A 57671-nucleotide genomic window follows, 5' to 3' on the forward strand; every position below is an offset into this window, starting at 1 on the left:
AGCGCGCCAGTACGGCCTGGACCGCAAACAGTTCAACCGTCCGCTGGCCCAGACCCAGCTGTTCCAGAAAAAGCTGGCCGATATGCAGACGGAGATCACCCTGGGTCTGCAGGCGTCTCTGCGGGTCGGCCGGATCATGGATGAAGGCAAGCACTTCGACCCGACCATGATCTCCCTGGTCAAACGCAATAACTGCGGCAAGTCTCTGGATATCGCCCGCGTCGCCCGCGACATGCACGGTGGCAACGGTATTGCCGATGAATTCCATGTGATTCGCCATATGATGAACCTGGAAGCGGTAAATACCTACGAAGGCACGCACGATGTGCACGCGCTGATTCTGGGCCGCGCCCAGACCGGCCTGCAGGCGTTCTTCTAAGGCACCCTTCGGTTCGCCGGCAAACCGGCCAGCGCCGATCAGCGCGCGGCCACGGTTGTCGGCGAACTGGCTTGCGGAAACTCCATTCATGGAACAGCTGCTCCACTGGTGCGACCTGATCGGCATCGTGATCTTCGCTTTCACCGGGGTACTCGCCGCGGGCCACAAGCAGATGGATCTGTTCGGCGCGGTCGTTCTCGCCTGTGTCACCGCAACCGGCGGCGGCACCACCCGGGACATAATCCTGAATATCCCGGTCTTCTGGCTTGAAGACAGCTACTACCTGTGGATCGCCGCGGCCACCGGCGTCATCAGCTTTTACGTTATCCGCTATCTGCAAGTGCCCATGCGTCTGCTGATGATCGCCGATGCGATGGGACTGGCTGTATTCGTCGTCATCGGTACACAGAAAGTACTGCAGCTCGGCCACTCCCCCGCCATTGCCATCGTCATGGGGGTGATGACCGGCACCTTCGGCGGCCTGATCCGAGATATTCTCGCCGGGGATATACCGCTGCTGCTGCGGCGCGAAATCTACGCGACCGCGGCACTGAGCGGAGCCGCCGTGCTGGTGCTCCTCGACGCAACGGGCAAACTGCCCGGTGAGGTGGTCGTGGCCACCGGCATACTGGTGACGCTGGCGATTCGCCTCGCCGCATTGCGCTGGAATCTTTCCGCACCCATCGCCCGCTTCGGCAATAATTAATGAGGCGGTATCACCGCCGGTTTTCAACAGGTAGCACAGCAGTGAGTGAACGCCGTTTGAACAAGGTAATGATTGTCTTTATCGCCATCATCGCGCTCAGCGCCTGCGACAGGCAGGGCCAGCAGGAGATGGTGGACAATCCCACGCACCTGATTCCGAAACCCTGCTGGTTTAATACCCCCGACGACTGGCCCACAACCCAGTGCTTCATGATGGAAGTGCCGGAAAACTACAGCAAGCCCGCCGGTCGCAAAATCCAGTTTCCGGTCGTTCGCTTCGTGGCCCGCAACCCGGATCCCGGCAAACGGCCACTACTGCACCTGGGCGCCGGCGGCCCCGGAGCCAGCCTCGGCCTGGAACCGGAAAACGCCACAGACTGGCTGTGGATCAACTATGCCCAAATGACCGTCGAAGACGGCCGCGACCTGATTGTCATGGACCCCCGCGGCACCGGGATGGCGCAACCGCGCCTGAACTGCACCGAGTTTATCGAAGATGCGGATACCGCCTACCAGCGCAACCTCACACCTGAAGAAGAGAATCGTGTATTCACCTACAGCATGGAGCGCTGTTACAACCGCCTGAGCAAAGTGGCGGATCTGGCGGAATACAACAGCGCCGTCATCGCCCACGACGTCGAGTCGCTGCGCGAGCTAATGGGTGTGGAAAAATTCAATCTCTACGGCGTATCTTACGCATCCCGCTACGCCCTGACCGTCGCCCGGGACTATCCAAATGCAGTGCGCAGCCTGGTACTCAACAGCACTGTATTCCCGAACATCAATTACACCCAGCACCTCGCCAAGGATTCAGTGGCTGCCTTCGTGCGCGGCTTCCAGTACTGCCTCGACGACAAGCTGTGCCACAGCCGCTATCCCGACCTGCAGCGGCGCCTGGAGCGGCTGATACCCTCCCTGGATGAAAACCCGCGCACGATACCCGTCACGCATCATTTTTCGGAGATGCCATATCCATTCGTGCTGACCGGCCAGCGGCTACTGCGGGTTTTGTTCCAGGCCCTGTATAACGAAAACTTCTACAGCGAACTCCCCGTGGTCATCCAGGCACTGGAAACCGACAGCCCTGAGCCGGCGGATCTCGAGCCGCTGCAGAATGCGGTCGCGAGCTTCATGGATCTCGTGCTGGACCCCTACTTCGGCGACGCCGCCAGTGTCAGCCATTTCTGTCACGAAGAAGCGCCGTTTGTCGACTTCCAGAAAGCCAAGGCCAGTGCATCCGACAGCGGCGTGCTCGCCGGCGCCGTGCGTTCCGATCTGGACATGATGCAGGTCCAGTGCCGTATCTGGGCCATTCCCGCAGCATCGATCGTGGAATCCCAGCCGGTTGAAACTTCGCTGCCAGTGCTGCTCCTCCACGGCGGACTGGATCCGATACTCGCCGCCAAGGACGCCGACAAGGCGCGGCGCAAACTGCCCAATCACCAGTGGCTGCTGTTCCCGCAGCTGGCCCATGACGTCATCTCCGCGAGCAATTGTGCAGAGGACGCCGCCGCGCGCTTTCTCGACGATCCCAAGGAATCCCAGCAGGACTCCGTGCGCGCGTGCAGACAACAGGAACTGGCACAGCGGCAGGAGCATGAGGACGGATCGCCGGCCGAGGAACAACCGGAAAAGTCCCCGCCGGCGCAGGCAGCGCCATCCGCAGGTCAGGTGCCGGAGCCCCAGGTCAGCCAGCAGAACTGAAGTGCACGCCGCCCACCGACTAAGGGCCGCCGATTGATCAGCCTGTGACCGGTTTTGGCCGCCGGGCGGAAATCGCGGCCGGCCACTGGACAAACTCGACACTTCGGCTTAATTTCAGCGTCATAACGACTATAAAAAATGACGAACTTATGAGCGAACAGGCAGTAATCGAAGTACGGCAGCTGGAAGAAATGTCGCCCGAGTCGAAGGTTGTCATTCTCGACTGTCGCTACAATCTGGCCGACCCGGATGCCGGTGCGAGAAGTTATGCGGAGGGCCATATTCCCGAAGCTCGCTACGCCAGCCTGCACCGGGATTTATCGGCCCCCTTACAGCGCTACGGCGGTCGCCACCCCCTGCCCGATCCACAGCAATTCCAGCAATTCGCCCGGGCGGCGGGTATCGATGCCGACACCCAGGTGATTGTCTACGATGACAACCGCTTCGCCTTCGCTGCACGGGCCTGGTGGCTCTTCCGCTATTTCGGCCACTGCAAAATTGCCGTGCTGAATGGGGGCTTTGGTGCCTGGCAACAAGCCGGCCTGCCGGTCGAAACCGGCGCGCCGCCGGCGCCGCCCCGCTCCGGCAATATCGTCTGTACGCCGCGCGAGGAAATGCTGGTGCGTTACGAGCAGATCCACCGCCAACTGGACAATCCGCCCTGGCAACTGGTCGACGCCCGCGATGCGGCTCGCTTCGCCGGTGTGGAGGAACCCATCGACCCTATCGCCGGACACATCCCGTCAGCCGTCAACAAGCCCTGGGCGGAAATCTCCCGGGAAGATGGCACCGTGAAAAGCCGGGACGAACTCATCGCCCACTGGGGGGACCTTCCCTCCGATGAATTGCTGTTGAATTACTGCGGTTCCGGCGTCACCGCCTGCGTCAATCTTTTTTCACTGCACCTGATCGGCCGCGACGATGCCCTGCTCTATCCAGGCAGCTGGAGCGACTGGTGTGCACATATCGTGTATCCGGAAACCGCCACGGGCTGACCAACAATTCCGTTGGCCAAAGGTTCAATCGGCGGAAACAGACTATCGAGCCGACGGACGTCCACCCGGGAAGGTTGGCCCCGCCTTTAAAGACGGGGCAACGCGCGCGTATCAGCGCAGCAGACAAGCGCCGGTTCCGGCCAGCCCGCAATAGCCATCAGGATTTTTCGCCAGGTATTGCTGGTGATCCTCTTCGGCATAATAGAAGTCCGGCGCCGGTGCAATCTCGGTCGTGATGGCCCCCAGCGCCTTGTCTGCCAGTGCCTGCTGGAATTGCGACTCGGTCTCCTGTGCGGCGCGCAGTTGCTCATCGCTATAGCAGTAGATGCAGGAGCGGTATTGCGTTCCCAGGTCATTGCCCTGGCGCATTCCCTGGGTCGGGTCGTGTTCCTCCCAGAAGCGGCGCAACAGCTCTTCGTAGGAAACTTTTTCCGGATCAAATACCACCAGCACCACTTCCGCATGGCCGGTACCGCCACTGCACACTTCGCGGTAATTCGGATTGGGCGTGCTGCCGCCAGCATAACCGACCGCCGTACTGTAGACACCGTCAATCTCCCAGAACAGGCGCTCCGCCCCCCAGAAACAGCCCATCCCGAAAACGGCCTTTTCCATACCCTCAGGAAAAGGTTCCACCATCGTGTGGCCGGAGACATAGTGTTTTCCGCTGATCGGCATGGCGCTATCGCGCCCGGGCAGCGCCTCTCCCGGCGCGGGAATCGTAAATTTGTCGTACTGCATACTACCTCTGTCCTGCAATCATCAGGCAACCTGTGGCTTTCATTGGCCGGGACACCTGCCATTCCCGGTAGGTGGCATCGAGCTTATCTTCTGCGCGAGCCGCCAGGCGGCGAAACGGCGAACGACCGGGATCTGCCAGCACCACCCGGCCCACTCCGGCCTGCATGGCGCGGCGGGTGAGATTGTACAACGGCTCTTCGAGCTTATCCCAGAAGCAGATATCCGTGCCGATCACCGCGTCGAAACCGGCCAGATCCTGCTTGCGGACTTTTTCGTAAAAGCAGCGCCAGGTCTTTACGGCCACTTCGTTCAGTTCAGCGTGATACTGCAGGAAGGGAAACACGCTCGGGTCCGCATCCAGCCCGGTCACTTTCGCATCAAAATGCTTTGCACAAAAAATTCCGCCCAAGCCCCAGCCGCAACCGAGATCCAGTACCCGGGCACCCTTCTTCAGCGGATTGCGTTGCAGGTAATCCATCATCAGGCAGGAGCTTTTCCAAAACTTGTTGCCATGCAGGCTGGGATCGCCCGCCTCGCGGCGCAGCTTGCGCATATCTGGATGCGCATTCTGGCGAACGGTCAAACCAAAGAGTCGGCGGCTATTGCTGGTAGCAGGCATATCGTTATATCCATCTCCTCTGATGCGCCCGCCCGGGCGCGCACATGCTCTTAACCACCCACAGTTTAACGCTTATTACCCAGGGCTTCAGCCGCCGATGTAAGCGACTACCTGTGCCCGCCCCCAAAAGAAGCGCCACGACAAAGCGGAGAATGCCAAATCGCTGCCGATCTTTTTGTCCATAGCGACCACTGCACGGTGTTGGACTACCTTCTAATGCGACTCCATTCGATTTCCGAATCGATCGATACCTCGAAATACAAGGAAGGTATGAAGATCCGCATGAGCAAGCTTCTGCGGCTTGCTGTAGCAGGAGCTGCTATCGCCGCCCCGCTCTACAGCCAGGCCCTGCCCGTTTACGAATCCAATCAAGTGGCACTTTATATCCAGGGTTATCTGGAGGTTAACCAGGTCAATATCGAGGGCGATACCGTAATGGCGGATGGCCCCTCGCGTCTTGGTTTCAACCTCGATGTACCCGCCTATTACGATTGGAATGTGGGTTTCAATGTGGAGTGGGGACTCCGCGCCGTATCGCCCAACCAGCAACTGGATATTTCCGGCGACCAGCAGGCCTCACCCGGCGAGCGGCAAGCCCCGCTCTACGTGAGACAGGGACATGTCTACGCGAAACACGCGCTATGGGGTGATTTTGCCGCGGGCAAACAGTGGGCGGTCTACTATGATGTCGCCGGCATCACCGACTGGTATAACGTCTCCGGCGGTCTGGCCAGCGGAGCCTATGCGCTCGGCGGCGACGGCGGCATAACCGGCACCGGCAGGGCGGATGCCGCTCTGACCTGGCGCAAAGACTGGGAGGCGCTCGGTGGCACATTCCAGGTCGGCCTGCAGCGCGCTGCTCATGTGGCGAACCTGAATATTGAAGTCGAAGGTGTCGCCGGAGACGACACGTTGCTGGTATGCCCACCGGGAGACTGCGAGTATGGCCTCGCCCGCGGCATCTCACTGACCTATAAAGCGAATCTTGGTGACGGCCTGTTTCTGGGCACCGCCTACCAGCGGACGAACCTGGATATCTCGACCGATGACGGCCTCGTGTACGATATTTCCGACCCCTTCGATCCCGTTCTGATTCAGGACGACTACGTAATCCGCGCCAGCAGCAACGACTTCGCCTTTATCGGCGGTATCGCTTACGGTAAAGGCGCCTTCCAAAAGGGTCTCTACGCAGCGTTCAACTGGCATCGCTCTCACAACAACGAGCTGGCCCCTCCCGGTTCCACCATGGGCGCCACCAACTTTTTCAATGCCATCGGCTCCGAGAGCTTCGTCAGCTATACCTGGGGAGCTCACAACTGCTACAGCGTTTACGGCGGCCACAACCTGCTGAAGTCCCACAACGACAAGATCTTTCATGAAGCGTTGATCACCGGCGACATGTATCGTCTGGCCAAATACTACCTGGGCTTCCAATATCTCTGGAACGAGCGAGTAAGGGTATATTTTGAAGGTGCCGCGGACGACAGTAATGAGGTTGCAGCCCAGGATAACGGCTTCGCAAGCGTCGGCATCAGAGTCGACATCTGATACGCTAGCGAGCTGACAGATAACAACAAGGAAACGCTGTGGCCCGCATTATCCTGCTGCTTGCGGTCGGCATTATCGCCTGGCTGGCATGGCAGAAATTCCAGTCCAGCAACGCCCGTGAAAAACGCAAACTGCTATTACAGTATCTGCTGATCGGTTTGGCACTGGTTGCGGTGCTGGCGGCAATGACCGGTCGCCTGCACTGGGTGGGAGCCGCGGTAGCTGTTCTGTTGCCCGTGCTGGGCAGGATACTGCAATGGCTCACCCGCCACCTGCCGTGGCTTGCCCCGCTGCTGGCGAAACACGCGCAGGCGCGACAGGAGCAGCGCTCGTCCACAACTGAAAACGGTCCACACCTGACCCGCGACGAAGCATGCAAAATCCTCGATGTCCCTGCCGATGCCAGCGATGAGGAAATCATTGCCGCCCATCGCAAACTGATCCAGCGCCTGCACCCCGATCGCGGCGGCAACGACTACCTGGCGTCGCGGATCAATGCGGCGAAAGAGCTATTGCTCAAGACGGGAAAATAAGTGGGATCAACAGTACAGCTATAGCGGCGCGCGGCACAGCAGATGGATGTAGCGCGCCAGTTGACGATAGGGATCCACTCGGGAATACGCCAACTCCTTGTCCACAATGGCGGCCGCCGGCAGTTTTTCGCGGATATGCGGCGTCATGAAATCGTGGAAACAGCGAATACCACTGTGAGCCACCACCTCAAGCCCCACCTGCGCCAGCCAGTCTTCCACCCACTCCAGCAACAGTGGATTCTGTGGCGTCAGGCTACCGGGATGACCACCCCAGTTTGAAGATTCGATATTGCGATCAAGCTGGCGGAAACTACCCCGCTGCAGAAGCCGATACTCCAGCGCGCGCCGGTTGTAGAAGGTCAGCGACAGATAGCCGCCGGGTTTCAGTAATTTTTGCAAACACTCGAGCGCCTGACGGGGCTCGGCCAGCCACTCCAGCACCGCGTGACAGAGCACCAGATCGGCATTGCAGAGTTCACGCTGGTCCGGCAACTCCTGCAGAGATTTGTGCACTAATGTCACGCGCCCTTCCAGTCCGCGCAGAGCGCACTGCGCCGCCGCCTGTTCGAGCATCTGCGCGGAGATATCCGCTAGATGGACCCTGTGACCCGCCCCGGCGAGATCCATTGCAAACTGTCCCTGTCCGCCACCGGCATCGACGATATGCAGTTCACCTTCCCGCTCCGCCAACACCGGGGCCATGTCACGGTTCAAGACGGCGAGGCGAATATCGCCCTTGAGGCCGCCATAGATACGATTGCGAAAGCGGTGCGCCAGATCGTCGAAATTGCGATCACTCATCGGCGGGCCCGGCTGTGTCTGCGGATTCGGCCCGGCGCCGGTTCTCCGCAATCTTGTCCCGCAGCGCCGTATCCAGGTCGATTCCGAGTACGTCGGCGAGCTTGACCAGGTACATCTGGATATCCGCGAGTTCCGACGCGACATCCGCCGCAGCGGAACCCGACATCATTTCTTCGATGCCGGCATCGTCACGCCACTGCATATGCCGGCACAGCTCCGCCACCTCCACCGAAAGCGCCATGGACAGGTTCTTCGGTGTGTGCAGCGGGGACCAGCCGCGCCGGCGGGCGATATCATCGAACGCATCCAGAATCGTGCGGGATTCCATCGGCTCAGCTCCGCGGATGGTGTAACGAGCGCCCTTCGGCGGCCAGGATCGACTGCAGCGTGCGCGAGCGGAACTCCCGCAGGAACAGCACCCAGACGACCATCAGGTAACCGCCGACAAAGACCAGCGGATGGATAAACCAGCCCATCACCGACATGGCGAAGTAATAGGAGCGCAGCCCGTAGTTGTAACTGTGGCCGGCCTGGTCGATCACTTTGGCGGTATTGATCGCGAAACGGCGGCGGTCCTCTTCAGACAGGTCATCGCTGTCCGGATGCGGCGCGGCACCGAGCAGCACATTGGCGAAAGAGTACTGGCGCAGCGACCAGGTGAAATTGAAGAACGCATAGATGAAGATCAGGATCAGCAACAGAATCTTGATCTCGAACTGTTCCACCGTCAGGGTATGGGCCAGTGGCAGCGTAGACAGCAATTCGATTGCAGCCTGGTTGGCGGTCAGTGCAGTCACCAGACCCGCCAGGATCAGGATACTGGTAGAGGCGAAAAAACCGATCACGCGCTCCAGGTTGCCGAGAATCGCCGCATCCGGCATGCGCATGTCCCGCTCCATCATGCGCAGCATCCACTCCACCCGGTACCACTGCAGCGAAGAGGACAGTGACCAGGTCACCTTCGCCTTGCGCCGCGCGAAGACCGTATACCCCGCCCAGGTAAAAAAGAAGCCAATTGCGCTGGCGATATCCATCCAGGTCAACATATCTCTCCATATTGCGGAATCCGCGAACGGCACCCGTCGCGCGGGCGGCCGTGCCGTCGATTCCTTGGTCTACATTTATTCTGCCAAAGCTGCGCGAAAGTGTTCTCGCTGCCGCCACCGGTGTCAACACTGTTTTTACGCCAAGCGCAGGCGGTAGAATAGCGCCCCGATCGCCGCGGCCGAGAGTACTGGACATCCACTCCGCCGGCCCCGGCCACGCACTCGAATAACCGATGGAGCTGTCTTTTGAGCAACGCACACCCCGCCTTTGAACTGGTCACCAGCGCAGAAATCGAATCCCTCGGCGTGCGCGTGGAGGAGTACCGGCACAAGAATACCGGTGCCCAGCACCTGCATATCGCCGCCGACAACCCGGAAAACGTGTTTCTGGTGGCCTTGAGGACAGTTCCGCAGGATTCCACCGGTGTCGCCCACATCCTCGAACACACCGCACTTTGTGGCAGCGACAAGTATCCGGTGCGCGACCCCTTCTTCATGATGATACGGCGTTCCCTGAACACCTTCATGAATGCCTTCACCAGTTCAGACTGGACGGCCTACCCGTTCGCCAGCCAGAACCGCAAGGACTTCAACAATCTCCTCGACGTCTACCTGGATGCGGTGTTCTTCGCGCGCCTGGATCCACTGGACTTCGCCCAGGAAGGACACAGGCTGGAATTCGCCGAAAGCGATAATCCGGACAGCGAACTGGTCTACAAGGGCGTCGTTTACAACGAAATGAAAGGGGCGATGAGCTCGGTGAGCTCCCAGTTGTGGCAAACCCTGAGCAAATACCTGTTCCCTACCACCACCTACCATCACAACTCGGGCGGTGAGCCGGCGGACATTCCAAAACTGACCTATGAGCAGCTGGTGGCATTCTACCGCTCCCACTATCACCCGAGTAACGCCATTTTCATGACATTTGGCGATATCGAGGCCGCCGAGCACCAGGCGGCGATCGAGGAAAAAGTACTGCACAAGTTCGAGCCACTGCACAAGAAGATTGCCGTGGGTCGCGAAGATCACTACCTGGCGCCGGTGTCCGTGGAAGAATTCTACCCCGTCAGCGGCGAAGAAGGTCTCGACGAAAAGACCCATATCGTGCTCGGCTGGCTGATGGGCGATGTCACCGATCTCGAAGAGGCACTCACCGCGCACCTGCTCGCCGGCGTCCTGCTCGACAACAGCGCCTCGCCGCTGATGAAGCTCCTCGAGACCACGGAGCTCGGCACCTCGCCCTCCCCCCTTGTCGGTCTCGACGATTCGCAGCGCGAACTGGTTTTCCTCTGCGGCATTGAGGGCAGCGAACGGGAGCGCGCCGATGAGTTTGAAAAGCAGGTACTGGCGGTGCTCGCGGATGTCGCGGAAAACGGCGTGCCCTACGAAGAGGTCGCCGCGGCATTGCACCAGCTAGAACTGCAGCAGCGCGAAATCGGCGGCGACGGTTTCCCCTACGGCCTGCAGCTGATACTGACCGCGCTGACCGGGGCCACCCACCGCGGTGATGCCATCGGCCTGCTCAATATCGATGCCACGCTGGAAAAACTGCGCGAGCAGATCAAGGATCCGCGCTTTATCGCCGACAAGGCGCGCCAGCTGTTGCTGGACAACCAGCACCGCGTGCGACTGGTGCTGTCCCCGGACGATAAACTGGCTGCACGCCGCGAAGCCGCGGAAAAAGCGCGCCTGGCCGAAATCAAATCCGAACTGGACGAGGGACAGAAACAACAGATCGTCCAGACCACGCACGCGCTACTCGAGCGCCAGCAGCGCGAGGACGACGAATCCATCCTGCCCAAGGTCGGTGTCGAAGATATCCCGCCGGAACTCCCCAAGGTCGAAGGGGAAAGCCTGCAACTGGGACAACAGAAGCTGTCACGCTATAGCGCCGGCACCAACGGCCTGGTCTATCAGCAGATGGTCTGCGCCCTGCCCGACTTTTCCGAAGAGGAAAAGCAGCTGCTGCCCTACTACTGCCAGGTACTCAGTGAAGTCGGCATCGGCGACAAGGACTACCTGCAGGTACAGCAGTGGCAGGCCAGCGTTGCCGGCGCCCTGCACGGATTCACCAGCAGCCGCACTGCGATCGACGACCTGCAGGTTTTGGATGGCCACTTCATCCTTTCCGGCAAGGCCCTCGCCGCCAACCAGGCGGCATTGACCGAGCTGATGCAGGCCACCGTTGAACAGGTGCGCTTCGATGAGCTGCCCCGCATCAAGGAACTGCTGCTGCAGACGCTGGCACGTCGCGAACAGGGAGTTGTCGGCAATGGCCACGCACTGGCAATGGCAGCGGCCAGCTCCGGATTCAACCGGGCCGCCTACGAGAGCCACGCGACCGGTGGCCTGCTGGGGCTGCGCCACCTCAAGGGCCTGGTGCGCAGTTTCGACGAGAACGGCGGGCTGGATAAATTCGCAGAAAAGCTGCAGGCCATTCACACCAGGATCGCCGGTGCCGAGCGCCAGTTCCTGCTGATTGGCGAAGAGGACAAGCTTCCGGAATACACCGGTGCCCTGGCACCGCTGGCCAGCGATGTCGTCGGTGGCTCAGCAGCGTCCACCGCGCCCTTTGAAGCCAGCGCCATACACGATCTGTGGATCGCCAACAGCCAGGTCAATTTCTGCGCAAAGGCCTATCCGACGGTGCCGATGAATCATCCGGATGCCGCGCCACTGTCCGTGCTCGGCGGCTACCTGCGCAACGGTTTCCTGCACCGCACCATCCGCGAACAGGGGGGCGCCTACGGCGGCGGCGCCAGCCACGACAGCAATATAGGCGTATTCCGCTTTTACTCCTATCGCGATCCGCGCATGGGTGAAACGCTGCAGGACTTCGATGCCTCTATCGACTGGCTGCACAGCGGCAAACACAAGGACGACCAGGTCGAAGAGGCCATCCTCGGTGTCGTCGGCGCACTGGACAAACCCGGCTCCCCCGCCGGCGAGGCCAAAAAGGCATTCCACTCGGACCTGTATGGCCGCACCCATGCCGTCCGCCAGGAGTTCCGCCGCCGGGTCACCGAGGTGCGCCTGGAGGATCTCAAACGAGTCGGTGCCACCTACCTGCAGCCCGATAGCGGCAGCACCGCCGTGGTGACCGGCAGCCAGGGCTGCGAAGCCGGACTGAAACTGGATCTGCACGAAGAAAAGCTGTAGATCAAATGCAATGCACTCTGCGCAGCCGGATTCTGGAGGGGCCAGCAGCCCATCCAGTTCCGGCTGTACTCGCTGTTTTCTGACGTTGAACCATGAGCAAACAAGACAACATCTACGCAAATCCACTCGGCGAAGTGGCCGGTTTCAAGTTCGACCAGTCTGTGGTCGAAGTCTTTCCGGACATGATCCAGCGTTCGGTGCCCGGTTACACCACCATCGTGGCAATGATCGGCACCCTGGCCGAGCGCTACGCCCAGGCGGGCAGCCGCTGCTACGATCTCGGCAGCTCCCTCTGCGCTGCCACACTTTCGATGCGGCATCGCATTCCCGCAGCGGACTGCGAGATCATAGCGGTAGACAACTCCCAGGCGATGGTCGAACGCGCCCGCACGGTACTGGCAGCTGACAGCGGACAGATTCCGGTGCAACTGGTCTGCGCCGACATCCAGAACGTTGCCATCGACAATGCCTCTGTTGTCGTGCTCAATTTCACCCTGCAATTTATTCCGGTGCAGGAGCGCAGGGAGATTCTGCAGAAAATCTGCGACGGCCTGCGCCCCGGTGGTGTGCTGATCCTGTCGGAAAAAGTCGCTTTCGCCGACGCCGCTCACCAGGAGTTGATGATCGATCTGCACCACTCGTTCAAGCGCGCCAACGGCTACAGCGAACTGGAAGTCGCGCAAAAACGCGCGGCCATTGAAAATGTCCTGATTCCGGAAACGCTGGACCAGCATCGCGAACGCCTGAAGGCGGTCGGCTTCAGCAGTGTGGATGTCTGGTTCCAGTGCTTCAATTTCGCATCGCTGATTGCCATCAAGGCATAGCCCGGAGCCGGAACGGTATTGCCCATGATCGACTACACCGAACTTTACGCCGGCCTGCAGCATATCCCCGCGCTGCGTCCGTGGCTGGCAGAGCTGCCCGCGCAGGTTGCCGAAGGTATCAGTCCGCACCGCTGGGGCGATCTTCCCGATTGGCGTGCGGCGCTCGAGGCCCTGCCCGACCTGCCGCCATCTCATGTGGAACTGGTCGACAGAGTGGCCGCAGGGACCGCCGGCGACGCGACACCGGATCAGCTGGCCGAACTGGAAAACCAGTTGCGGAAGTTGCACCCGTGGCGCAAAGGCCCGTGGGAACTCTTTGACTTGTTCATCGATACCGAATGGCGCTCGGACTGGAAGTGGGAACGCGTCCTGCCCCACCTTGAACCCCTGCACAACCGCCTGGTACTCGATGTCGGTTGCGGCAACGGCTACCACTGCTGGAGGCAGTTCGGTGCAGGCGCCAGGCGCGTGATCGGTATCGACCCCTCGGCAAAATTCGTCGCCCAGTTTTATGCCATGAAAAAGTATCTGGGCATGGACAAACCGGTGGATGTATTGCCGCTCGGCATCGAGGCGCTGCCGGCAAACCTGCAGGCGTTCGACACTACCTTTTCCATGGGTGTGCTCTACCACCGCCGCTCGCCGATGGATCACCTGCGCGAACTGCGCGAGACACTCCGCCCCGGCGGCCAGCTGATTCTGGAAACCCTCGTAATCGACGGCGACCTCGGGGATTGCCTGGTACCGGAAGGTCGCTACGCGAAGATGCGCAATGTCTGGTTCCTTCCCAGCTGTGCGACCCTGGAAAGCTGGCTGCGCAAATGCGGCTTTGTTGACCCGTGCACGGTAGATCTGGATATCACCGGGTTCGGCGAGCAGCGGCGCACCGACTGGATGCGTTTCGAGTCGCTGGCCGACTTTCTCGACCCCGAGTCACCGGATAAGACCGCTGAGGGTCACCCCGCGCCCAAGAGGGCCGTTCTGGTCGCGAAAGCACCGTAGCTTCTGTGCCTCCACGACAATACGCACGCAAAAATTCCACCAAACTGCAGGCTGGAAGAATTTTGTCGGGTTTGCGATCGAAATGGTTGATTGCTGCCGGCATATTGGCAAAGTCTGCCCCCAATTGGTGCAATCAAATTCGCCCGTAGCAGCCCCCGACATCCGCAACATGGCAATCATCGCCGCACGGAATGCGGGATGTCGCTCCTACAATAAAATCGGGTTCAGAGTGTTTCTATGAGCATTAGCGTATTCGAACTGTTTAAAGTCGGCGTCGGCCCATCCAGCTCACACACGGTGGGCCCGATGGTCGCTGCGCGGCAGTTTGTCCAGGACCTGGATGTCGCCGGACAATTGCGCGATACCAATCGTGTACAGGTCCACCTGTACGGTTCCCTTGCCCTCACCGGTATCGGTCACGGCACTGATATGGCCGCGCTGATGGGACTGCTCGGCGAGGCTCCGGATACCATTGACGTCGATACCATCGACGACAAAATGGCGACGATTGAGCAGGATGAAACCCTGTGTCTGTACGGCGATCACACCATCCGATTTGTACCCGGCCGCGACCTGGTTTTCCACAACGACGAGTTCCTGCCCCAACACGCCAATGGCATGACCTGCCAGGCCTATCAGGGCGACGAGCTTCTTTTCGAGCGCAGCTACTTCTCCATCGGCGGTGGTTTCGTACTATCCGAGGAGGAATTCTCCCAGAAAGAACAGATTGCCACGCTGCTGCCCTACGACTTCAGCTCCGCCGCGCAGCTGATGGATCTCTGCGAAAAGCACGGTTGGACTATCGCCGAACTGGCAATGACCAACGAAAAGGCTTTTCGCAGTGAAAGTGAAGTCAAGGATGCACTCTGGCACATCTGGGAAGTCATGGATGAGTCGATTCAACGCGGCTGCCACCAGCACGGAATTCTCCCCGGCGGGCTCAAGGTCCGCCGCCGCGCAGCGGAACTGTACCGCGAACTGAGCAAACAGTCCGATGAGGAGCGCCGCCAGGGACTCACCATCCTGGATTGGGTGAGCCTCTTCGCACTCGCGGTCAACGAGGAAAACGCCGCGCGTGGCCGTATTGTCACGGCACCGACCAATGGCGCCGCCGGCGTGATTCCCGCAGCCATCGCCTACTACGTACAGTTCGTGCACGATCCGGTCCAGCACGGTGACCTGAAAGACCAGGTAGTGAAATTCATGCTGACGGCCGGGGCCATTGGCATGCTGTTCAAGAAAAACGCCTCGATTTCCGCAGCGGAAGTCGGCTGTCAGGGGGAGATCGGCGTGGCCTGCTCCATGGCCTCGGCGGGACTCGCGGCGGTCCAGGGCGGCACCAACCAGCAGATCGAAAACGCCGCCGAAATCGGTATGGAACACAATCTCGGCCTGACCTGCGATCCCATCGGCGGACTGGTGCAGGTGCCGTGTATCGAACGCAACACCATGGGCGCGGTAAAAGCCATCAATGCGGCCCGCCTCGCACTGCGCGGCGACGGAGCGCACATTGTGCCGCTGGACAGCGTGATTGAAACCATGCGTCAGACCGGCATCGATATGCAGAGCAAGTACAAGGAAACGTCACAGGGCGGGCTGGCGGTTAACGCCGTCAACTGCTAAAGCCTTCTGAAGAGTAGCTTCGCCGACGGAACTGCGAGATGGCACCCGTCGGCGATCCCCCTCCTGCGCCGTCAGCCCGGCACGCCGTGCTTGGTATAGATATCGAAGCGACCCGACTTCCCTTCCAGTGTCAGCGAGGGTTTCCGTTCTCCCAGCAGCGGCGCAATTTTGGGTCGCTTGACCACCACACGGTAATAGCAAGCCGCGATTGCCGGCTCCAGTAACTCATCGGCATCGGTATCCCCGCCCACGATCCGGTGAAAGGCCACCATTTCTTTTTTTACTTTGGCGCTTTTGCCGCGCTCGGGAAACATCGGATCCAGATAGATCACTGGTATGGAATCGGGCTGTTGCCGCTCCAGCCAGGCGGCCGCGGACACATCGGATTCATCCAGGGACAGGCGAGCGGAAATTCCCGCAAGTTCGGGATCACTCTCGGCGGCTCGGCGCAGTCGCGCCAACCCGTCGCAGAGTAGCGCCCGCACCACAGGATTCCGCTCCAGCATCAACACATCACAGCCCAGTGACGCCAGCACGAAAGCATCCCGCCCGAGCCCGGCCGTTGCATCCACTACTCGCGGATAAAAGCCACTGCGCACACCGACCGCCTTGGCGATCTGCTGTCCCTTGCCGCCACCGTACTTGCGCCGGTGGGCGGCGGCGCCGGTGACAAAGTCCACGGCAACCGGTCCCGGCGCTCCCCGACCGGTCGCACATAGCTGCAGGCGTTCGCCCCGCTGCAACACGTAAGCGGGCGAATCGATTTGGTTGGGGGCAAGGTTACCGAGGAACGGCAGCTCTAGCTCGGCAGCCAGCGCCTGGGCCGAAGGAAGGTTGTGGTCGCCGTCCGCGACAACCGCCAGATCATTTTGCACAGCATTTCCGTCATATCCGTTTCAGGGCGGATGCTAACCTGCCTCGGCGAGCCAATCTAGCGCCCTGCCCCGATCCGCAACGGCAAAGGGGCGCACTTCCGCGCAGACGAAATGATCGACGAGTTGCGGCATAAAGGCCAACAGGGAATGATCGGAAACGATGGCGATCTTGTGGATATGGCGATGGTGATTGCGCACGAACTGGCAGTGTGTCACGAGGGCGGCAAAGCTCTCCCAGCCGGAAAAATCTACCGCGTCGATCAACAGCCCTTCCAGTCGACCGTGCTCGATAATCACGGGATCGACCTGCTTGGCCAGGATCGCAAAGTCATTCGGCTGCAGGGAACCCCGAGGTCGGACTTCCAGAATCGAGTGATCGCGGAACCAGTTGTGCTCGATCATTGAGAATAAAGACGCCGGGGCTGCGTTAATCGGCAGCCCCGGTCTCGCTTGTGGCCGGCAGAATCAGTTCTGCGGCTCGTCGGAGGTATCGGACTCCTTGTCCTTGTCCCGCAGCTTGTCCATCGCGTCTTCCGTCGCATCTTTCGTGGCTTCGCCGGCATCTTTCATAGCTTCACCGGCCTTGTCTGCGGCACCTTCTACCGCTTCGCCGGCTTCCTTGGCCGCGCCTTCCACCTTCTCGCCCATCGTGTCAGCGGCTTCCTTGGCCTTGTCCATCATATCCTGGCTTTGGTCTCCGGGCGGTGTGGTGTCCGGCCGATCGGATTCCTGCTGCATGTTACTGTCGGGCGTGCCCATACCGTCGGGCGGAGGCTGCATGTTTTCATCCGGAGACTCGTTTTCCATACTTTCACTCTTCGGCTTTTCGAGTGAATCGTAGGCGTCTTTTGCCGCATGGTCGCCACCGCGCGACATAAAGTAGCCGATGATCAGCAGCAAAATTATCAGCGGAAGTAGTAGCTTTTTCATAAACCCACCTATTGACCCCTGGCTGTTGCACAATTTGAGGCGGTGTCAGCATGTCACCTGTGAGATCCGGGAGGTTGCTCTATGTCGGCTTCCAGGAATCCCACAGCCACGCACTATGCCCCGTTGCAATCCATGGCACCAAGCGGTTCTTCACTACTTGAAACTTTGCAGAAGAAGTTGACGCCAACATTGATAAGAATAACTCGCCAAACCGGTTCTTCAAGGAACATTGTTCCTCGCATTAAGGCCGGATTGCTGTAATCAGACTAATTAATATATCGGAATGTTTTAGAAAGCGTCGCGAAACACCGGGGAAAAGTGACCAATGGGCACCCTTTTTGAGGGGGCGATAGGGCATCAGCCCTGCTGATCAATCTGCTTCAGCTGGGCCAGCAGTGGCGCCGCCTCTGCTTCCGGCACTGCCGCATCACAGCTTCGCAACTGCAGCCGGCCATAGCTGTCCGGACTGGCGAAAATCAGGTAACGGCCTCCCTTGACCAGTTTTTTATCACAGGCATCGAGGCCGAGACGAAAGGCAATCAGGCGATTGGCCTCTCCCTTCCATACCTGACGGGAGACCGCTGAATAGACATAACCGAGTAGCGCCACCATTCCCGGCTCAGACAGGGCACTATCCACATCCCGATGGATTCCAGCTATCTGAACCTGGGCAACCAACGCGGCTGACGCATAGCGCGCACCGAGATCGTCTCCAGGCGGAACTGTAGCAGCTCCGTTAGTAGAAGTTTCCTCCGCCAGCAGTGCCGGTGCGGCACCAGCCGAAAGGGTCAGCAATAGACTGGCGGCGATGCGCCCGATTCCTTTTCTCACCTCGCTCACCTCTACGTAATTTATTGCTATTCCATCAAATATTTGCCGCGAGAATTCGGCAAATCTCAACTCACGCAAAGCCTGGACGGAGCATTCGTCAAAAACACCAAATTCCGTGCCAAAAAAAAAGGGCACCGAAGTGCCCTTTCCTTTTCTCACATTATTTGAGCGGTAGCAACTCCAGCTCGACGCGGCGGTTGGCCTGACGCCCGGCTTCGGAATCGTTGCTTGCCAGCGGGTAACGCTCGCCGTAACCCACCGCCTGCACTCGGCCTGCGGCAACGCCACGGCCCGTGAAGAAGTTGGCAACAGAGTTGGCGCGCTGCTCACTCAGATTCTGGTTGTAGACATCGGAACCGGTGCTGTCGGTATGGCCGCTGACGCGGATCGCGGTCTGGTCGAATTCTTTCAGCACCAGGATCACAGAATCCAGCGTGTCGTAGAAATCTGTACGGATATCCGCCTTGTTGGTACCGAAGGTAATGTTGCCCGGCATGATCAAGCGAATATTGTCGCCTTCACGCTGTACACGGACACCGGTACCTTCAAGACGCTGGCGCAGTGCCATTTCCTGGCGATCCATGTAGTAACCGATACCGCCACCGATGGCCGCACCGCCCAGAGCACCGGTGAGGGCCCCTTTCTTGCGGTCTTTCTTGCTCGCGGTAGCCGCACCGATGATGGCCCCGGCAACGGCACCCGCGCCGGCACCCTTGGCCGCGTTACTGGTTTTGCTTTCACCTGTATAAGGGTCCAGCGTGGTACAGCCCACCAGTGAGCTCAATGCGAGAATTGCTACCCATTTTTTCATGTAAGGTTCTCCTAACGCTTTTATCGAACAACGGGTGTCGAGAGGCGACATGCCGCCAAAACCTGAGAAGGGAAGTATCGGCGCAGCCAGCTGACTGGCAGCTGAACCGACCGCTTCAATTCGGGGACGAAGCCTAGGCGGAAACGACGTTCAGGTCTACCGACAACGACGCAATTTTGCGCGGTAACCAAAAGTGAAGAAACTCCGGCGCTCCGGCAGGGACAGGCTTACGCTGCAGGCACCACTCTAATCCCTCCACAGCTTCTGTGGATAACTCTGTGCATGACCTCATTAAATTGAGCGCCATACGGCATCTCGCCTCGCCCGCAGCATTTTGTCTATTTTTTACCCTTCACAAATTTATCATTTAAAAACAATAACTTACAAGATTTCCAGCGCGGAGCGTACCACTTATACAGGCACCAGTGGGAGCGCCTAAAAACCTGCCCCGACATGTGGAAAACATCTTGTCAATACTTGACTGCGGGACCGGAATTATTTTTTTTAGACAATTTTACGATTAGGTAAAGGGATAGTGAGGGGAACAACTATTAGGGTACGAACGTACCCCTTAAGGTCTGACCGGCGCACAGGCGAGAAATGGCCTGCCGGTCTGGACAGGCCAATCTAAACGCTTTTTCCCTCAATAGTGCGGGGGCTTTTCGTCACCCGGCTTGCCGCTCCCCTGCATTTCGTAGGAAAGATCGCGGTATTTGTCACCGAGTTCCTGCAATCGAGCGATCAGAGCGCGGATATTCGCATCCTGCACGGCAATGACATCGTTGAGCTGGCTCAGGGTGTCCTCCTGGAATGCGAGGCGGCTTTCCAACTCTTCAACTCGTGCAGTCAGTTCTGCCAATGACTTTTCCATTACAGTAATCCGTATAGCCGCTCGACAAGGCTGACCGCGCGGCGGTCCATGAACAGGCTCTGCCCCATTCTCGTGGTGACGTAGCCAAAGCCGATGCCCTGCTCGGGATCGGCGAAACCCACGCTCCCTCCAGCGCCGGGGTGGCCAAAGCCCTGGGAGCCGCCAAAACGCAGATCCGCCGCCTTGCCACTGCGAATAAAACCACAGCCAAAACTCACATCGGCCTGCAGTATGGCGTCTCGCCCACAGCTCTGTTCGCGGGCGGCCTCGGCGATCAGCTCCGGCGACAACAGGCTCGGTTGCTCGGCTGCGAGGTCTCCATAAATCGCCGCCAGATCACGCGCGCTGAAATGCCCGTTTGCGGCCGGAATCAGCGCCCCGCGCCAGTCCTCGCCGTTGGTGCCCATCATCAGGCTGACCGGATTAGTGAAGGCCTGCGCCACCGGACCATTGCGGTCTTCCTTGATGGCCCGGCCTACGGCGTTTTCCCGCAGCTCGGGAAGGGGCTGTTTCAACGGGCCCACATCGGCAATGCGGGTAGACCGGTGGCCGTGTGCGCCGAATCCGCCATCCAGCTCCAGGGGGGATGCCAATGCATCCCGGTAAAGCTGTCGCAGCGGTACGCCCGCTACCCGCTCCACCAGACCGCCGACGCTCCAGCCGTAGAAAAACGGGGCATAGCCCTGGTGGGAGCCGGGAGTCCACCAGGGTTCGGTTGCCGCGACTCGCGCACACGCCTCTTCCCAGTCGTAGATCAGGCTATCCGCGACCTTTTCCCGAAATGCGACCAGCCCGGCCCGGTGGCACAGCAGCTGCCGGGCGGTCACTTTCTCTTTGCCTTTGGCGGCAAACTCTGGCCAGTACTCGGCCACGGGGCGGTCGAGATCCAGCCTCCCCTCGCCTACCTGCTGCATTGCCAGTACGGCCAGAACGCCCTTTGACGAAGAAAAGACGTTGGCGAGGGTGTCCTCGGTATAGGGCACCCGGGCATCACGGTCTGCACTGCCGGCCCAGAGAGAGACAATCAGCTCGCCGTGCTGGTGCACTGCCACGGCCGCGCCGTTGTCCCCGCAGTGGCGGAAATTGTGAGCGAAGTCGTCGTACAGCGACTCGAAACCGGGGGCGCAGAAGCCGTATATTTCCATGGGTACCCGTCCAACATCTGAATAAGGCGCGATAGTTTAGGGCCTGTTGCCTTTAAATTCGATAGCCGAGCCGGCGGCGAAGCGGTGAGTTCCAGGAATAGTTCGAAGGGCTGCAAGGTGGGAGCCGCCGGTAGCATGGTACCGATCACCCATAATGATCGCAGGGCCCAGCGATTAGCCGCTACCGCACGTCCCTTCCGGCACCAGACTGCTTTCGCGACTGAGAACAAATGGTTAGGATGGCCCCCATTCGCGCCACCGCCCCTGCAGCTTCTTGCCGGGATGCGCTTGACAGTTTGACGACCAGAGCCGGAGAACAAATGCCATGACACAACAAAAGGCCATTCAGGACCAGATACCGGACAATCATTGCTTCGGGTGTGGCCCGGAAAACGCAAGTGGCCTGCAGATAAAGAGCTATTGGACGGGCAAGGACACCAGCCGCTGCGAATTTACCCCGCAGCCACACCAATGTGCCGGCCCTACACAGTATCTAAACGGCGGTATTATCGCCACGGTGATCGACTGCCACACGATCTGTACTGCAATCGCCGATGGCTACATCCAGGCCGGGCGCGAGACAGGCACCGGCGACAAGATCTGGTATGCCACTGGCAAGCTCGACGTTCAATATCGTGCACCGGCCGCAATCAGTGATACTGCCATCCTCGAAGCGAAAATCGTCGAACGTACGCCAAAGAAAACCCGGCTGGAATGCACCCTCTCCAGCGGCGGACGCATCTGTGCCTCCGCCGAAGTTGTGGCAGTCCGCGTACCGGACAACTGGTAACTGGCAGGTACGCTTCAGCGCAGCTTCTGCTCTTCCTCCAGCTTATAGCCGCAGTGTTTGCAATACTCGGCATCAACGTCGTGCCCTGAGCGGCTGCAGTTATCGCAGCGGCGCAGGGTGCGCTCCCTGCCGATTTCCGACGCCAGCTCTGCGGTAACGATACCGGTGGGCACCGCAATGATCGAATAACCGATCAACATGGTAAGCGATGCGATAGCCTGCCCCCACGACGTCTGTGGCGTGATATCCCCAAAGCCCACTGTGGTGATGGTGACAATGGTCCAGTAGATACTCTTGGGAATACTGCTGAATCCGTGGCGGGGCCCTTCCACCAGATACATGATCGCACCGAAAATCACACACAGCACCAGCATGCTGGCGTAAAACACCATGATTTTACGTCGCGACTGCCACAGTGAACGGAGCAGCAGATTCGCATCCCGCATGAAATGGATCAGCTTCAGGATCCGGAATATCCTCAGTACCCGTAGTAACCGGATCACCAGCAGTGTGTGGGCTCCGGTAAACACCAAGGCCAGATAACTGGGCAAGATCGCCAGCAGATCCACTAGACCGTAGAAGCTGAATATATAGGCGCGGCGATTGACTGAGCAGTAAATGCGCAGGAAATATTCAATGGTAAAAAGCCCGGTGAAAATCCACTCCAGGATAAAAAACATCTCCCCGTAACGGGAGCCAAAGCGCTCGACCGACACCAGCAATACCAGCACCACGCTGGTCAAAATGGCCCAGATCAAAAAAACATCAAAATTTTTCCCCGCCGGCGTATCCGTGCCGAAGATCACTTCATTGAGATATTTACGCATACCGGTCAACGGCATCAGCTTCTCCAAAACATAATTCTGTATCGGCGCTCATTGTAAACGTCGCCTACGAATTCGGTCTCAACTATTCCAGATCCATGGGCGAGCGCCTCATCTTGAATGGCTATTTTTTGGCCGACGTGTTCGTCGGTTCAAATTCTATGTCCATATTCACGATGCCAGCCAGCCCGCTCAAACTTCGTGTCGATGGCTTACGCGCGCTTTTAATTTCCATAAATGTCGCAAAAGACAGGCAAATTTTCGCCAAAAGCATTAAATGACAAAGATATTTGGTTGATCTGTACCGACACCTGAGATCTACTTGCATCACATAATAAATGCCAACTCGATCACATTTAATGTGTTGTTTTTTTGTTTTGCGTTTATTTGCAGATCCAAAAGGAAATCTGGCGATCTGGCCAGAATAAAAATATTAAGGGGGAACTCCTGTGTTCAATCGCACTCTTTTGGCGGTAATCATTGCCGCTGGCGCTCTGGCCGGCTGCAGCGACGATAATTCCCATCACCGGTCTGTGACCACTCCGCCCGTAACAACCAACGCTGCTCCCAGTGTGGTTATCCAGGAAATCGCAGCAGTAAAACCTGGCGCCCAGGTCACCCTGGAAGCCGTTGCGAGCGATGAAGACGACAATATCGCAAGCCTGGAGTGGACCCAGACCACTGGTACCAGCGTCGATTTTACCGGTGGCGATACCGACACAATTGCGTTCATCGCTCCGGCGCCCGACAAGGACACTGACCTGACTTTCAGCCTGACCGTCACTGATGCGGAAGGTGAAACTGCGATGGCGGAAGTCACCGTGAAAGTGCTGGCCAACGCCGCGCCAGAAGTTTCGATCAACGCAGTTGAGCCTGTAGCTACCCAACAAACCGTGATTCTGACTTCAACTGCCAGTGACGACTACTCCGACAAGCTGGAATACTCTTGGGCGCAGTTGGACGCAACAGAGGGCTACGAAGTGGCCATTACCGATTACGATGCGGATGCCAGCTTCGTATCACCTTCGACTAAATTCAACAAGACGTTGAAATTCCAGGTAACCGCTACCGACGAACACCAGGCTTCCGGAACTGCAGATACTGAAGTCGACGTGATTGGCGATATCCATGCACAAATCAAAGCACTGACCGATGCCATCGTGCTGGTGGACTTCAAAACTATTCACGCCGATGGTTTTATGGTGAATGATACTGCCGCTGGGGCAGGCATCTTTAAGTGGCAGCGCCCGAATACCGGTGCGGCGAAAAACATCACTGCCCCGATCGCGCACTTCCTGAGCGCGGCAGGCTACAGTGATATCGCCGAACTGGCGTTTGAGGACATGTATGTGCGCACTAGTGCAGATCCGACTAACCCCGGCAATTTCGCAAGCGCGGACCTGGGTGTATTCCTCTACGCTTACGAGGTTACCGGCGAGCAGAAATACCTGGATGTCGCGACGGCCATGTGGGATGCGGTACAAGCCAAGTACGGTTTTGACGGGGCCAACCCACCGCGCACCTGGGACAACTACCCGTTGTGGGGCTACGATAGTTATAACCAACTGATGGGGGCGTATATGGCCGCCAAGCATGGCCTACCTGGCGCTGATGTCTATCTGGCTGATTTTGGCAACTGGTATGAGTCAGAGCTTCCAGCCCACTTGGTGGCGAATCCCTCCAATGCGATTTACACCAACCTGATTTTCCAGGAATTCAATCTTGGCGTGCGGGACGATTCATATATGCTGGCAATCGACGCGGCGGAGGCGGACATGCAGACTGTTGCATACGCCCTGATGAGTAAAACCATCGAGAAAGAAGCTGCCGTTGATTACCTCATGGACGCTCTGAACAACAAGTCTGATGACGATTACTCAGAACCAGTCGCTGAAGCCATTGGCGCCCTGCGCACCTTTGCCGACGAGTAATATCATCACCTCGATTAGCGCAGCCTTTTGGCTGCGCTTTCTCTTTTTACTAAATGCCCCCTTATCTACGGCGCTAATAGCTTCAGACGCCTTCCGCCCTCGCCTACCACTTCGCGCTTTAACTTCCCCAACACCTGCGGCACAATCCCCAAGTCGACCACTCACCTCCCATCCATGCCGAAAGGTGCCCGAATTCCATGCCCAGAGATAACCGCCTCGTCTACTCCACCGACCGCGGCCGCATCAAAGAAGAACCCAAAGCCGAAGCCCGCCGCGAAGGCGACGGTATAGTCCGGATACAAAGGGAAACCAAAGGCCGCAAGGGAAAGGGGGTGACCTGCGTGCGGGGCCTGCCAGGTACCGATGCAGAATTGAAACTGTTGCTGGCGGAAATGAAGAAACGCTGTGGTTGCGGCGGCGCCCTGAAAGACGGGGTCATCGAAATCCAGGGCGACAAACGCGCCGAGCTGAAGGCCCTGCTCGAAGCGCGCGATTACAAGGTCAAGCTGGCCGGAGGCTAAATCAGCGCAGGTTACCAACTAGCCGCAGGGGCCGAACACCCATGGAGCGCTCCTGCTTCAGACAGGATTCCAATAGCGGGGCAAGCTGGATACGGTAGTGCTCGAGAATGGCTGCGCTCGCCCCCTTGCAACGGATTTCCATCGCCTGAAGCGCATCCATTACCCCCTGCCGATCCTGTGGCAGGCCATAGGCCGTTATGCGCCCTACCCTGGCCTCCAGCGACTCCGGCAGGCCCGACGCCCGCAGACTATTGTTACGGTCCGCACCATCAAAAGCTGCCGCCAGCCCCGCAGCGGCCATATCATAAAACTTCTGGATCAACTCCCGCTGACTGGTATCCAGCGACAGACTGTCGATCATAAGGCCGAGAATATCCGCATAGCGCTCCAGCTTTTCAGCCTGGGGAGCAATTGCACAATAAGCCGCCAATTGTTGCTGAATCTCCCGTGCTGCTTGCCCCTGCTCTCCACTCATCGCGTCCACTGCACGCTGCACTCTAAGAACAAAGGCAGCGAATATCTGACGGTACTGCTGCTGCAGCTCCCCGACGCGCGCCCGGTTGTCATTCAGACTCTCCTCCGCCGCTGCTGGCGTCGAGCCGCTGAGGTAATAGTCCTGCGGCTCAATTTTGACCTGGGATTTGATGAGCCCGGCACCCAGGCTGATGGCGGCACTACGCGCGCGCAACTGATCGAGACGCTGCTCCAGTTCCCGCGCGTCCACCAGCTTGCCGCGCAGCCAGTCGATCACCGACTGTAAATCCATTTCCGCAAATTCGTCGGCCGATGGTGGCGCCTCGGGAAGCACCTCTCGTAACGGGAGCTGATTGAAATATTCCCCGAGAACCTGCAGCGAGGCTTCCGCCTCCTTGCTGGCACACAGCAGCCGCTGGTTCTCCACTGCCCGGGCGGACTCGACCGACATCCCGGCACTGACCGATTCACGTAATGCGGGCAAGCCGTCGATCAGTTTCTGCACGGAGAAGGCTTTATTCATCAGCGGCGACAAAGTCAATTCTTCTACCCACGCAATACGCTCGTTATCCGCGGCCTGGGCACTGTCCCAGGGATCGGATGTCTGCGCCATCGCCAGCTCGATATTGGAGCGCGTTTCGCTATCGAGGTTTTCCAATATCCACCGGATCGCCCCGGGAAAGTCCGACAGCCGCTGACTGGCGACTTCCGCTTCCCGGTTGATTTCCACCGCCACCAGTTCAGCGTGCACCAACTGGTGCCACTTCTCTGCAAAGCGCACGAAGTCATCGCTTCCGAGAACGCGCGCCGCACAGGCGTCACCGTCACGCTCAAGCAGGCGGGCGACCGGCGCCGTCAGCTTGTGGTGTATATCCGCCAGTTGGTCGATTACGGGCATCAATACACGTCCCGTGACTGCCAGCAGGCCGTGCAGGGGCTTTATGGGAGCAGCGCATTCTCCCTGGGGGGCCACAGCACTGCGTTCGTTTTCCAGCGCCCACTGCATCAACTGTAACCGGCGCGAGGAACCCTGAATCAGCCGGGCAGCCAATCCCCGCGGGGTATCGCGATAGATACCGAGAGCGCGCGCGACCAGGGCCGCAAGTTCGCGGCCCGGCAGGGAGCAAACGGCGCCGAGGCCCAGGTTGAGAGGCAGCTGCCGTGCCCGCAGACCAGCGAAGCTGATTGGTCCCGCCACCACCTCGGCGCCGGCGGTCACATGAATATCTGATACTTTCGGCAGGTTTGCCTTTTCCGCCAACACGTCCAGTAGAAGGTACAATCCCTGGGCATCGCGCCTTGAAAGTACAACCACGCCCTTTTTGTCACCATCTTCGAAACGGCGTGCAAAAAAGAAAGGCCAGACCAGCAATGCCACTGTGAAAGCGATTAACAGCAGTGTCACCATGCAGGAGACAATACCCAAGACACCGAGATTGCCGGACATGATTGCCTGCGCTATCTGCCAGAGCGTACGTACTGCGCTATAAATGCTGAAAACAGCCAGCAATACAAAAAGCCCGGGAACCATTGCCGCAGCGCCGGCTCCCAACACCAATATAAACCGTTTTATCCCCACCCCTTTCCATTGTTGCGGCTCATCGCTGAACAGGGCTTCGATCTGTTCGCGCGCACGGCTTTTGCCATTCTCCGGACGCGGTTCAGGCTTGTCTGTCTTGCGATTGGCAATCGGGGACCGCTTTGGCGATTCCGGTTGCGCAGGGCTGGATTCGCTCGACCCGGCGCTGACAGCGGGAGCTGCTTCGGCTGCCACTTCCACGGGCTTCGCATTGCGCGTCACATCGTTGCGATTGCGCCGCTTCTGGGCAAATTGCAGCTTGGCGAGCAGCTCACGGTTGTCATATTTCCCGGCTGGGAAAACCTCCACCCGCAGGCCGATCTTCTGCAGGCGAGTCCGGTATTCGATGACTTGCTTGGAGCTGAGTTGATCCTTGATCACCCACCCTTTAAGCATGAGTCGACGCGCTTTGGCGACAGGAATGGAAAAGGTCTGTGCCGCCTCACGCACGACATCTTCCGCCGTTCTGGCCCGCAACGTCTTCCCTGCGGATACGACTTGAAACTTTTCCTGCCCAGACATAGCGCGCTCCGCTGTTAACAAGTGCCGTGAATTGTCAGAATTAGTGAGGTGAGCGCTGCGGAGCGTAAAAGATTCCCGGAAAAACCGGTGGGTACTGGTTCTCACCGGCGCCGGCAAATATCGTGTTCAAACACAAAAAGCCAACTTGCGCACACAAAATTCGTGAAGTGAAACCGCCCAAATTGCCATCTTTTCCTTATGGTGACAGCAACTCACAACGACTCCACGTCACTCTACTCCGGCGCAAACGTCTGCAATACCTGCTCCGCCAGTTCCTCCAGTGATAAACCCTTACCCCGGGGCTTGAACCAGCTGTGCGTATGGATCAGCGCGCCTACTAGCAGACGCCGGGTCAGCGCCGGATCGACACCCGGCCTCGCTGCGTCAATGACCTCGCACCAGGTCGCCTCATAGGCATCGCGCAATTTCAGCACCTGCTTCTGACTCTGTGCACTCAGGCTGCGCCACTCGATCACCAGGATCGAGAACCCCGGAACGGCCAGCCCGTGAATAGCCTCCAGTTCGCAGCGGATACAGGCGCGCAGTTTGTCCCGCGGCGTTGGCGCGCGAGCCACCGCGTGGATCATACGCGCCTGCGCGTACTGCACCACCTCCAGCATCACATTGCGGAGAATGTCCTCTTTGCTGGCAAAGTGATGAAAAATACTGCCCGACAGGATGCCCACCTCGGCGGCGATATCCCGCACCGTAGTTCGCGTGAAGCCCTTCTGCTCAAACAGTCGCGCCGCTGCATTGAGCAGTCGCCCACGCGGGGAATCGGGTGCCGTCAGTACGCCTTCCGACACCATCGCATCGACCAGTTTGCGCGGTGACAAGTCGGCCCGCTGCCCTTCAGCTACTCTCATTGGCGCACCCTCTGTCTGTCCGTCGTCCGTCCATCTGCACTAATTGGCCACTTCCCGGCCCCTGCAGAATCCAGTTGATAACCAAGCGCTTGCTTGGTAGCGTTAAGTTATTCTGAGCGCTCACCGCCCCCGGCGCAAGTGCAAACACAAGTCCAAATAATAGGGACACCAACTTATGAGCTACCAGAGCCAGCTGCGGCCCGGAAGTTTCGACGGAACCACACAAGTCATTACCGGTGGCGGCAGCGGGATCGGCCGCTGCATAGCCCACGAACTCGCGAGCCTCGGCGCCCACACTGTTCTGATCGGGCGCAGCGAGGAAAAGCTTTCTGGCGTCAGCGAAGAAATTCGCGCCGACGGCGGCCACTGCAGCACCTACAGTCTGGATATACGCGACGAAGACAGCGTGCGCGATACCGTCGGACAGATACTGGCGGAGCGTGGCGCCATCCACGGCCTGGTTAACAATGCCGGCGGTCAGTACCCATCACTCCTCGAGCAGACCAACAGCAAGGGGTTCGAAGCCGTGGTGCGCAGTAACCTGCTCGGCGGATTCCTGATGGCGCGCGAAGTTTTCACCCAGTCGATGAAGTCCAACGGTGGCAGTATCGTCAGTATCACCGCCGATAACTGTGGCGGCATGCCGATGATGGGGCACTCCGGCGCCGCCCGCGCGGGTATGGAAAACCTGACCCAGACTGCTGCCGTGGAATGGGCGGCACACGGTGTCCGCGTCAATGCCGTCGCACCCGGCTATATCCTGTCCAGCGGATTCGACACCTACGACCCCGCTTTTTTACGCGAACTGCTGCCGGGGTTCCGCGAGTCGATCCCCCTGTACCGTCTCGGCGAGGAGGCGGAGATCAGCGGCACCGTCTGTTTTTTGCTGTCCGACGCGGCCGCTTATATCACCGGGCAGACCCTGCGGGTCGACGGTGGCTCCAGTCTGAACCACCATTCCCCCCTGTGGCGCCCTGCCCCCTCCCACAACAAAAAGGTATTTAACGGCTTTCACCGCCGTAACAAGCCCCAGGTGGTCACCGAGCTGGAAGCGGAGGGTAAGCTCTGATGCAGCCAATTGCCTCGGAATTGGATACCGGTTCCAGCGAGTTCAGCGACAATCACGCCGCCATGCTCGGTGCGATCGAGCGTTTTCGCGCGGCAGAGCAATTGCCGGTGGATACCGAGATTGCAAAGGCTGAGCGCTATCGCGAGCGCGGCTGGCTGCTGCCACGGGAGCGACTCAATCGTCTGCTGGATCCGGGCGCCCCATTCATTGAGCTTTGCGCCCTGGCGGGCTACAAACTGTACGACGACCGCGACGGCAGCGGTGCCGGCGGCGGTGCCATTTGTGGTATCGGGGAAGTCAGCGGTGTGCGCTGTATGGTCCGCGTGGACAATTACGCGGTCAAAGGCGGCACCATTTCGCCAGCCGGCATGGACAAGGCGCTGCGCATGCAGCAAATCGCCCTGGAAAATCGCCTGCCGATCGTCACCCTGGCGCAGAGTGGCGGCGCCAACCTGATGTACGCCAGCGAGACATTCGCTCCCGGCGGCCGCGGTTTTGCCAATCAGGCACGCATGTCAGCCGCGGGTATTCCCCAGGTTACCGTAGTGCACGGAGGCGCAACCGCCGGGGGTGCCTATCAGCCGGGACTTTCCGACTATGTTGTCATGGTGCGAGGCCAGACCGGCATGTACCTGGCCGGCCCACCGCTGCTCAAGGCGGCGACCGGGGAGATCGCAGACGAGGAGAGCCTCGGCGGAGCGGAAATGCACTGTCGCCAGGCCGGTAGTGGCGACTACCTGGCCGAGAATGATGAAGACGGCATTCGCATCGCGCGGGAAATTGTCGCCAACCTGGCCCAAACAATTCCGCCCTCAATCGACCGGGACTGGCAGGACCCCCACTACCCGATCGACGAGCTCCTCGGCCTGATCCCGGCAGATAGTAAAAAACCCTACGACGTGCGCGAACTGCTCGCGCGCATTGCCGACAACTCCGCACTGCTGGATTTCAAGCCGGAGTTCGATCAACAGACCGTCTGCGGCCATATCCGTATTGAAGGGCACCCTCTGGGAATCATCGGCAACAACGGCCCCATCACGCCCAGGGGAGCCAACAAGGCGGCACAGTTTATCCAGCTGTGCGAACAGAGCGGTACGCCACTCCTGTTCCTGCACAACACCACCGGCTTTATGGTGGGTACGGAAGTCGAGCAGCAGGGGATTATCAAACACGGTTCGAAAATGATTCAGGCCGTCGCCAATGCCCGCGTGCCCAAACTCAGCATCGTGGTCGGCGGGTCCTATGGTGCCGGGAACTATGCGATGTGCGGCCGCGGTTTTGATCCGCGTTTCATTTTCGCCTGGCCCAATTCGCGCACGGCGGTAATGGGCGCCGCCCAGGTGGGCAAAGTTCTGCGCATTGTCAGCGAACAAAAGATGCAGCGCGTGGGCAACCTGGATGAAGCGGCCCTGGAAAAACTCGAGCGGGATACCACAGCCTTCATGGACGCGAGTTCCGATGCACTGGCCTGCAGCGCCCGCCTGTGGGACGACGGCATCATTGATCCGCGGGATACCCGCAGGCTGCTCGGCATGCTGTTGGAAATCTGTCGGGCCGCAGAGATACAACCCGTACGCAGCAATACTTTTGGTATAGCCAGATTTTAATCTGGTGCCGGGCACTGAACATTCAAACTTTAAGACAGAGAACGGGCAACAAAAATGATACTTACCGATGAGCACCGCGAACTGCAGCGGACTGTCCGCAATTTCGTTCAGCAGGAGATCAACCCGTACGTCACTGAATGGGAAAAGGCCGGCGCCTTCCCCATCCGCACCCTGTTCAAGCAGCTCGGCGATCTCGGCCTGCTCGGTATCAGCAAGCCCACCGAGTTCGGTGGACTCGGTCTCGATTTCAGTTACGAAACCGTATTTCTCGAGGAACTTGGTGCGGCCCACTGCGGCGGCGTCCCCCTGTCCATTGCCGTGCAGACATCCATGTCCACGCCCGCACTGGCCAACTTTGCCAGTGACGCTCTGAAGGAACAGTTCCTCGCCCCGGCCATTCGCGGGGATATGATCGGCGCTATTGCGGTGTCAGAACCCGGCGCCGGTTCGGATGTGGCTGCGGTCAAGACCACCGCGGTAGCCGACGGCGACGACTATATCGTCAACGGCAGCAAGATGTGGATCACCAACGCACCCTGTGCCGACTTCTTCTGCACACTGGTGAATACCGGTGAGGGCAAGCCATACCGCAATAAATCATTGCTGATCATTCCCGCCAAGACACCGGGTGTCCGCGTCGGTGAGAAGCTGGAAAAACTCGGGATGCGCTCTTCGGAAACCGCCCCGGTATTTTTCGACGATGTGCGGGTGCCGCAGCACTACCGCATCGGCGACGAGGGGGCCGGCTTTCTGCTGCAGATGCTGCAGTTCCAGGAAGAGCGCCTCGCCGGCGCCGCCCTGACGATCAAGGGGCTGGAAAACTGTGTCACCAGCACCATCGATTACACCCGGGAGCGCCACACTTTCGAGGCGCCGCTGCTGAACAACCAGACCATTCATTTCGGCCTCGCCGAAATGCAGACCGAGGTGGAATGCCTGCGCGCGCTGACGTGGCAGGCGGTAGAGGCCTATGTGCGCGGCGAAGACGTCACTACCCTCGCCTCCATGGCCAAACTGAAAGCCGGCCGTCTATCGCGGACAATCCCCGACCAGTGCCTGCAGTTCTGGGGCGGTATGGGTTATATCGAGGAGACTTCGATCAACCGCTCCTATCGCGACAGTCGCCTGACCGCGATCGGCGGCGGTGCTGACGAGGTAATGCTCGGCATCATCTGTAAATTGATGGGCATTCTGCCGGGACGCCGCAAAGCCGGTGACTAAGGTAATACTGTGATGGAAACACTGATTGTCGAACAGCAGGGTTCGGCGCGTCTTCTGACGCTGAACCGCCCCCAACAGCGCAATGCGATGAATCTGCAGATGGTCGAAGACCTGCTGCAACAACTCGCCACCGCCGAAGCCGACGAACAAATCCGCGCGCTGGTATTGCGCGGTAGCAGTGGCCACTTCTGTGCCGGAGGCGATATTGCCGATATGCTCACCGCACAACAGCGGGCCGCAGACGGCGATTCCGATGCGTTTTACCGGATGAACCGGCACTTCGGGGAACTCCTCAGCCGTTTCAATCAGACCAACCTCGTGGTCGTCGCCGCGCTCGAAGGCGCCGTGATGGGGGGCGGTTTCGGCCTCGCCTGTATCGCCGATATCTGCCTCGCCGCCCAGGGTGCCCGCTTTGCGCTGCCGGAAACACGGCTCGGGTTGCCGCCCGCGCAGATAGCTCCGTTTGTCGCCACTCGGCTGGGTCAGTTCCAGGCCCGCCGCCTCGCTCTCAGCGGTGTCACCATCGACACCGAAGAAGCTGCACGGATCGGGCTGGTACACGCCATCGCCGAGAGCGGTGAAGCGCTGACCGATTCAGTCAATCAACAATTGCAGGCCATTCACGCCTGTGCACCCAACGCCCTCGCGACCACCAAACAGCTGTTACGGGACAGCGCAGGTCTCCGCGATTCCGGCCTGGAGGCCCTGCTCGACAGCGCCGCACGGCAATTTGCCGATGCAATGCAGCGTGGCGAAGGCCGCGAAGGCGCGCGCGCATTTATAGAAAAACGACCAGCGGAGTGGCAGCAGGCATGATGGAAAGCGCCGACAACACAGCGACAAACGCCCGTCCGGCCCTGCTGGTGGCCAATCGGGGCGAAATTGCCGTGCGTATCATGCGCACGGCCCGCGCAGAGGGATACCGCACGATCGCCGTATACAGCGAGGCCGACCGCGAAGCCCTGCACGTACGAACGGCCGATACTGCGGTCGCCATCGGCGGCAACACACCCGCCGAATCCTATCTCGACATCGACAAGATCGTGAAGGCAGCACAGCAGGCCGGCGCCAGTGCAGTCCACCCGGGCTACGGCTTCCTGGCCGAGAATGCTGACTTCGCTCGCGCCTGTGCCGAAAGCGGCTTGCAGTTTGTCGGCCCCTCCCCTGAAGTGATCGAACTGATGGGGAACAAACGTCGCGCCAAGGAATTTGTCGCCGCCGCCGGCGTTCCCTGCATACCCGGGTTCCAGGGTGCGCAGGAAGATGCAGCGCTGGTCGACGCCGCCCGGGAAATCGGCTTCCCAATCATGATCAAGGCCGCTGCCGGTGGCGGCGGACGCGGTATGCGCCTGGCAGACAATGTCGATCAACTGCCGGCACAGTTGCGTTCGGCGCGCAGCGAGGCACTCAGTGCCTTTGGCAGCGACGAGCTGATTCTGGAAAAGGCACTCGTCGACGCCCGGCATATCGAGATCCAGGTCTTTGCCGACATTCTCGGCAACACCATTCACCTGGGCGAACGCGATTGCTCGATACAGCGGCGCCACCAGAAAGTACTCGAAGAATCCCCCTCGCCCGCCGTCGATACGGTGTTGCGGGAAAAAATGGGGGCTGCCGCGGTGGCCGCAGCCCGCGCATGCCAGTATACCGGCGCGGGTACCGTCGAATTTCTTCTCGACAACAGCGGTAACTTCTATTTCCTCGAAATGAATACCCGCCTGCAAGTGGAGCACCCCGTCACCGAAATGGTCACCGGCCTCGACCTGGTCGCCTGGCAACTTGCCGTCGCCCGCGGCGAGCCCTTACCCCTGGCCCAGGAAGAAATCCAGCAATGCGGACATGCCATCGAGGTCCGCCTGTACGCGGAGGATCCGCACAATCAGTTTCTGCCACAGGCCGGCGAACTGCTCCACTGGAGAGAACCGGCGGGAGCGGGAATCCGTATCGACCACGGAATCCGCGCCGGCACGGCAATCTCGCCCTTCTATGACCCGATGCTCGGTAAGCTGATCGCCTGGGGCAGCTCTCGCGAGGAGTCCCGGCGCAGGCTGGCAACGGCACTCGGTGAATTGGAGCTGATCGGGCCAAAAAACAATGTCGGTTTTCTCCAGCAGATTCTCGACGAACCCCAGTTCTGTGCCGGTGCCGCTACCACCGCATATATCGAAGAAATTTTCCCCGACGGCGTCAGCAACAAGGACACAAGTCCCGACAACGAGTTACTCGCCCTCGCTGCAGTCTTGAACCACGAACGGCAAATATCCCCGGCCCACGTTCGCAGCGGTCGCGCCAACTGGCGCACTGGCGCCAACCGGCTGCCGCTCGTCTATCGATTGCAATACGGCGATCAAACCTGCGAGTGCTCCCTGTACTGCGACGGCGGCCACAGCTACCGGGTCGCAATTGGCGAACAGGTATCGAATATTGAAGTGCTGGAATCCGACGGCAATTTCAGCCGGATGCGTGTCAATGGAATGCAATCCCGGCAGTTTCATCTGCATCGCGACGACAGTATTTACCTGTTGCGCAACGGGCAGCAGTGGCACTTCCGCGATATCACCCAGGCCCCGGCAAACCGCAGTTGCGGTCCAGGCAGTGGCCGAATTACCGCACCGATGGACGGCTGCATTGTGGAAGTACTGGTAAAGCCCAATCAGGTAGTGCGTCGCGGCGACACCCTGGCGGTGATGGAAGCCATGAAAATGGAACACCCGCTGAAAGCCGACCGCGATGGACACGTCATCGAGCTCGCCGCCACTGCGGGCAGCCAGGTACGCGGGGGCCAGTTGCTGTTACAGATTGAATCAGCGGAAGTCACGTCAGACGAAACATCCTAAAGGAACGCGCAGTGTACGATATCGACACCACCCGCCCCGCCAGCCCTTTCTACAACGACAGCCACCGGCAGTGGCGCGAGCAGCTGCGTCGATTTGTGGATCGCGAAATCATGCCTTCCGTCACCGAATGGGATGAGGCGTGCACATTGCCGGCGGAACTGTGGCGCAAGGCAGCCGATGTCGGGCTGCTGCAGATGGGCTACCCGGAAACCTACGGGGGCATTGAGGCGGATTGTTTCCATACCATCGTCGCCGCCGAGGAACTGGCTCGCTGTGGTGCGGGCGGGCTCTATGCGAGCCTGATGGTGCACGGCATCGCGCTGCCGCCGCTGGTGCACTATGGCAGCGAGGCGCTGAAAGACCGGGTGATCCCCCAGGTGCTCAGTGGCGACAAGCATATTTCCCTGGCGATAACCGAGCCGGGAGCGGGCTCCGATGTGGCCAATATTCAGTGTCGTGCCGCGCGCGACGGCGACGATTACATCATCAGTGGTGAAAAGACTTTTATCACCGGCGGTATGCGTGCGAACTGGTTTACCACCGCGGTCAGGACCGGTGGCGATGGCTACGGCGGTATCTCACTGCTGCTGATCCCCGCCGATGCCGAGGGGGTCAGCCGGCAGCAGTTGGACAAAAAACAGGGCTGGTGGTGTTCGGATACTGCGAGTATTTTCTTCGATCAGGTCAGGGTGCCGGCAGCAAACCTTATCGGCGGGGAAAATGAGGGCTTTCTGCCGATAGTGCACAACTTCAATCGGGAGCGCCTGGGCATCGCCGCCTCCTGCGTCGAGTACAGCCGCGTCTGCCTGCACGAAGCTATAGAGTGGGCGCAACAGCGCGAAACCTTCGGTAAGCGATTGGCGAACCATCAGGTTATCCGCCACAAGTTTGCGCAGATGCTGCAGCGTATCAATGCCACCCAGTCCTATCTCGAGCTGAGCGCCTGGGCCGAGGAACAACAGCAGTTGAAAGTCGCCGATGTAGCGCTACTTAAGGTACAGGCGACCGAAACCCTGGAATTCTGTGCACGAGAGGCCATGCAGACTATCGGTGGCGCTGGCTATATGCGCGGCGGGCGCACGGAGCGGATCTACCGGGAAGTAAGGGTCAATGCAATCGGCGGCGGCTCCGAGGAAATACTGCGAGACCTCGCATCGCGGCAAATGGGCATTTAAACAAGCGCGCGCTGAAGACCGCTAGCATCCGAATCAATCCGGCGGGGCGATCATATCCCGCAGCCAAACTCAACGAGTATTGCCATCCCAGACATCGTGCTCCACGCCCTTGATGGCATACTTGCGCGCGTCAAACACCGGCTCCGCAATACCCTGGTCCCGCTGGGCCTCGTAGTCCCCCAGCACCTTGAAGGCCACTCCGGACAGCAGCAGTATCGCCAGCAGGTTAGCGGAAGCCATAAAGCCCATGGACATGTCCGCCATATTCCACAGCAGTGCAAAATTCTCCGACTTGCCACTGTAGGCCACCCAGGCACCGAACAGGATGAACACAATATAGAGCGCCCGGTAGCAGAAGATCGATAGGCGTGTATGCCAGAGGAAAAAGATATTGGTTTCTGCGTAGTAATAGTTGGCGATGATCGACGTAAAGGCGAAGAACAACAACGCGATGGCGACAAAGCTGCCGCCCCAGCTGCCCACTTCACTGGCGAGCGCATCCTGAGTCAGCGTCACGCCCTCTACATTCCCCACCATATGGACATCGGCCAACAGGATGATGGCGGCCGTCGCACTGCAGATCAAAATGGTATCGAGAAATACCGATGCCATCTGCACATAGCCCTGAATGGCCGGGTGTTTCACATCCGCCACCGCACCGACATTCGGCGAGGAACCCATGCCCGCCTCATTCGAAAACAGGCCGCGCTTGATACCATTGGCCACGACCGAACCGAAGGCCCCTGCCCCCATCTCCTCGAAACCGAATGCATTGCCGAAAATCAGGCCAAACACCCGCGGCAGCTCATCGACACGTAACAGGATCACGAATATGGCGACGGCAATATAGGCCAACGCCATAAATGGCACAACGATCCCGGCGAAACGCCCAATGGAATGAATACCGCCGAAGACAATGATCGCCGCGAGCACTGCCACCAGTACGCCAACCAACAACGGATTCACACCCCAGGCACCGTGGATAGCCGACGCCATCGCATTGGCCTGTACGGCATTGAAAAAGAAGCCGAAACAGATCACGAGGAAAATGGAAAACAGTACGGAAAGCCATTTCCATTTGTGTCCCAGGCCTTTTTCAATGTAATAGGCCGGGCCGCCGCGAAAGGTCCCGTGTTCCTCACCGCGCTCCTTGAAAGTCTGGGCCAGTGTGTTTTCCACGAAACTCGTAGTCATTCCAACCCAGGCTACTATCCACATCCAGAATACGGCACCTGGCCCGCCCGCGGTGATCGCCACCGCCACACCGGCAATATTGCCGGTGCCGACTCGAGCCGCTGCGCTGGTGGCAAATGCCTCAAATGAAGATACGGAGTCTTCATGCTCCTTGTGAAAGCTGCGCTTCATCACCGTGAGCATATGGCCGAAATGGCGAAACTGAATAAAACGGCTGTGCCAGGAAAAATAGAGTCCCGCCGGCAATAGTCCGGCAATCAAGATACCCAGCCACCAGATGCCACCGAGGCCACCCCAGGTGATCGAATTGCCCCAGCCGACAAAGCTGGCAAGGGTATCGAGAAAGCCTTGCATCGCATGCTCCCAGCAAGCATTACACTGTGTGCCAGCTGCACTGGCGCAGAAAATTCCATTCCGTATACAAGGCTAGCCGAGAACCTTGGAAAGGAATGAAATAGGTATGGCTCGGCAGTCAGAAAAACACAATTACCATCGATAAGGAGCACATTAAAGCAAGAATCTACAAACCCGCTGTGTCTTGGGTTCGACTAAACCGTTATATGTCGCATTTTTCTTTTTTTGGCTATGCTGCATACAGAGCACCAGGGGCCGCTACATCATGATTTAGCGAGCGAGTGGCTGTAGTGGCCGCCGGAACAGAGAGAGCGGGATATATAGGGCGAACCTTTGCATTCCGATTCCAATGGCGCACCAGCACCGGCGAAACGCGGCAGGTAATCGCGCAGCAGTGATGAAATAGTTTCTAGTCACGTAAGCCGCAGACTGAGCAAACACTACTTGTAGCAGGTGGCATCTTCACGAAGAGTGCGCGGATTATTATGCTGAACAAAACATTGAGCAACACGCCTGTCCGAAGATTGTGTGGGCGCGCCTTTTCGATCCTGTTTGCGCTAACGTCAATCGGCATCGTAGTGGCCACATTATTGGGAGCTGCTCACGAGATCTTCAACGCGGAAGATGTCTACGATGCTATGAATCATGTCTTTGTGACAAGCGTCAGCAATCTGGTGGTTGCACTGACGATTTTCGACCTGGCATTAGTCATTGATGCGGAGTTCGTAGGAGAGGACTCGGCCGGTTATTCCGTGGAGGAGGGGCTACGCCGCACGGTTCCGCATTTTTTCAGTACCATAAGTTGCGCGCTCGCTGTGGAAGGGCTGGTCCTGATAATTAAATATAATCAAGACGGAATGTATGAGAATATCTATATCGCCATCGCCATAATCATCAGCAGCGCAATCTTGCTGGCTACTTTGGCCCTTTTCCTCAAACTCCACAGATCTGCCTAGCACCAGTTATCCCGAGCCATCTGATTGACTCTCGCCCCGGGGCAGCCATCCCTGCCGCCGCGGGGCGAGTTTCGCTTCGATTTCTTAAAGAAACAGCTCCCGGGCGCGTGCCGGAGATACTACTGTACGCCCCGCTTCCTCGGCGATATTGACCAGCGCCTCGATCAACTGGCCGTTGCCGCTGGTGCGCTCACCGCCGGGCAGGTAGAAGGTATCCTCCACACCGGTGCGCAGGTGACCGCCCAGCTCCGCGGTCTTGCGGTGCACCGGCCAGATTTCCTCGCGCCCGATCACCGTACTCTGCCACAGGGCACCGGGTTTCATGTATTTGGGTAACAGTGCCAGCAGCTCCGGATCCGCCGGCATACCGGAAGCCACACCCATGACCAGGTTGTAATTGGGCCTGTCGATCATACCCACGTCGGCGAACATGCCCACGGATCGCACAATGCCCACATCGAAACACTCGAATTCCGGCCGTGTACCCGTCTCGCGGCACACCGCCAGCAGCTCCTCGATTTTGTCTACGGTATTTTCAAACACCATTGGCGGCCAGGCCCAGGTACCGTTGGACCGGGCTTTCAGGTAATTGAGGCTCCCCGCGTTGCAGGCGGCGATCTCCGGCTTTCCGGCGCGAATGCAGTCCAGCGCGCCCTGCTGGTCCCGGCCGATTGTGCCAGTAGTGAAATTCAGGATAACGCCGGGACAAGCGGCGCGGATTTCTTCGGCAATGGCCAGCGCCACAGCGGGATCCCAGCTGGGCAGATGCCCGCTGCCCGGCTCCTGGGCACGGAAATGGATATGCATGACGGCAGCACCGGCGTCGTAGGCCTCGCGTGCAGACTGCGCCATCTGCTGCGGAGTAACCGGCACCGGATGCTGTTCCGGATTGGTCAGCACCCCGGTCAGTGCACAGGTAATGACGACTTCATCGGACTTTTCGGCGGACATTTCGGGCTCTCCTGCATTATCTTTTTATCGACACCGTACGCGTAGGCTGACAACCCTTGCTGCTCCGGCGCTGCATCCTGAGTCATTATAATACCAAGCGCTTGCTTGGTTTTGCAGGCTAGCACAGGGTGTAGATGAGGAAAAGGCAACTTGTCTCCTCTGCGCGCGGACGGCAGAATGCGCCGCTGACCGCACAGCCGCACGAGCGCGCAACCAAGGCCCATATAGGGCCTATAGATAACGAGGACATCACCACCATGAGCGAAAGTCGCCCGGAGCAGATCGCCCCCTACGGCAGCTGGAAATCCGCCATCGACGCCGACCTGCTGGTACAGGGCAGCGTGCGTCTGAGCGAAGCCAGCCTGGTAGACGGACGCGCCTACTGGCTGGAGTCGCGCCCCACGGAAAAAGGCCGCTCGGTTTTGGTTCAGTTCTGTCCGAAACAGGGCCGGCGCGATGTCATTCCGGCACCGCTGAGCATTCGCTCCAAGGCTCATGAATACGGTGGCGCCAGCTACCTGGTTTGTGGCGACACTGTGTATTTCGTCCTCGCCGACGACCAGCGTATCTACCGCATGCCGCTGGAAAAAGCGCTGCCCGAAGCCATCTCTCCCGAAGGGGACTTTCGCTACGCGGATTTCTGTCTCGACAGCCGACGCAACCGCCTGCTGTGCGTACAGGAGGATTACAGCGCGGAGGGAGAAGCACGCGCCCGTATCGTCGCCATCGACCTGCAGGATCCGCTGGGCTCTGCGCCCGATATCATTGCCGAAGGCGCGGATTTCTATTCCAATCCCGCATTGAGTCCCAACGGCAGGCAGCTCTGCTACCTGCGCTGGTATCACCCCAATATGCCCTGGGATAGCACTGAACTGTGCCTCGCCCAACTCTCCGACGACGGCGCTATCGATAATGTGACCGTTGTGGCCGGTGGCCGAGAGGAATCGATCTTCCAACCGCAGTGGTCACCGGAGGGCGAACTCTTCTACGTGTCCGACCGCAGCGACTGGTGGAATATCTACCGTCTCGGCGAAGAGGCCCCCCTGTGGGCAACGGCCGCTGAATTTGCCACGCCGCAGTGGGTGTTCGGCATGTCCACCTACGGCTTTCTGAATTCCGATGAAATCCTGTGCACCTTCACCGAGGGCGGCCGCTGGCATCTGGCGCGGATCGATATCCACGCCCGCAGCCACCAGATTCTCCAGCACGCCTTCTGCGATATCGAAAGCGTCCACTGTGAAAGCCACAAGGCGGTGATGATCGCCGCCGGCGGCAGTGAGTTTCCGTCCGTGATGGGCTTCGACAACCACAGCGGTAAATTCACGCGCATCGCCAGCAGCAACAGCAGTGATCTGCCGGATGAATTATTTTCCCATGCCCAGGCGATCCAGTTTCCCGCCGGCGACCGCGAAGTTCACGGCTTCTATTACCCGCCGCACAACCCGCATTTCAGCGCGCCCGAAGGCACCCTGCCCCCGCTGATCGTATTCAGCCACGGCGGCCCCACCGGCGCGACTTCCGCCGGCCTGAACCTGAAAATCCAGTTCTGGACCAGCCGTGGCTTTGCAATACTTGACGTCAACTACTCCGGCAGCACCGGCTACGGCCGCCGCTACCGCGAGCGGTTGAGAGACAACTGGGGCATTCTCGATGTGGAGGACGTCTGCGCCGGCGCCGAATACCTGGTTTCCAGGGGGCTCGCCGATCCGGAACGGCTACTGATCAAGGGCGGCAGTGCCGGCGGCTACACGGTGCTCGCCGCCCTGACCTTCCACAATACCTTCAGTGCCGGCGCCAGCCACTACGGCATCGGCGACCTGAGCACACTGGCGCGGGACACGCACAAATTTGAATCACGCTATCTCGACAAACTGGTGGGCCCCTGGCCGGAAGCGGAGGCCCGCTACCGGGAGCGCTCACCAATCGAACACGTCGACCAGCTGAGTTGCCCGGTGATTTTCTTCCAGGGCCTCGAAGATAAAGTGGTGCCCCCCAATCAGGCGCAGACGATGGTCGATGCGCTGAAAGCCCAGGGTATCCCCGTGGCCTATATCACCTTTGAAAATGAAGGCCACGGGTTCCGCGGCGGCGACAGCATCAAGATGGCACTCGAGGGCGAACTGGAATTCTATAGCCGGGTATTCGGCTTCCCGTTGCCGCAACCCGGCCCGGGTATCAACATCGCCAACCTGAATCAATAACTGGACGTAAAACATGGGACGATGGAGACCACCGCGCCCGCGCGGTTCCCGCTATATCACCCCCGAAGGAGCGAAGCGCATGCGCGCCGAAGTAAAACACCTGTGGGAGGTGGAGCGCCCGCGCGTCACCAACGCGGTCAGTGAAGCCGCCAAACTCGGCGACCGGTCGGAAAATGCCGATTATATCTACGGGAAAAAGCGCCTGCGGGAAATAGACAGCCGGGTACGCTTCCTGACCAAACGACTGGAAGAAATCACGGTTGTCGATCGCATACCCGAAGAACGGGAAAAGGTTTTCTTCGGCGCCTGGGTCACCATCGAAGACGACGAAGAAAACACCCGCACCTACCGCATCGTCGGACCCGATGAGTTCGATGTGAAGCAGGGACTGATCTCGATGGATTCCCCAGTGGCACGCGCCCTGCTCGGACGCCGCCTCGACGACGAAGTGGACCTCAAGATCGAGGAGCGCTGGGTGACCTTCTATATCGTCGAAATCCGCTACGAGCTTTGAACCCCGCGCCCCCGCGCATCGAAATGTGGAAACAGGCACCGGAATCTGAAACCGCTGGGAACTTTGAGGAAGTATGACATGCAGCGCCAGTACTCGCCCGAGGACGTGGATATCGTCGAACTCCCGGCGATCAATCTCGCGGTACTTGAACACCGCGGTGCCCCAGCCGCCCTCGGTGCCTCAATCCTGGAATTTATCCAGTGGCGACGGGAAAACGACGCCCTGCACGACACCAGCAGAACCTTCAACATCCTCTACAACGCCCCGGAAAACACGCCACCGGCAGAGTTCCGCTTCGACTTGGGCGCAGAGGTCAGAAAACCAGTGACAGAAAATACACAGGGCCTGGTTGCAAAGACGATTCCCGCGGGGCGCTATGCCCGCCTCCGCCTTACCGGTAGCGACGACGCCCTCGGCGCCAGCGTCACTTACCTTTACCGGCATTGGCTCCCGGATAGCGGCGAAGAATTGCGCGACTTTCCGCTGTTTTTCGAACGGGTACGATTTTATCCGGACCTACCGGAGCAGGAAATGATTACGGATATTTTCCTGCCACTCAAATAGGAAAAAATAGCGAGTGCGACCCTATACTGAACGGTATTGTTTATAACGGCACCCAAGGTAGGTATGACAGCTTCGCTCGCAGAAAAAGGCACTATTCGCGCCTCGTCACTCACCGGCTTTATTGACCTCGTGGATCGTCTCGGTGGCGATTCAACTGAACTGCTGCGTGAGAATGGGATAGAGCCGGAGGAATTGGACAATCCGGACAACGTATTGCATTACTCCGCCGTGGCCGGCGTTATTGAGGAGTCAGCATGTCGACTGCAGTGCCCCGATTTCGGTCTGCGACTGGCGGAGCAACAGGATTTGATGATCCTCGGCCAGTTGGCGATCATGGCGCTCAACAAGCCAACCGTCGGCAGTGCGCTCGACACCATTGCCCAATTCATCAATTATTATGCCGCCGGCCTCATCGTGCAGCTGCGTCACGGCTGGCAACCAGACAAGGTCTTGCTAGAACTGGTGATAAATACCAGTATGGAAAATCCGCGCCAAGTGTACGAGCTTTCTGTCGGCGTGGCCTACAAGATCATGCGCATATTGAGCGGCGATACGTTTCACGCCAATAGCGTGCTTGTACGGACGGATTCTCCGCTTGAGCAAAAACGCTACTGGCGTTTTTTTCACGCGCCTGTGGCACTCACACAAGAAGTCAATGGATTGCTGTTTGACAACGGCTACCTGGACAAAAAAATTGACATCAACAATCCCCACTTGCGGGATTTGGTCGCGCATCACATCGGCGGCGTTGTAGGCACCCCTCCCGACAGCTTGAGATACCGGGTAGAAACCGCTATCCGCCGGTTGCTCTCCACCCACCGCAGCACGCTAAAAAATGTTGCCCAGCAGCTGGGCATGACCCCGGACGAACTTAGCACGGCGCTCCAGCTTGAACCGATCGATTTCGAGACTTTGCGGGACCGTATTCGCCGCGAACGGGCCGACGCTTATCTGTGCGAAGAACAGATCCCGATAGACCAAGTGGCGGCCATGTTGGGATTCGACGGCAAGCACGAGTTGGCTGAGGCCTGCCGACGCTGGTTCGATGTCTCCCCCCTTGAGCGACGCCATCACTTGCGCAAGCAGGGACCCTAGGACTGCTGTCCCTTCAGCATCGGTGCCTCTTTTTTTCACAATATATGTCAGCAACAGGGCACATCAGTTCTGTCCGCACCCGTGGCTGCTTGATCAAACGGCAGACCACCACCACAACCTTCAAAAATTCCGAAGTGCCGTGAAAAGTCCCCGATAAATTCAAAGTGATCGGCGAAGCGTGTTTCCGCCAGCATGCGCCAAGTATTGCCGCAGACGGGAAATACACGACCGTGCTCGATGGCATGATGCTTGTCGAGATCGAAACGCTGGGGGCAATTGTCCACAGAACCCCGGTAAACAACTGCCTGGCCGTAGTCTTCACACGCGGGCTCCAGTTCGTCGAGCTTGAACAGACGATAGGTCGCAGAGAAAAAGCGCAGATTGCCGACCCGCTCGCGCAATGTGTCTTCAGTGATTGCCAGTGGTCGATCCGTTACCAGGCGCGGATCTAGAAAACCGCTGGCCCGCGCCAGATTTTCAAAATCGTTCCAGTAAAGGGCACCACCGAGGCACTCACCATAGAGCACCGGGTCATTGCGGACGCTATCTGGTACGCGGCGATCAGCGTAGACGTCGGAAAAATAAAATTCGCCGCCGGGTTTCAGCAAACGGTGCACACCGCGCAATACCGACTCCTTGTCTGGGCTCAGGTTGATGACGCAATTGGAGACAATGACATCAAAACTGCCCGGCGACAGATCCAACTCTTCCAGACGCTCGATATAGCCGCGCAGGAATCCCACATTGTCGAAACCGAACTGCTCGGCATGCCATTGCCGATGGGCTTCAGCCACCGCCAGCTGTTCTTCGGTCATGTCCACACCGACAACCTCGCCGCTCTCGCCGACGAGTTGCGCCAATGCATAGACATCGCGCCCCGACCCGCACCCCAGATCCAGCACCCGGCAGCCGCGTAGCAGCTCCGGACATACCAGGCCGCAACCGTAGTAGCGGGACAGCACCTCCGGGTGAATCCGCGCCAGTAGTGGCTTGAGCCATTCCGGGACTTCGCTGATATCACAACAAGCGTCCGTTTTGAGATCAGCACTGCCCTGTAACTGTTTGCCGTAATAATCCTGCACTACTTCATGCATCGCTCTCTTCCTGTTCTATCACCGACGGACTGCACTGCGCTGGCAGGCTATTCCGCCACCGCCACCGCCACGTTATTGAAAATTCGACCAACCGCGCCAGTTAACTAAACTTAGGCCCAGTGTCCAGCCAGGTGTGCCGCAAATCAACCAATAATGATGCCGACCGACCCGAGCCAGCAGGTAACCGGTGGTACTCTACCGGGCCAGCTTCATGCGTTTTTTGATTTCGAGAGCCTGATCGCTTTCGGCATCGCCCTTGGCCTCGGGCTGCTGATCGGCCTGCAGAGGGAGCGCACCGCGGACCGCCTCGGCGGCATTCGCACTTACCCGTTAATTGCGATTTTCGGTGCTCTGGCCGCCAGGCTCAGTGAGCTGCACGACATTCCCTGGCTGGTGCCGGCCGGACTGCTGTGCATGACCATACTGGTCCTGCTGGGCAATGTGGAGCGGATGCGCGGTGAACAGGAGAGCACCGGCATCACCACAGAGGTGTCGGCGCTGCTGATGTACCTGCTGGGCGCCTTCCTGGTGCTCGGGGAGATGATGGTGGCCGTCGCCCTGGGCGCCACCATCGCGGTGCTATTGCACCTGAAACCCACCTTGCACAAATTCGCCAAGCGACTGCCGGAACAAGACCTGCACGCCATCATACAGTTCGCGCTGATCTCGCTGATCATTCTGCCGGTGCTGCCGAACCGCACCTTCGGCCCCTACGACGTCCTCAACCCGTTCAAGATCTGGCTCTTGGTGGTGCTGATCGTCGGCATCGGTCTCGGCGGTTACGGGGTCTACAAGCTGGTCGGTACCCGTGCCGGCACCCTGCTCAGCGGCTTGATCGGCGGCTTGATCTCCTCGACCGCGACCACCGTCAGCTACGCCCGTCGCGCCAAGATCAATCGCGGTATCTCCGAATTAGCCGCACTGGTGATTCTGATCGCGTCCACCACTCTATTTGTCCGCATGTTCGTCGAGATTTCCGTTGTGGCGCCGAGGATACTCTCTAAAGTGGCCGCGCCTCTGGCATTGCTACTGATCATCCATCTGGTCATCTGCACGCTGGCCTACCGTTCTGTAGGGCAGCATGAGAAATCCATGCCGGAGCAGAGTAACCCGGCGGAGCTCACGCCCGCGCTAATCTTCGGTGCGCTCTATGCGTTAATCACTATTGCGATCGCCGCCGCCAAGGAATATTTCGGCAGTCGCGGTATTTATGTCGTGGCCCTGATCTCCGGGTTTACCGATGTAGACGCGATCACTTTGTCCACCGCTAATCTGGCCGGCGCCGGCACCATTGAGGTCTCCACCGCGTGGCGGGCGATGGTGATCGCAACCCTTGCCAATATGATCTTCAAGACCGGGGCCGCCAGTATCCTTGGCGGCGTCGAGCTGATGCGACGACTATTGCTTCTGTTTGCCCTGCCCTTCGCCGCCGGCCTTGTGGTATTGGCGCTCTGGCCGAATTGATCGTGTCCGCCGGCTCTCGTCTGTCACGAGTTACTTTAATTCTGGAGGAAAAGCGTCGCACATCATGGCCCGCACCAGGAGCAGCAGTGTGAACACGGTCGATAACGCCGCCTTTCGCGCCGAGGGACTCACCAAGGTCTACGGCGTGGGCGAGTCCAAGGTGTACGCGCTGCGTGGCGTGGACCTGCAGGTACCGCGAGGCGAAATGGTGGTGTTGCTCGGTCCATCGGGCAGTGGCAAATCCACCCTGCTCAATATTCTCGGCGGCCTCGATTCGCCCACTGAGGGCAAGGTCTTTTTCGGCACCCGTGAACTGACGGCTTTTGACGACCGCCATCTCACCCTGTTCCGCCGCGAGTCAGTGGGCTTCGTTTTCCAGTTCTACAACCTGATTCCCAGCCTGACCGCACGGGAAAACGTGGCGCTGGTTACCGAGATCGCCCGGGATCCGATGGCGCCTGAGGAGGCCTTGGCGCTGGTGGGACTGGAGCCGCGCATGGACCACTTTCCCGCTCAGCTCTCCGGCGGTGAACAGCAACGCGTGGCGATTGCGCGGGCGATCGCCAAGAAACCGCAAGTGCTCTTCTGCGATGAGCCCACCGGCGCACTGGACAGCCAGACCGGGATCGTGGTGCTGCAGGCCATCGCGCGGGTAAACCACGAACTGAATACCACCACCATGGTTATCACCCACAATGCCGGTATCGCCGCCATGGCCGACCGGGTACTGCAGATGGCCGATGGCGAAATCCAGGACATACGCATCAACGCCGAGCCCTGCGACCCGGCCGCCTTGAGTTGGTAGGAACCAGCCCATGCTAATCGAACTGTGCAAACCACTGGATCGCAAATTGTTGCGCGACCTGTGGGCGATCAAGGGACAGGCACTGGCCATTGCCCTGGTCATTGGCTGCGGTATAGGTATGTATATCATGTCGCGCGGCATGCTGGAGTCCCTGCAGGAAACCCGCAACGCCTATTACGAGCGCTATCGCTTCGCCGACCTGTGGGCGCCAGTCAAGCGCGCCCCGGATGCCCTCCTCGAACAGATTGCCACGCTGCCCGGCGTGCGCCGGGCTGAAACCCGCATCCGCGCCGGAGTGATTCTGGACGTCGAAGGTGCCAGCGCACCGATAACGGGCGAAATACAATCCCTGCCGGAAAAGCCCACTCCACATATCAACGATATTGTGTTGCGCCGGGGCCGCTACTTTGACCCGCAGCACGAAGAGGAAGTGCTGGCCCTGCAATCTTTCGTCGAAGCCCACGGTCTCGGCCCCGGCGATCACCTGTACGCCATTCTGAACGGCACCAAGAAAAAACTCACCATCACCGGCGTGGTGTTGTCACCGGAATATGTCTACGCCATTTCGCCCGGTGAAATCGTGCCGGACAAAAAACGATTCGGGGTCTTGTGGATGAACCGCGAGGCGCTGGCCAATGCCTTTGACCTGGACGGGGCCTTTAACGAAGCCGCGCTGCTTCTCTCTCCGGGCGCCAGCGAAGATGCGGTGATCGAGCGTCTCGATACCCTGCTCAAGCGCTTTGGCGCCACCGGTGCCTACGGCCGCAAGCAGCAGATATCCGACCAGTTCCTCACTAACGAGATCAACCAGCTCAACACGATGGGCCGCGTGCTGCCGCCGGTATTCCTGCTGGTAGCGGCGTTCCTGCTGAACGTGGTGATCAACCGCCTGATCGACACCGAGCGCGAGCAGATCGGGCTGCTCAAGGCATTCGGCTACAGCGGCGTCAGCGTAGCCCTGCACTACCTCAAAATGATTGGCGTCGTCACCCTGCTCGGCATTGCCATCGGCATGGTCCTGGGGCTGTGGCTGGGCCACGGCCTGGCGGCTATGTACCAGGACTATTTCAAGTTTCCCTTCCTGCTGTTTAGCGCTCCCGCCGATGTCTACCTGATCGCTATCGGTGCCAGCCTCGCGGTTGCGGGCACCGGCACCGTTTCCGCGGTACTGCGGGCCACACGTCTGGAACCCGCTGTGGCGATGGTGCCCCCGCCACCACCGGACTACAGCCGGTCGGCAGCCGGCCTTGAGCGCCTGGCACGCTGGCTCGACCAGCCCACCCGCATGATCCTGCGCCACCTGTACCGCTGGCCCAAGCGCGCGGGACTGACAGTGCTCGGTATCGGCATGTCCATGGGCCTGTTGATCGGCTCGAGTTTTTCGCTGGATGCCATGCTGTATATGGTCGATATCAGCTTCAATGTGATCGACCGCCAGGATGTCACAGTCAATTTCGTCGAACCGCGCAACCTGCGCGCCGTACAGGACTTGCTGCACGCACCGGGCGTGATGGCCGCCGAACCCTTTCGCGCTGTCCCTGTCGTATTGCGCAACGGCCAGTTCAAGCGCCGCGAGGCCATTGTCGGCCTATCCGACAACGCAGAGCTGAGCCGCGTGGTGGACACGGCCTTGCGCCCGGTGCCCCTGCCCCCGGACGGCCTGTTGCTGTCGGACAAACTGGCAGAGCTGTTACACGTCGAGGCCGGTGATCTGCTGCGGGTAGAAATCCGCACCGGGCGGCGGCCGGAAGTAGATATCCCAGTGCGCGGTATCGTCAAAACCTACATGGGCACGGCGGCCTACATGAATCTGGACAGCCTCAATAGCCTGCTCAAGGAGGATATCGCCATCACCGGAGGCTACCTGCTGGTGGACTCCCAGCACACCGACGCGCTCTACCGCGCACTGAAAAACACACCTGTAGTCTCCGGTGTCAGCCTGCAGGAACAGGCACAAAACGCTTTTTACGATACCTTGCAGGAAAGCCTCGGTACCTTTGTGTTCTTCAACACCCTGTTCGCCGGATTGATTGCCGTGGGCGTGGTCTACAACAATGCGCGCATTTCTCTGTCAGAACGCGGTCGCGAGCTGGCGAGCCTGCGGGTGCTGGGCCTGACCCGCGGTGAAGTGTCCTACATTCTCCTGGGAGAACTGGCGCTGCTGACCCTGCTGGCCCTGCCGCTAGGGGCCTTTCTCGGTTACGCACTGGCGCGCGGACTCGTGTATTCGTTTAACACCGAGCTGTTTCGCATTCCGCTGATCATTAGCCCCGCCACCTACGGCTATGCCGTGCTGGTAGTGGTACTGGCAGCCATCGGTTCCGGCCTGTTGGTGCGCCGGCGGATCGATCGCCTCGATCTGATCAGCGTCCTGAAGACCCGGGAGTGATATGGGCGGCAAACTGGTCAAGCGACTTATCGGCATCGGGCTGTTCGCCGGACTGCTGCTGTTTTTCGCCTATTCCTTCATGCCCAAACCTGTCCCGGTGGACATGGCACCTGTGACCCGCGGCCCCATGACGGTGTCGGTGAGCGACGAGGGCTATACCCGCGTGCACGATGTCTACATCGTGTCGGCACCGGTAACCGGCTATCTGTTGCGCATCGAGCGCGACGTGGGCGACCGGGTCGATGCACACAAGACCCCACTGGCCCAGCTTTTGCCCACGCACCCGCAGTTTCTCGACGAACGCGCACGCGCTCAGGCGGAGGCCGAAATCGCCAGTGCCGAAGCCGGGCTCAATCTCGCCCGCGCCGAGCGTCGAGATGCAGAGGCGCAGCTGAAATTCGCCCGCGCCGACGTTGCCCGGGGGCGCAAACTTGTCCCCAAAGGCTATATCTCCCAGGTGGAACTGGAGCGCCTGGAACTGGCGCTGGACAGCGCCGAAGCGGCACTCGACACCGCAAAGGCGGCAGAACGCGTTCGCCGTGGCGAACTGGACAACGCCCGCGCCCAGCTGATAACACCGGACGCTGAACATCCGGAAATCAGCGACAACAAAATCATCCAGATTACCGCCCCGGTCAGTGGCGAGGTGCTACAGCGCCGCGAGGAGAGTGAGAAGGTCGTCACGGCCGGTACACCACTGCTGGAAATCGGCAATCCGGCGCTACTGGAAGTCGTGGTGGACCTGCTTTCGCGCGATGCGGTGCAGGTGAAACCCGGCGCTCCGGTCCTGATGACCAGTTGGGGCGGTGACTATCCATTGAACGGTCGCGTGCGCCTGATCGAACCCTTTGGATTTACCAAGTTCTCGGCACTCGGAATCGAAGAGCAGCGAGTCAACGTCATCATCGATTTCACCGATCCCCGCAGCGAATGGTCACGGCTGGGCCACGGCTATCGGGTCGATGCCGAGATCGAGACCTGGAGCGGCAAAGATATACTGCAGGTACCCGCCGGCGCGCTGCTGCGCCACGCGGGTCAGTGGGCCGTGTTCAAAGTGGTCAACGGACGCGCGGTAATGACGCCGATTACCATCGGGCACAACAATGGCCAAACGGCGGAAGTACTGAAAGGGCTCAGCGAAGACGAAACCCTGGTACTACATCCCAGTGAACGCATTGAGGACGGCATCAGCCTGACACGCAGAGACCGCTGACGCCGCTCGCGAACAACATCGGCCGAACAGGAGCCGTGGAACAGCCGCCTTCGGCATCAGTGCAAAGGAACGGGACAGCAGCAAACCAATACAACTCAGTTTTTATCCCGATAACCGAGTACCCGCGCCGGCAGGAACAACAGTGCGCGCAAAAACGCAAACAGCGCATCGAAGGTAATGCCAAGCAAGCGAAACGGCAGCGACAGCAGCCAAACGAACGGCCACAGAATCAAGGCGAGCAGTGCCAGCGGCCAGCACATGACAAATAGAAGCAGCCAAATAAAAAAAGTGGCCATCGCTTGCTTTCCTTTTAACTTATTTTATGTAACTACTCAGCCCCGGCAGTATCTACAGCGATTTCGCATAAATCCTGATTACCGAAACTTTATCATTCTCGACTTCCAGCACCTCCACGACCTCTGAAGCAAATGCCACCTGCTTCTTGAGCTGCTTGTGAAAGCCCTCAAAGCTCTGCTTGAACTTGAGCACAATCACATCCTTTCCGGTAGTGATGCTTTCCAGCTTGGCTTTATATGAGGAACTTCCGCCCCGGTAATAGTTCATCCCCTTACGCATCTTGGCCTTATTTCCCGGCTTCCGGGTATCGTCCATGTCATTGGGGAAATGCTGGCTGCCTACGTCATCAGTAAGGAAAGAAAGATAATTTTCGATATCCTGTTCCGTGGCGTCCGGACGTTGTGTTTGCGTATAGGCCTTGAAATACTCCTCGCCGAACTTAGTTAAGTCTTGCTCATTCGCAAACGAATGCGCGGACACGCTGAAAATCAGTGCAGATAACAGGGCGATACAGGTTTTCATGGGAGCTCCTTTGCGGCATTTATTATTGGTATTACCGCGTCATATTTAACTGGAATAGCAATCAAGTCTCAAATACGGGCCATTACAGCCCGCTCAATTTCACACTATTCGAATTGGATTGGTCTCATGAATTGTCTTGGAGGGGTGCATCGTGTCCTTCATTCAGAGCAATGAAAGCACCCCAAGCCGGCCCTGTAACAGTCCACTGCTCTCGACAAGCTGCTGTTGGGAGCTACAAACCGATTGCCATCGCCACAGGGCATTCGGTTGGATGAATGATTTTCGCGACAAGAAGAAGGCGGAAAATTTCAGACAAAATATCCACAAAAATGCATAATGACACCATTATCCACCACCAATATCCGAAAAATAAGGCACAAATGCCACTTTATACGGGGAACTTTTACAGCCTGCCCGGATTGACGAAACACGGTACCTGCAGCGCTTTAGGGCACTCTCCACGACGCTTGAATCCACAGAACAATTCGCTAGTATGCTAGGCGGACAAATAAATCCTGCCTTACTGTGCAGGCGTAAAGAACTGTAAAGACTCTGTAGTTGATCGCGACGCCCCGCATTTTCCGCCGGGGACTGGCAACACGCCGAATATCTTCCGCAAGTAAGCGACTCTCGATATTCGTCATTCATCCTGCCTGTTCGCCCTATACAGAGTCATTGCGAACCACTCGGAGAAATTATGCGTAAATCCTTGATCGCTTCCGCAATTGGCATGAGCCTGGTACTGAGCGCCTGCTCGGACGGCAATGCCGACAATAAACAGGTGTCCGCCGACGTGGCCCCCGCAACCAGCGCCCAGGACAAGGCTCCCATGAGCAAGTCAGCAAGCAATCCCCTGCTGAAGCCCAGCCCGCTGCAGGATCAGGCGCCGCAGTTTGACAAAGTCAAGATCGAAGATTTCCTTCCGGCATTCGCTGCCGGTCTCAAGGAGAATGTCGAAGAAATTACGGCCATCGCCGACAACCCCGAGCCGGCCACATTTGACAACACCGTTGTGGCAATGGAAAAAAGTGGCGCGCTGCTCGATCGTGTTTCCCGTGTCTTCTTTAACCTGGCGGCACTGAATTCGAACAAGCAGATTCAGGACATTCAGGCGGAAATGGCGCCCAAGCTGTCTGAGCACAACGACAACATCTACCTGAACCCGAAACTGTTCGCCCGCGTCAATCAGATTCACGAACAGGAAGCCGAATTGAGTGCGGAAGACCAGCGCCTGGTCGACTTCTACTACAAGGAATTCGTCCGTGCCGGTGCAAAACTGTCCGATAAGGATCAGGCCCAGGTGCGCACAATCAACACCGAACTGGCAGAACTGTCCACCGACTTCCAGAACAATATCCTCGCCTCTTTCAAGAACGACGTTATTCTGGTGAAAGACAAAAAGGAGCTTGCCGGCCTGTCTGACGAGCAGATCGCCTCCCTCGCGGCGGCAGCGAAAGACGCGGGTAAAGACGGCTACATGATCACTCTGGTCAACACCACCCGTCAGCCGATCCTGACTCATCTGGAAAACCGTGAGCTGCGCAAGAAAATCTGGGAGACCTCAGCCGATCGCGCCGCCGACACCAACGGTCCGCTGACCATCCGTATGGCGGAACTGCGCGCTGACAAGGCCAAACTGCTGGGTTACCCGAACTGGGCAGCATATGTCACCGCCGACGAGATGGCCAAGACTCCGGACGCAGTCTTCGGCATTCTTGATGACCTGGCCCCCAAAGCGGTAGCCAAAGCCAAAATTGAAGCCGCCGACATCCAGGACATGATCAAGCAGGATGGCAAAGACTTTACCCTGCAGCCGTGGGACTGGGCGTATTACGCCAACAAGGTACGCGCGGCCAAGTACGACCTGGACGAAAGTGAAGTCAAGCCCTACTTCGAGTTCAACCGCGTGCTGAACGATGGCCTGTTCTTCGCCATGAACAAGCTGTACGGCATTTCCTTCAAACCGCGTACCGACCTGCCGGTGTGGAACCCCGATGTGAAAGCGTTCGAGGTTTTCAATGAAGACGGCAGCTCCATCGGCCTCTTCTATCTGGACCCCTATGCCCGCGAAGGCAAGAACGGCGGCGCCTGGATGGATGAGTGGGTTACCCAGAGCGGCCTGCTGGGCACCAAGCCAGTGGTCTACAACGCACTCAATATTCCGAAGCCGGCGAAAGGCCAGCCCACGCTGATGACCTTTGATGAAGTCAGCACCATGTTCCACGAATTCGGGCACGCTGACCACGGTCTCTTCTCCCAGGTGAAATACCCGAGCCTGGCCGGCACCGCAACGGCCCGCGACTTCGTGGAGTTCCCGTCGCAGTTCAACGAAGACTGGAGCATCAAGCCCGAAGTCCTCGCCAATTACGCCAAGCACTACGAGACTGGCAAGCCGATTCCCCAGGATCTGTTGAAAAAGATCCTGAAGGCGCACAAGTTCAACCAGGGTTTCGATACCACCGAATACCTGGGCGCGGCGCTGCTGGACATGGAATGGCACAGCATTCCGGCGGGCACCAAAATCGAAGACTTCAACGCGTTTGAGAAGAAAGCGCTGGCCAAGCACGGCATCGACTATGCACCGGTTCCGCCGCGCTACAAGTCAGCCTACTTCAGCCACATCTTCGCCGGCGGTTACTCTTCCGGCTACTACGCCTACCTGTGGACCGAAGTCCTGGCGGCCGATTCGTTTGCCTATATGCAGACAAACGGCGGCCTGAACCGTGAAAACGGTGACACCTTCCGCGAAGCTGTACTGTCCAAGGGCAACAGCCAGGATCTGATGCAGGATTACATCAATTTCCGTGGCCAGAAGCCCACTACCGACGCCCTGCTGAAGCGTCGCGGCCTGGTCGACTGATCGGGTAATAGCCCGCCGGCCGGATATTCGGCCGGCCAATAAAAAAGCCGGTCAGCGCTTTGCTGACCGGCTTTTTTTTGCTTTCTGTTTGCCGCCCGGGCTTAAAAAGCGCGGCGGCGGTACTTGCGGTAGTTCGGCGTCCAGAAATTACGCTCGATGGACCTTTCCAGTTTTTCCAGATCCACCACCGGCGCCACACCGTCTTCCTGTGCCTGCAGACCAACCGCCCTGGCAATGCTTTTGCTCAGATCGCGAATGTCCTTGAGCGATGGCAGCAGTGCGCCCTTGCCTTTCTTCACTACCGGCGCGTGCTCGGCGAGCGCATTGGAGGCAGCCATCAGCATATTGTCGGTTACCCGCGAGGCGCCGGCGGCAATCGCACCGAGCCCGATACCCGGGAAGATATAGACATTATTACACTGCGCAATTGGATAGCGCTTGTCATCCAGTTCCACCGGCGCGAACGGACTGCCGGTGGCGACCATCGCCTCGCCGTGGGTCCAGGTGAGCACCTCCTGCGGCGTCGCCTCGGCACGGGAGGTGGGATTCGACAGCGGCATCACCAGCGGCCGCTTGCAGCCGGCATGTAGCGCCTCGATAACCGGCTGAGAGAACAGGCTGCCCTGTCCCGATACGCCGATCAGGATGGTCGGCTTCACTTTTTCAATCAGCTGCTGCAGATCCCAGTCGGCGACACCCTTGAGCTTATTCGGATCCTGCGCCAGGTTTTCCTGGAAATCGTGCAGCCCTTTCATGTCGGTAGTGATCAGGCCGTAGCGATCGAACATAAACAGGCGGCTGCGCGCCTCTACGTCAGTCAGGCCCTCGCCCACCATCGCCTTGGCGATCTGTTCGGCGATACCACAGCCAGCAGAGCCGGCACCAACTACGACGACCCGCTGCTCCTGGAGGCTCTCCTCCTTGGATTTGCAAGCGGCGAGAATCGTGCCCAGCGCCACCGCGGCGGTGCCCTGGATATCGTCGTTGAAACAGCAGATCTCGTCGCGGTAGCGCTCCAGCAGTGGCATCGCATTTGTCTGGGCAAAGTCTTCGAACTGCACCAGCACTTTCGGCCAGCGGCGCTTCACCGCAGCGATAAACTCCGCGACGAATTCGTCGTACTCCTCCTGGGAGATACGCTCGTGACGCCAGCCCATATACATGGGATCGTTCAGCAGCGTGCGGTTGTTGGTACCTACGTCGAGGGTGACCGGCAGCGTGTAGGCCGGGCTGATGCCACCACAGGCGGTATACAGGGACAGCTTGCCGATGGGGATGCCCATGCCGCCGATACCCTGGTCACCGAGCCCGAGGATCCGCTCACCGTCGGTCACCACAATTACCTTCACGTTTTCCTTGGTGGCGCTGCGCAGGATGTCATCCATGTGCTCGCGGTCTGGATAGGATACGAACAGGCCGCGGTGATTGCGGTAGATATTGGAGAACTCTTCGCAGGCGTCACCGACTGTCGGGGTGTAGATGATCGGCAGCATCTCCTCGATATGCTGTTCGATCAGGTGGAAAAACAGTGTCTCGTTGTCGTCCTGGATACCGCGCAGGTAAATGTGACGCTCGAGATCCGAGCCGCACTGCAAGTACTGGTGATAGGCGCGGCGAACCTGTTCCTTGATCGTTTCAACATTATTGGGCAGCAGGCCGATCAGGTTGAATTCGATCCGCTCTTTCAGGGTAAAGGCGCTGCCCTTGTTGAGCAGTGGAATTTCCAGCAGTGACGGACCGGCGTGAGGGGTGTAAAGGGGGCGCTTGTCTTTGTTGCTCATATCTCTCAATACAGCTGATCGCGGCGGGAGTGGCCGCCGCGGATAGGAATTTCATTGCGCAGCGAAGCAGCGGTGACCGAATAACACATCTCCAGTCACACTCTTCACCCGCGGCATCGGCCTGATAAAGGCGCGAAGCCTATAGACGGCACCGGATGATAACAAGTCCCGGAGGCGTTGCGGACTCAGGTGACCGAAAGGCCCTCCGGATCGTCCAGTTTCGACGGCGCCGCCAGCCCCTCGACTTCGACGGTCAGGTGGAATACCTGTGGGCAGCGGGCCTTAAGCTCGGCCTCCAGCTCGTCGATAACGCGTTCGGTGCGCTCCAGGGTGGCCTGGATAATCGCCCTAGTCTCCGCATACTCGCGCACCGCATCGCTGCGGCGCTGCTCCGGCACCCGTTCCAACAATTCCCGTTCATGGGCGGCGATACTCTCGCGCATATCGGTCATCAGCACTTCTTCGCGCAGCTCGATCTCCGCGACCACCACCGTGTGAGTATCGTCGACAATAATAGAGCGCAGGTCGTGGAAGCGCTCGATTTCGCGGTGATTGCTGACGATGTCTTCAAAGGCGTACTCAGCATCGTGATCCCGGATGCTGGTGAGGAAACGCATGTTGACGATGCCGAGGAAGATAGCCGTAATACCCAGCATCAGCGCAATCAGCACGGAGAAACCGATATCCCACATCGGATTGCCGGTCATATGGGTCAGCCCGATACCACTGGCGGCAAGCAGCACACCGGTGACCGCAATGGTATCTTCCAGCAGTACCGCGAGCAGCGTCGGGTCGTCTGCCGCCACCAGGTAGTGCAACAGGTTTTCCTCCCCATCGGCGCGCATGCGCGACAGAAACT

51 protein-coding genes (2 of these 51 cut by a window edge) are annotated in these 57671 nt (G+C 59.0%); 29 read left to right on the plus strand and 22 right to left on the minus strand.

From position 1 onward, the window contains the following. From IG168_RS11045 to IG168_RS11060, 4 genes are all read left to right on the plus strand, one after another. Window positions 1-379, plus strand: partial view of an acyl-CoA dehydrogenase gene (locus tag IG168_RS11045; protein ID WP_193164454.1) — the final stretch only. It extends 806 nt beyond the left edge of the window; 379 of the gene's 1185 nt are visible here — the last part of the coding sequence; its start codon lies off the left edge, out of view; it ends in the stop codon at window positions 377-379. Between the two features lie 88 nt (window positions 380-467). Further along, the gene (locus tag IG168_RS11050; RefSeq protein ID WP_193164455.1) at window positions 468-1085 is read left to right on the plus strand and encodes a trimeric intracellular cation channel family protein; all 618 of its coding nucleotides are present in this window, start codon (window positions 468-470) and stop codon (window positions 1083-1085) included. Window positions 1086-1126: 41 nt separating this feature from the next. Further along, window positions 1127-2788, plus strand: coding sequence for an alpha/beta hydrolase (locus tag IG168_RS11055; RefSeq protein ID WP_319024695.1), 1662 nt, complete (start codon window positions 1127-1129; stop codon window positions 2786-2788). A gap of 149 nt (window positions 2789-2937) precedes the next feature. Beyond that, on the plus strand, window positions 2938-3783 hold the full coding sequence (locus tag IG168_RS11060) for a sulfurtransferase (RefSeq protein WP_193164456.1): 846 nt from the start codon (window positions 2938-2940) through the stop codon (window positions 3781-3783). A gap of 111 nt (window positions 3784-3894) precedes the next feature. On the opposite strand, the gene msrA is transcribed toward IG168_RS11060, so the two are convergent. Both msrA and IG168_RS11070 read right to left on the minus strand, forming a co-directional pair. Beyond that, complete coding sequence (msrA, locus tag IG168_RS11065) at window positions 3895-4524, minus strand: peptide-methionine (S)-S-oxide reductase MsrA (protein ID WP_193164457.1); 630 nt, start codon at window positions 4522-4524, stop codon at window positions 3895-3897. Between the two features lies 1 nt (window position 4525). Continuing rightward, window positions 4526-5077 (minus strand): class I SAM-dependent methyltransferase, encoded by a 552-nt coding sequence (locus tag IG168_RS11070; protein ID WP_226876843.1) that lies wholly within the window; start codon window positions 5075-5077, stop codon window positions 4526-4528. 348 nt (window positions 5078-5425) lie between these two features. Here IG168_RS11070 and IG168_RS11075 point away from each other — a divergent pair, with 348 nt between their 5' ends. Together IG168_RS11075 and IG168_RS11080 are read left to right on the plus strand one after the other, a co-directional pair. After that, the gene (locus tag IG168_RS11075) at window positions 5426-6691 is read left to right on the plus strand and encodes a porin (RefSeq protein WP_193164459.1); all 1266 of its coding nucleotides are present in this window, start codon (window positions 5426-5428) and stop codon (window positions 6689-6691) included. Window positions 6692-6729: 38 nt separating this feature from the next. Continuing rightward, window positions 6730-7224, plus strand: coding sequence for a DnaJ domain-containing protein (locus tag IG168_RS11080; protein ID WP_193164460.1), 495 nt, complete (start codon window positions 6730-6732; stop codon window positions 7222-7224). Between the two features lie 18 nt (window positions 7225-7242). Here IG168_RS11080 and IG168_RS11085 read toward each other — a convergent pair whose 3' ends face one another. From IG168_RS11085 to IG168_RS11095, 3 genes are read right to left on the minus strand one after another with little or no spacing between them, the layout of a single operon-like run. Then, window positions 7243-8025, minus strand: a complete 783-nt coding sequence (locus tag IG168_RS11085; RefSeq protein ID WP_193164461.1) for a methyltransferase — start codon at window positions 8023-8025, stop codon at window positions 7243-7245. After that, the gene (locus IG168_RS11090; RefSeq protein WP_193164462.1) at window positions 8018-8353 is read right to left on the minus strand and encodes a nucleotide pyrophosphohydrolase; all 336 of its coding nucleotides are present in this window, start codon (window positions 8351-8353) and stop codon (window positions 8018-8020) included. Before IG168_RS11090 ends, IG168_RS11085 begins: the two co-directional genes overlap by 8 nt. 4 nt (window positions 8354-8357) lie before the next feature. Further along, complete coding sequence (locus IG168_RS11095) at window positions 8358-9071, minus strand: DUF599 domain-containing protein (RefSeq protein WP_226876845.1); 714 nt, start codon at window positions 9069-9071, stop codon at window positions 8358-8360. A gap of 246 nt (window positions 9072-9317) precedes the next feature. On the opposite strand from IG168_RS11095, the gene IG168_RS11100 reads away from it, so the two are divergent. From IG168_RS11100 to IG168_RS11115, 4 genes are all read left to right on the plus strand, one after another. Further along, window positions 9318-12230, plus strand: coding sequence for an insulinase family protein (locus tag IG168_RS11100; protein WP_193164463.1), 2913 nt, complete (start codon window positions 9318-9320; stop codon window positions 12228-12230). Window positions 12231-12322: 92 nt separating this feature from the next. After that, complete coding sequence (gene cmoA / locus IG168_RS11105) at window positions 12323-13054, plus strand: carboxy-S-adenosyl-L-methionine synthase CmoA (RefSeq protein ID WP_193164464.1); 732 nt, start codon at window positions 12323-12325, stop codon at window positions 13052-13054. Window positions 13055-13078: 24 nt separating this feature from the next. Further along, entirely contained in the window at window positions 13079-14056 is a 978-nt protein-coding gene (gene cmoB / locus IG168_RS11110) for a tRNA 5-methoxyuridine(34)/uridine 5-oxyacetic acid(34) synthase CmoB (protein WP_193164465.1), read from the plus strand. Between the two features lie 237 nt (window positions 14057-14293). After that, window positions 14294-15679, plus strand: coding sequence for an L-serine ammonia-lyase (locus IG168_RS11115; RefSeq protein WP_193164466.1), 1386 nt, complete (start codon window positions 14294-14296; stop codon window positions 15677-15679). 71 nt (window positions 15680-15750) lie between these two features. Here IG168_RS11115 and IG168_RS11120 read toward each other — a convergent pair whose 3' ends face one another. The 7 genes from IG168_RS11120 to IG168_RS11150 all read right to left on the minus strand — a co-directional run bounded on the left by IG168_RS11120 (window position 15751) and on the right by IG168_RS11150 (window position 21142). Then, window positions 15751-16554 carry a class I SAM-dependent methyltransferase gene (locus IG168_RS11120; protein ID WP_193164467.1) on the minus strand — a complete coding sequence of 268 codons (804 nt, stop codon included), beginning with the start codon at window positions 16552-16554 and terminating at the stop codon, window positions 15751-15753. Window positions 16555-16587: 33 nt separating this feature from the next. Beyond that, a complete protein-coding gene (locus IG168_RS11125) occupies window positions 16588-16956 on the minus strand; it encodes a SpoIIAA family protein (RefSeq protein ID WP_193164468.1) in 369 nt (122 codons plus the stop codon). A gap of 63 nt (window positions 16957-17019) precedes the next feature. Continuing rightward, window positions 17020-17484, minus strand: coding sequence for a hypothetical protein (locus IG168_RS11130; protein WP_193164469.1), 465 nt, complete (start codon window positions 17482-17484; stop codon window positions 17020-17022). 357 nt (window positions 17485-17841) lie between these two features. Continuing rightward, window positions 17842-18315: a hypothetical protein gene (locus IG168_RS11135; RefSeq protein ID WP_193164470.1), complete on the minus strand. Its 474-nt coding sequence runs from the start codon at window positions 18313-18315 to the stop codon at window positions 17842-17844. A gap of 160 nt (window positions 18316-18475) precedes the next feature. Beyond that, window positions 18476-19126: an OmpA family protein gene (locus IG168_RS11140; RefSeq protein ID WP_193164471.1), complete on the minus strand. Its 651-nt coding sequence runs from the start codon at window positions 19124-19126 to the stop codon at window positions 18476-18478. Between the two features lie 643 nt (window positions 19127-19769). Next, complete coding sequence (locus IG168_RS11145; protein WP_193164472.1) at window positions 19770-19997, minus strand: SlyX family protein; 228 nt, start codon at window positions 19995-19997, stop codon at window positions 19770-19772. Continuing rightward, on the minus strand, window positions 19997-21142 hold the full coding sequence (locus IG168_RS11150; protein WP_193164473.1) for a serine hydrolase domain-containing protein: 1146 nt from the start codon (window positions 21140-21142) through the stop codon (window positions 19997-19999). The genes IG168_RS11145 and IG168_RS11150 overlap by 1 nt, the downstream gene beginning before the upstream one ends. A gap of 325 nt (window positions 21143-21467) precedes the next feature. Here IG168_RS11150 and IG168_RS11155 point away from each other — a divergent pair, with 325 nt between their 5' ends. Continuing rightward, window positions 21468-21932, plus strand: coding sequence for a PaaI family thioesterase (locus IG168_RS11155; RefSeq protein ID WP_193164474.1), 465 nt, complete (start codon window positions 21468-21470; stop codon window positions 21930-21932). Between the two features lie 14 nt (window positions 21933-21946). On the opposite strand, the gene IG168_RS11160 is transcribed toward IG168_RS11155, so the two are convergent. After that, a complete protein-coding gene (locus IG168_RS11160) occupies window positions 21947-22774 on the minus strand; it encodes an ion transporter (protein WP_193164475.1) in 828 nt (275 codons plus the stop codon). A 431-nt stretch (window positions 22775-23205) separates the two neighbouring features. On the opposite strand from IG168_RS11160, the gene IG168_RS11165 reads away from it, so the two are divergent. Then, a complete protein-coding gene (locus IG168_RS11165; protein WP_193164476.1) occupies window positions 23206-24687 on the plus strand; it encodes a PKD domain-containing protein in 1482 nt (493 codons plus the stop codon). Window positions 24688-24884: 197 nt separating this feature from the next. Further along, entirely contained in the window at window positions 24885-25208 is a 324-nt protein-coding gene (yciH, locus tag IG168_RS11170) for a stress response translation initiation inhibitor YciH (RefSeq protein WP_193164477.1), read from the plus strand. Window position 25209: 1 nt separating this feature from the next. On the opposite strand, the gene IG168_RS11175 is transcribed toward yciH, so the two are convergent. Together IG168_RS11175 and IG168_RS11180 are read right to left on the minus strand one after the other, a co-directional pair. Next, window positions 25210-27783, minus strand: coding sequence for a hypothetical protein (locus IG168_RS11175; RefSeq protein ID WP_193164478.1), 2574 nt, complete (start codon window positions 27781-27783; stop codon window positions 25210-25212). Between the two features lie 233 nt (window positions 27784-28016). Further along, window positions 28017-28649: a TetR/AcrR family transcriptional regulator gene (locus tag IG168_RS11180; RefSeq protein WP_193164479.1), complete on the minus strand. Its 633-nt coding sequence runs from the start codon at window positions 28647-28649 to the stop codon at window positions 28017-28019. Between the two features lie 175 nt (window positions 28650-28824). Here IG168_RS11180 and IG168_RS11185 point away from each other — a divergent pair, with 175 nt between their 5' ends. From IG168_RS11185 to IG168_RS11210, 6 genes are read left to right on the plus strand one after another with little or no spacing between them, the layout of a single operon-like run. Further along, the gene (locus IG168_RS11185; RefSeq protein ID WP_193164480.1) at window positions 28825-29718 is read left to right on the plus strand and encodes an SDR family oxidoreductase; all 894 of its coding nucleotides are present in this window, start codon (window positions 28825-28827) and stop codon (window positions 29716-29718) included. Beyond that, the gene (locus IG168_RS11190; protein ID WP_193164481.1) at window positions 29718-31325 is read left to right on the plus strand and encodes an acyl-CoA carboxylase subunit beta; all 1608 of its coding nucleotides are present in this window, start codon (window positions 29718-29720) and stop codon (window positions 31323-31325) included. Before IG168_RS11185 ends, IG168_RS11190 begins: the two co-directional genes overlap by 1 nt. 54 nt (window positions 31326-31379) lie before the next feature. Next, window positions 31380-32546: an acyl-CoA dehydrogenase family protein gene (locus IG168_RS11195; RefSeq protein WP_193164482.1), complete on the plus strand. Its 1167-nt coding sequence runs from the start codon at window positions 31380-31382 to the stop codon at window positions 32544-32546. 12 nt (window positions 32547-32558) lie between these two features. Continuing rightward, window positions 32559-33362 carry an enoyl-CoA hydratase/isomerase family protein gene (locus IG168_RS11200; protein ID WP_193164483.1) on the plus strand — a complete coding sequence of 268 codons (804 nt, stop codon included), beginning with the start codon at window positions 32559-32561 and terminating at the stop codon, window positions 33360-33362. After that, the gene (locus IG168_RS11205; RefSeq protein ID WP_319024696.1) at window positions 33359-35383 is read left to right on the plus strand and encodes an acetyl/propionyl/methylcrotonyl-CoA carboxylase subunit alpha; all 2025 of its coding nucleotides are present in this window, start codon (window positions 33359-33361) and stop codon (window positions 35381-35383) included. Before IG168_RS11200 ends, IG168_RS11205 begins: the two co-directional genes overlap by 4 nt. Before the next feature lie 11 nt (window positions 35384-35394). Next, window positions 35395-36558 carry an acyl-CoA dehydrogenase family protein gene (locus IG168_RS11210; protein ID WP_193164484.1) on the plus strand — a complete coding sequence of 388 codons (1164 nt, stop codon included), beginning with the start codon at window positions 35395-35397 and terminating at the stop codon, window positions 36556-36558. Between the two features lie 69 nt (window positions 36559-36627). Here IG168_RS11210 and IG168_RS11215 read toward each other — a convergent pair whose 3' ends face one another. After that, window positions 36628-38106 (minus strand): alanine/glycine:cation symporter family protein, encoded by a 1479-nt coding sequence (locus IG168_RS11215; protein WP_193164485.1) that lies wholly within the window; start codon window positions 38104-38106, stop codon window positions 36628-36630. A gap of 485 nt (window positions 38107-38591) precedes the next feature. Here IG168_RS11215 and IG168_RS11220 point away from each other — a divergent pair, with 485 nt between their 5' ends. Beyond that, window positions 38592-39062: a hypothetical protein gene (locus tag IG168_RS11220; RefSeq protein ID WP_193164486.1), complete on the plus strand. Its 471-nt coding sequence runs from the start codon at window positions 38592-38594 to the stop codon at window positions 39060-39062. 84 nt (window positions 39063-39146) lie between these two features. Here IG168_RS11220 and IG168_RS11225 read toward each other — a convergent pair whose 3' ends face one another. After that, window positions 39147-40013, minus strand: a complete 867-nt coding sequence (locus tag IG168_RS11225; RefSeq protein WP_193164487.1) for a BKACE family enzyme — start codon at window positions 40011-40013, stop codon at window positions 39147-39149. Between the two features lie 134 nt (window positions 40014-40147). On the opposite strand from IG168_RS11225, the gene IG168_RS11230 reads away from it, so the two are divergent. From IG168_RS11230 to IG168_RS11245, 4 genes are all read left to right on the plus strand, one after another. Continuing rightward, entirely contained in the window at window positions 40148-42214 is a 2067-nt protein-coding gene (locus IG168_RS11230; protein ID WP_226876847.1) for a S9 family peptidase, read from the plus strand. Window positions 42215-42227: 13 nt separating this feature from the next. After that, a complete protein-coding gene (gene greB, locus IG168_RS11235) occupies window positions 42228-42728 on the plus strand; it encodes a transcription elongation factor GreB (RefSeq protein ID WP_193164488.1) in 501 nt (166 codons plus the stop codon). 78 nt (window positions 42729-42806) lie between these two features. Continuing rightward, a complete protein-coding gene (locus IG168_RS11240) occupies window positions 42807-43292 on the plus strand; it encodes an AraC family transcriptional regulator (protein ID WP_193164489.1) in 486 nt (161 codons plus the stop codon). Window positions 43293-43355: 63 nt separating this feature from the next. Further along, window positions 43356-44387, plus strand: coding sequence for an AraC family transcriptional regulator (locus IG168_RS11245; RefSeq protein ID WP_193164490.1), 1032 nt, complete (start codon window positions 43356-43358; stop codon window positions 44385-44387). Between the two features lie 47 nt (window positions 44388-44434). On the opposite strand, the gene IG168_RS11250 is transcribed toward IG168_RS11245, so the two are convergent. Continuing rightward, window positions 44435-45481, minus strand: coding sequence for a methyltransferase domain-containing protein (locus IG168_RS11250; RefSeq protein WP_193164491.1), 1047 nt, complete (start codon window positions 45479-45481; stop codon window positions 44435-44437). Between the two features lie 153 nt (window positions 45482-45634). On the opposite strand from IG168_RS11250, the gene IG168_RS11255 reads away from it, so the two are divergent. The 4 genes from IG168_RS11255 to IG168_RS11270 all read left to right on the plus strand — a co-directional run bounded on the left by IG168_RS11255 (window position 45635) and on the right by IG168_RS11270 (window position 51352). After that, the gene (locus tag IG168_RS11255) at window positions 45635-46945 is read left to right on the plus strand and encodes an MgtC/SapB family protein (protein WP_226876848.1); all 1311 of its coding nucleotides are present in this window, start codon (window positions 45635-45637) and stop codon (window positions 46943-46945) included. 88 nt (window positions 46946-47033) lie between these two features. Then, entirely contained in the window at window positions 47034-47750 is a 717-nt protein-coding gene (locus tag IG168_RS11260; RefSeq protein WP_319024697.1) for an ABC transporter ATP-binding protein, read from the plus strand. A gap of 10 nt (window positions 47751-47760) precedes the next feature. After that, window positions 47761-50139, plus strand: coding sequence for an ABC transporter permease (locus IG168_RS11265; RefSeq protein ID WP_226876850.1), 2379 nt, complete (start codon window positions 47761-47763; stop codon window positions 50137-50139). 1 nt (window position 50140) lies between these two features. Beyond that, complete coding sequence (locus IG168_RS11270; protein ID WP_193164493.1) at window positions 50141-51352, plus strand: efflux RND transporter periplasmic adaptor subunit; 1212 nt, start codon at window positions 50141-50143, stop codon at window positions 51350-51352. Between the two features lie 95 nt (window positions 51353-51447). Here the strand turns inward: IG168_RS11270 and IG168_RS11275 are convergent, their stop codons facing one another. Next, window positions 51448-51648 (minus strand): hypothetical protein, encoded by a 201-nt coding sequence (locus IG168_RS11275; RefSeq protein ID WP_193164494.1) that lies wholly within the window; start codon window positions 51646-51648, stop codon window positions 51448-51450. A gap of 52 nt (window positions 51649-51700) precedes the next feature. Continuing rightward, window positions 51701-52171: a nuclear transport factor 2 family protein gene (locus IG168_RS11280; RefSeq protein WP_193164495.1), complete on the minus strand. Its 471-nt coding sequence runs from the start codon at window positions 52169-52171 to the stop codon at window positions 51701-51703. Window positions 52172-52868: 697 nt separating this feature from the next. Here IG168_RS11280 and IG168_RS11285 point away from each other — a divergent pair. Continuing rightward, complete coding sequence (locus IG168_RS11285; protein WP_193164496.1) at window positions 52869-55031, plus strand: M3 family metallopeptidase; 2163 nt, start codon at window positions 52869-52871, stop codon at window positions 55029-55031. Window positions 55032-55132: 101 nt separating this feature from the next. Here the strand turns inward: IG168_RS11285 and IG168_RS11290 are convergent, their stop codons facing one another. Both IG168_RS11290 and IG168_RS11295 read right to left on the minus strand, forming a co-directional pair. After that, window positions 55133-56812, minus strand: a complete 1680-nt coding sequence (locus tag IG168_RS11290) for an NAD-dependent malic enzyme (RefSeq protein WP_193164497.1) — start codon at window positions 56810-56812, stop codon at window positions 55133-55135. A gap of 185 nt (window positions 56813-56997) precedes the next feature. Further along, a protein-coding gene (locus tag IG168_RS11295; RefSeq protein WP_193164498.1) for a cation diffusion facilitator family transporter crosses the window boundary here: on the minus strand, window positions 56998-57671 show its 3' portion. It continues 442 nt past the right edge of the window; only the last 674 of its 1116 coding nucleotides appear in the window; the start codon falls outside the window, past its right edge; its stop codon occupies window positions 56998-57000.

The organism is Microbulbifer hainanensis (assembly GCF_014904735.1).
In the GTDB taxonomy this organism is placed as follows: domain Bacteria; phylum Pseudomonadota; class Gammaproteobacteria; order Pseudomonadales; family Cellvibrionaceae; genus Microbulbifer; species Microbulbifer hainanensis.

Bases quoted from the DNA above. Each gene is read 5' to 3' on its own strand.
- IG168_RS11050 (WP_193164455.1), top strand. From the start codon at position 468: ATGGAACAGCTGCTCCACTGGTGCGACCTGATCGGCATCGTGATCTTC.
- IG168_RS11060 (WP_193164456.1), top strand. From the start codon at position 2,938: ATGAGCGAACAGGCAGTAATCGAAGTACGGCAGCTGGAAGAAATGTCG.
- msrA (WP_193164457.1), bottom strand. From the start codon at position 4,524: ATGCAGTACGACAAATTTACGATTCCCGCGCCGGGAGAGGCGCTGCCC.
- IG168_RS11070 (WP_226876843.1), bottom strand. From the start codon at position 5,077: ATGCGCAAGCTGCGCCGCGAGGCGGGCGATCCCAGCCTGCATGGCAAC.
- IG168_RS11075 (WP_193164459.1), top strand. From the start codon at position 5,426: ATGAGCAAGCTTCTGCGGCTTGCTGTAGCAGGAGCTGCTATCGCCGCC.
- IG168_RS11085 (WP_193164461.1), bottom strand. From the start codon at position 8,025: ATGAGTGATCGCAATTTCGACGATCTGGCGCACCGCTTTCGCAATCGT.
- IG168_RS11090 (WP_193164462.1), bottom strand. From the start codon at position 8,353: ATGGAATCCCGCACGATTCTGGATGCGTTCGATGATATCGCCCGCCGG.
- IG168_RS11095 (WP_226876845.1), bottom strand. From the start codon at position 9,071: ATGTTGACCTGGATGGATATCGCCAGCGCAATTGGCTTCTTTTTTACC.
- cmoA (WP_193164464.1), top strand. From the start codon at position 12,323: ATGAGCAAACAAGACAACATCTACGCAAATCCACTCGGCGAAGTGGCC.
- cmoB (WP_193164465.1), top strand. From the start codon at position 13,079: ATGATCGACTACACCGAACTTTACGCCGGCCTGCAGCATATCCCCGCG.
- IG168_RS11115 (WP_193164466.1), top strand. From the start codon at position 14,294: ATGAGCATTAGCGTATTCGAACTGTTTAAAGTCGGCGTCGGCCCATCC.
- IG168_RS11125 (WP_193164468.1), bottom strand. From the start codon at position 16,956: ATGATCGAGCACAACTGGTTCCGCGATCACTCGATTCTGGAAGTCCGA.
- IG168_RS11130 (WP_193164469.1), bottom strand. From the start codon at position 17,484: ATGAAAAAGCTACTACTTCCGCTGATAATTTTGCTGCTGATCATCGGC.
- IG168_RS11140 (WP_193164471.1), bottom strand. From the start codon at position 19,126: ATGAAAAAATGGGTAGCAATTCTCGCATTGAGCTCACTGGTGGGCTGT.
- IG168_RS11145 (WP_193164472.1), bottom strand. From the start codon at position 19,997: ATGGAAAAGTCATTGGCAGAACTGACTGCACGAGTTGAAGAGTTGGAA.
- IG168_RS11150 (WP_193164473.1), bottom strand. From the start codon at position 21,142: ATGGAAATATACGGCTTCTGCGCCCCCGGTTTCGAGTCGCTGTACGAC.
- IG168_RS11155 (WP_193164474.1), top strand. From the start codon at position 21,468: ATGACACAACAAAAGGCCATTCAGGACCAGATACCGGACAATCATTGC.
- IG168_RS11160 (WP_193164475.1), bottom strand. From the start codon at position 22,774: ATGCCGTTGACCGGTATGCGTAAATATCTCAATGAAGTGATCTTCGGC.
- yciH (WP_193164477.1), top strand. From the start codon at position 24,885: ATGCCCAGAGATAACCGCCTCGTCTACTCCACCGACCGCGGCCGCATC.
- IG168_RS11175 (WP_193164478.1), bottom strand. From the start codon at position 27,783: ATGTCTGGGCAGGAAAAGTTTCAAGTCGTATCCGCAGGGAAGACGTTG.
- IG168_RS11180 (WP_193164479.1), bottom strand. From the start codon at position 28,649: ATGAGAGTAGCTGAAGGGCAGCGGGCCGACTTGTCACCGCGCAAACTG.
- IG168_RS11185 (WP_193164480.1), top strand. From the start codon at position 28,825: ATGAGCTACCAGAGCCAGCTGCGGCCCGGAAGTTTCGACGGAACCACA.
- IG168_RS11190 (WP_193164481.1), top strand. From the start codon at position 29,718: ATGCAGCCAATTGCCTCGGAATTGGATACCGGTTCCAGCGAGTTCAGC.
- IG168_RS11195 (WP_193164482.1), top strand. From the start codon at position 31,380: ATGATACTTACCGATGAGCACCGCGAACTGCAGCGGACTGTCCGCAAT.
- IG168_RS11200 (WP_193164483.1), top strand. From the start codon at position 32,559: ATGGAAACACTGATTGTCGAACAGCAGGGTTCGGCGCGTCTTCTGACG.
- IG168_RS11205 (WP_319024696.1), top strand. From the start codon at position 33,359: ATGATGGAAAGCGCCGACAACACAGCGACAAACGCCCGTCCGGCCCTG.
- IG168_RS11215 (WP_193164485.1), bottom strand. From the start codon at position 38,106: ATGCAAGGCTTTCTCGATACCCTTGCCAGCTTTGTCGGCTGGGGCAAT.
- IG168_RS11220 (WP_193164486.1), top strand. From the start codon at position 38,592: ATGCTGAACAAAACATTGAGCAACACGCCTGTCCGAAGATTGTGTGGG.
- IG168_RS11225 (WP_193164487.1), bottom strand. From the start codon at position 40,013: ATGTCCGCCGAAAAGTCCGATGAAGTCGTCATTACCTGTGCACTGACC.
- IG168_RS11230 (WP_226876847.1), top strand. From the start codon at position 40,148: ATGAGGAAAAGGCAACTTGTCTCCTCTGCGCGCGGACGGCAGAATGCG.
- greB (WP_193164488.1), top strand. From the start codon at position 42,228: ATGGGACGATGGAGACCACCGCGCCCGCGCGGTTCCCGCTATATCACC.
- IG168_RS11240 (WP_193164489.1), top strand. From the start codon at position 42,807: ATGCAGCGCCAGTACTCGCCCGAGGACGTGGATATCGTCGAACTCCCG.
- IG168_RS11245 (WP_193164490.1), top strand. From the start codon at position 43,356: ATGACAGCTTCGCTCGCAGAAAAAGGCACTATTCGCGCCTCGTCACTC.
- IG168_RS11250 (WP_193164491.1), bottom strand. From the start codon at position 45,481: ATGCATGAAGTAGTGCAGGATTATTACGGCAAACAGTTACAGGGCAGT.
- IG168_RS11255 (WP_226876848.1), top strand. From the start codon at position 45,635: ATGATGCCGACCGACCCGAGCCAGCAGGTAACCGGTGGTACTCTACCG.
- IG168_RS11265 (WP_226876850.1), top strand. From the start codon at position 47,761: ATGCTAATCGAACTGTGCAAACCACTGGATCGCAAATTGTTGCGCGAC.
- IG168_RS11270 (WP_193164493.1), top strand. From the start codon at position 50,141: ATGGGCGGCAAACTGGTCAAGCGACTTATCGGCATCGGGCTGTTCGCC.
- IG168_RS11275 (WP_193164494.1), bottom strand. From the start codon at position 51,648: ATGGCCACTTTTTTTATTTGGCTGCTTCTATTTGTCATGTGCTGGCCG.
- IG168_RS11280 (WP_193164495.1), bottom strand. From the start codon at position 52,171: ATGAAAACCTGTATCGCCCTGTTATCTGCACTGATTTTCAGCGTGTCC.
- IG168_RS11285 (WP_193164496.1), top strand. From the start codon at position 52,869: ATGCGTAAATCCTTGATCGCTTCCGCAATTGGCATGAGCCTGGTACTG.
- IG168_RS11290 (WP_193164497.1), bottom strand. From the start codon at position 56,812: ATGAGCAACAAAGACAAGCGCCCCCTTTACACCCCTCACGCCGGTCCG.